This window comes from Pedobacter cryoconitis (assembly GCF_014207135.1).
Taxonomy (GTDB): Bacteria; Bacteroidota; Bacteroidia; order Sphingobacteriales; family Sphingobacteriaceae; genus Pedobacter; species Pedobacter cryoconitis_D.
Genome location: NZ_JACHCC010000017.1, coordinates 1 through 57,671, shown reverse-complemented (window position 1 = coordinate 57,671; position 57,671 = coordinate 1). Strand labels below are relative to the sequence as shown.

The window sequence follows — 57,671 nt, the reverse complement described above, 5'->3', positions numbered from 1 at the left end:
TGATCATAATTTCCATTAAGCCACACGTTAATGGTGTTTTGTATTGCTGCTTCTAATTGCATGTGCTGTCGTTAATATTTGATTATTTCTGATCTATGAACAAAATAGAAGGAAGTATGTTTTTATGGGTCTCATAATAAATCGGTTCCCCCAAATTTTATTTTGTATAAATCGTAATTATTAAGCGCGTTTTATTAATTTCACCGCCCAATGCAATTATATACCAAATTAATTGAATTAAAAATACCTAGTTCTAATAAAACTGATTGTATAGGCTATTTTTAGTTGAATTATTAAACCAATTAAAAAAAATGAAGATATTAAAGTTTGGCGGAACTTCTGTCGGAAGCCCTGAGCGAATGACGAAATTGCTGGATATCATTAATCCGGCTGAAGAGCAAATTGTAGTTTTATCAGCAGTGTCTGGTACAACCAATAGTTTAGTAGAAATTTCAGGCAAACTTTTAAAGGAGGATAAACAGGGGGCGTTAACTTTGATTAACGCCCTAAATCAAAAATATAATGAATTTGTAATTGAACTTCTTCCTGAAGGCGACTTTCGTGAACAGGGACAGGAAATAGTAGATTATCATTTTCAGTTTTTAGTTTCACTGGTGAATGATATTTTCACACCTATTGAAGAGAAAGTAGTACTGGCACAAGGTGAATTGTTATCTACAACGCTTTATCATATTTATCTGAAATCTATAGGTGTACCTTCGGTATTATTACCTGCACTTGATTTTATGAAAATCGATGAGGACAATGAACCTGATATTCCTTATGCTACAGCGAATCTTAAACCTTTACTGGAGAAGCATAAAGGGAATAAATTGTTTATCACGCAGGGATTTATCTGCAGAAACAGCTTCGGTGAAGTGGACAACCTGCGCCGTGGGGGAAGTGATTATACGGCTTCTCTGATTGGTGCCGCAATTTTAGCGGAGGAAGTACAGATCTGGACGGATATTGACGGAATGCATAATAATGATCCTAGGATTGTGAAAGGCACGAAACCAATTGCGCATCTTTCTTTTGATGAGGCTGCGGAGCTTGCTTATTTTGGTGCGAAAATCCTTCACCCGCAATCGGTATTCCCTGCACAGAAATATAAGATTCCTGTACGGTTATTAAATACGATGGAACCTTCAGCAGCAGGAACACTGATCTCTTCGGAAAGTGAAAAGGGAAAAATCAAATCTATCGCTGCCAAGGATGGTATTATCGCAATTAAGATCCAATCGAGCCGGATGTTACTGGCTTATGGTTTCCTGAGAAGAATATTCGAAATTTTTGAGCGTTATAAAACGCCTATCGATATGATCACAACTTCGGAAGTTGCGGTATCTTTAACGATAGATTTTACGGATAACCTGGATAAAATTGTAGAGGAACTGCATGCGTTTGGTTCGGTAGAACTGGACAAGGAGCAGACGATTGTTTGTGTGGTTGGTGATTTCGGAGCAAGTAAACATGGTTTTGCTTCAAGGGTACTGGACTCTATCAAACATATTCCAATCCGTATGATCTCTTATGGCGGAAGTAATTATAATATCTCTTTGTTAATTAATACGGGGGATAAAACGGAAGTGCTGAGGAGCTTACATAATCGTATTTTTGAATAGAAAATAGGGTTTATCTCCTTTTGAGGTAAGTAAGCACGGCAATAACTATAAACAGGAGTACGATAAAGAGCCTGACTCTTCTGTCGTATTCTTTTTTGCTGATTTTCTGACGTTGAAGATCAAAATAGTTGCCCATGTAAATCAACATCATTCCAATTAGACAAAATACAATAAGATATTTAAACATTATGTTTTCTAACAAAGATATAGCAGAGTTCGCAAATTTAGAAACGCCTTTCTATTATTATGACCTTAGTTTATTGCAACGAAGCTTAAGTGCCTGTGCTGATGCAGCTAAAGTTTATGATTTTCATGTGCATTATGCAATGAAGGCGAATTTTAATGATACGCTGCTGAAAAAAATTAAAGAAGCAGGTCTGGGCGCCGACTGTGTAAGTGGCAACGAAGTGAAGAAGGCTATAGAAATTGGCTTCGACAGGAAACAGGTTGTGTTTGCAGGGGTGGGAAAATCTGACCGCGAAATTAATGAAGCACTGGACCTGGATATTTTCTGCTTTAATGTGGAATCTGTACAGGAACTGGAAGTAATTAATGAACTTGCAGGGAAGAAGAATAAGATCGCAAAGGTAGCTATCAGGATCAATCCTAATGTGGATGCGCACACGCATCACAATATTACAACAGGACTGGATGAAAATAAGTTTGGAGTGAATTCTTGGGATCTGCCTGATTGTGCAGACGCATTGAAAATCTCGGCAAATCTGGAGTTTATAGGGGTGCATTTCCATATCGGATCGCAAATCACTAATCTGGATGTGTACAAGAATCTTTGTGTAAGAATCAACGAGTTCGCAAAATGGTTCGAAGAACGTGGATTCATGGTCAAGGTGCTGAATGTAGGGGGAGGCCTGGGAATCGACTACCAACAACCTGAACAACAAATCCCTGACTTTGAAGCGTATTTCGGGATTTTTAATGAATTTCTTGAAAAAAGACCTAACCAGGAAGTGCATTTTGAACTGGGAAGAGCCCTGGTAGGCCAATGTTCTTCTCTGATCAGTAAAGTGCTTTATGTGAAAAATGGTAAGAATAAGAACTTTATTGTACTTGATGCAGGAATGACGGAACTGATGAGACCAGCGCTTTATCAGGCTTATCACCAGATCGAAAACCTGACAAGACAGGAGGAAGAAACGAAAGTTAAATATGATGTGGTTGGACCAATTTGTGAAAGTACGGACTGCTTCGGAAAAGAAGTACTGCTGCAGGAAACAAAAAGAGGAGACCTGATCGCCATTAGAAGTACTGGGGCTTATGGCGAAGTCATGAGTTCTCACTACAATCTGAGAGAAAATGTGAGAGTCGCGTTTAGCGGGTAGTTTCTTCACTAAGTTTTTAATAAAAAGTGTTGTTGATTTTCGGGCCGGTTCCATGAAAAATGGAAATGCCCGAAAATCAACAACACTTTTTTGTTAAAAATACTATAGGAAAAACCTAACCCCAAAACGCAAATACATTTTACACCCAGACCTCCGCTCGTAACCGGGGATTATGGAAAGCTAACTGGCGAAGCATAATGGAAAGCTAACTGGCGTAGCATGGCGGAAAGCCAGTACTTAATGACCGTTACGGAAAACCGGAACCTTGACCTGCTAAACAATTGTACTTTGCCCAAAATTTAAAAACAAAATTATGGGAACAACAATTGGAAATGTATTGATATCATATGATATCAATAAGTCGCACACACAGGTGAAAACCGCATTGGAAGCCTTAGGTTATTCTGATAAATTTAAGAATATCAATGACCCTAAGACCTATATGTTACCTAACACTACTTTATGGCACGATAAAAAAAACTCCAACCAGGCTATGAGCGAATTAAGAACAGTTTGTGCAAAGCTGGATGTAGTGCTCGAAAAAGCAGTCACCGTGAAAGCGGATGAGTTTGTGGGAATTTAATTAATGTGTTAAAGTCCATTGGTAAGAAACTGGTCGGGTAGTGGTCGGGTTGTGTTGTAGTACTGGTCGGGACTAAACCAGTACCAAGGCAATCTCCTTCCGTAGCAAGTCCATGTATTTTAACTAGTTGAAATACATGGACCCACCATACTCAGAAGGTATGTCTAATATGTACTCATCCTGAATAGTACTGCTATTTAACCCAACCAATATCTTATTTGGATATATTAATAATGGAATAGCTATAATGGGGATGCCAAAGCAATTTTATTGTTACTTGAAGGACAGAATGTGAGATACTAGTTCTGTTTTTTTATCTTAAAAAAAATTAGCTTATGATAAAAAAACTACAACATTTACTGGTACTACCCGCACTGTTTTTTGTCTCTGTAACGCAGGGGCAAATTATCCCCTCACCAAAGGAACACTTCGGATTCAATATAGGGGACGACTATAAACTGGCAAATTACACGCAAACGGAAGGGTACTTTAAGAAACTGGCAGCCTCGCCAAGGGTGAAAATGGTGGATATCGGACTAACGGAAGAAGGAAGACACCAATGGATGCTTATCATATCTTCTCCTGAAAACCTGAAAAAATTAGCCAGGTACAAGGAAATATCTCAAAAATTAGCGCACGCGGACGGATTATCTGAAGCTGAAGCAAAAGGGCTGGCCGCTGAAGGTAAAGCTGTTATCTGGATAGACGGAGGACTACACGCAAATGAAGTAGTAGGCGCACACCAACTGATCGAAACGATGTGGCAACTGGTAAGCAGAAACGACGAAGAAACGCTTAATATCCTAAATAATGATATCATTCTACTAGTCCACGCAAATCCTGACGGACAGGAACTCATGTCGGACTGGTACATGAAGGAAACAAACCCGAAAGATCGTAAACTGGACGTCCCAAGGTTATATGAGAAGTATATAGGGCACGATAATAACAGGGACTTTTATATGATGAATGTAAAGGAAAGCCAGAATATCAGCCGACAACTGTTTGTCGAATGGATACCGCAGATTATGTATAATCATCATCAACGAGGACCAGCTGGTTCTGTCCTGGCAGGGCCTCCGTACCGGGACCCGTTCAATTATGTTTATGACCCATTGATCGTAACGAGTATTGACGCGGTAGGGGCAGCAATGAATAACAGACTAAACACGGAAAGTAAACCGGGATACACGCAAAGGGCAGGCTCTGAGTTCTCTACGTGGTGGAATGGAGGTCTAAGGACCACGCCGTACTTTCATAATATGATCGGACTACTGACTGAAATTGTTGGAGGTCCCACTCCGGAAAAGATTCCGCTGGTCCCGGAACGTTTAATCCCGAACGGGGCAACACCAAACCCTGTTGTACCTCAGGAATGGCACTTCCGCCAGTCTATTGACTATTCGGTCTCTCTGAATTATGCAGTACTGGACTATGCATCGAGATACCGCAGCACACTGCTGTTTAATATTTATAAGATGGGCAGAAACTCTATTGAACGTGGAAATACTGACCACTGGACGTTTTATCCTAAGTTCATTGACTCTATTAAAATGGCTTATAAAAGGGATAAAAAACAGACCGAAGGAAAGACTATTCCGGTTAAATATTATGACGAGGTACTGAAAAATCCAGTAAACCGGGACGCCAGGGGATATGTAATCCCTGCTGATCAAACTGATTTTCCTACGGCTGTAAGGTTTATCAATGCGCTGATTTTATCGGGCATACAGATCGAAAAAGCTAATGGGGCATTTACGCTGAATGGAAAGAATTATCCTGCTGGCTCTTATATCGTAAGAACGAATCAGGCATTCCGCCCGCATGTAATCGATATGTTTGAACCGCAGGATCATCCAAACGATTTTCAATATGAAGGTGGCCCGCCAATACGTCCTTATGATGCAGCAGGCTGGACACTGGCCTTCCAGATGGGAATTAAGTTTGACCGCATCCTGGAGAACTTTGAAGGACCATTCCAAAAGATTGCTTATGGAGCCACTGAGTCTCCGGTGAAGGAAGCTGTTGTTCATACCGCTAAAGCAGGGTATGTCATCAAGCCATCTGTTAATAATGCGTTTATTGCTGTGAATGACCTGTTGAAGGCGGGGGTTAAAGTTTATCGTGTTCCTGCCGGAATCAGCAGCCTGCCTGGATATGGCCCGGGTACCTTTTATGTACCGGCCTCAGCTAAAGCAACTGGGGTAATTACGCATGCGGCAGCTACGCTGGGACTTCAGGTGGAAGGGGTAAATAAAGCTCCTGGAGGAGCTGTTAAGGTCTCGCCCTTACGTATTGCGCTTTGGGATAAATATGGCGGCTCGATCCCCTCGGGATGGGTACGCTGGCTGATGGAACAATATCATTTCCCTTTTGAAGTGATTTATCCAAAAGCTATAGATGCAGGCAACCTGAGGAAAAAATATGATGTGCTGGTATTTGTGACTGGAGGAATCCCGCCTATTGGGAAAACTAGAAAAATGGGAACTGAAGAAGAAGCTAAACTGGATTCTGTTCCTGCCGCTTTCCGCTCATGGACAGGGAAACTGACAACGGAGAAATCTATTCCTCAGCTCAAGGCTTTCCTGGAGCAGGGTGGGACTGTTGTTGCCATCGGAAGCAGCACAAATCTGGCTTATCAGCTTGATCTTCCGGTTCGCAACGCACTGGTTGAGAAAAATGCGGAGAACAAAGAAAAGACGCTACCCGGAACCAAATACTATATCCCGGGAAGTATCCTGGAGGTCAATGTTAATCAGGAACTGCCAGCTACATGGGGGATGTCGGGCGAAGCTAATGTTGACTTTGACAACAGCCCGGTATTTAAACTGGATGCCGGTGCTGCGGAGAAAGGGATCAAACCGATTCTTTGGTTTTCAAGTGAGAAACCGCTGCGCAGCGGATGGGCCTGGGGACAAGCTTACCTGAAAGATGGTATCGCGGGATTTGTTGCGCCTGTGGGTGCAGGAAAGCTGTATGCCTTTGGCCCGGAGATCACCTTCCGCGGACAATCAGCAGGTACTTTCAGACTGTTGTTCAATCAGCTTTATCAGGTTAAATAGTATTTTATCGGATATAAAAAAGCGGGTTATCTCTATTGCTGAGATAACCCGCTTTTTTATTGCTATAACCTGAATGTAACTGGTGTAAAAGTGGTTTGCTTTTTAAAGAAATTGGAAAAATGGGCCTGGTCTTCAAATCCCAGGCTATAGGAAATCTCAGCAATATTCCAGTTCGTTTGTCTAAGCAAAATCTTAGCCTCCTGGATAACTCTTTTACTGATCAGCTGGGTCGTGGTATTACCGGTTACCTCTTTTAAGACTTTGTTCAGATGATTAACGTGGATGGCCAGACGATCTGCATAGTCTTTTGCCGCACGAAGGTTCAACCGCTGATTTAATGACTCAAGGGGAAACTGGCGTTCAAGTAACTCGATGAACAGGGACGAGATCCTCTCTGAAGCATTCTGCGTATTGCTGAGTGCCGACATCGGCTGGAGCTTCTGACCATAATGAATCAGCTCCATCACCAGGTTACGTAACAGGTCGTACTTGTATTTGTAGTCGGTACTCATCTCTTTATGCATTTTCTGAAAGATGTACTCAATCTCTTTAATTTCTTCATCTGAAAGTTGAAACACAGAGAACTGCCCGGGTTGAAAGATAGGTAACTCATCGAGTACCATGCCGGACTGACCTGATGAAAAGAAGTCGGAGGTGAAAATACAGAACATACCGGTTTGATGATGATCCTCAGGCAACCAGTGATAAGGGATCTTCGGTGTGGCAAATAACAGGGCATTCTGCCGGATGTCAATGGTTTTGTCTGCGTATTCGGCCTTGCTTTTACCTCTCAGCCAACTGATCTTGTAATAAGCCCTGCGACTATAGGGCATAATACGGTCACCGGTCTTCTTGTCAAAAAGTTTTTCACTTTCAAATACATTAAAATGTCCGATTTCGCGGGCAATGCCAGCAGGAAGGGAAGCTCCGTTCCTTTGGTAAAAGTCCTCTAAAGAGGAATGATTGATGAGTTTGTCTTTCAAGGGTCAGTTATAATTGGGATAGCTGGAATTACTTATACAAACATACCGCCAGAAATCTCAATCCGTTGCCCTGTTATCCATCTGGCATCTGCTGTACACAGGAAGGCAATTACGCCACCAATATCTTCTGCCATACCCGGACGGCCCAAAGCGGTCACACTACTCACGAAATTTTGAATCTGTTCGCTTTCCCGAAGATGTGCACCATTGAAATCAGTAGCTATTGCCCCGGGAGCAATAACATTTGCCCTGATGCCTTTTGGCCCCAGCTCTTTAGCCAGATATCTGGTAAATACTTCAACTGCACCTTTCATCGAAGCGTATGCCGAAGAGCCAGGCACACTGAAACGGGCAAGACCTGAAGATACATTCACAATACCTCCTCCATCATTCAGAATGGGTAATGTTTTCTGCGTTAAAAAATAGACACCTTTAAAGTGGACATTCATCAGCTCATCGAACATTTCCTCAGTGACTTCGCCAATAGGGGCATTACTTCCCATCCCGGCATTGTTGATCAGGAAATCCAGACGATCAGTCCCGAATTCCTGTTTTAATGTATTCTTTACTGTCGCAATAAATGAATCAAAGCTTTTGATATCACCTGTGTTCAACTGTAAGGCTGCTGCCTTTTGTCCGCTTTGCTGAATTTGATTCACTACATGCTGAGCCTCTTCTGCTTTGGTATTATAAGTTATAATGACGTGATTTCCTTTTTCTGCCAGCCTTAAGGCCATGTCTTTGCCTAATCCGCGGCTTCCTCCTGTAATGAGGGCTATGTTACTTTTCATAAGTGTAATTTGTTTAGATACAAAAATAACACGCAAAGGAGGGTGCTGGTTTGAACAAATCAATCCATTATTTGCGAATTTCAAATCATAGGATGCTTTTTAGTCATTTGAACTCTTATATTCCCTTAAACGGGAGGGTGGAAAAATATAACTGGTAATTTTTTATTCTGCCATTTGGATTGTCCTGTCTGGGTAATAGTTTCATCCCGCCGATTTTATAGCTGGCCCCCAGATCTATAACGAGCTGGTGGGGTGGTTTTGGTGAACTGTTCTCCCATTCGGTATGCCAGATACTGGTGAACTGTAAATCGAAAACATTGGATGCACTACCATCATCTCCACTAAGTTCTTCACTGTCTGCATAAACTACTTTCCAATTGGTCCTTGGGATTTCTTTTCCTTTTTCATCGAGTAAAACAATTTCTGCAACGGAGATATAGGGCTGTCCTTTTTGTTCGGAGAGTGCTTCGAGACAGAAATAACGGGCACTGACAGGACTGAATTTTACATCCTGCCATTTCGAAGAGTTCTCAAAAATGCCTTTGTAATGTGGTGTTAAACCTGATCCTGTCCATTGTTGCCCCTTCTTTTTATGGGCCTGCAATTGCTGCTCATTGACCTGATCAAGAATGGGTATCGAAGTACTGTTCATTTGTGGTTTTGCAGTACCATAAAGATCAAAAACAATCACCTCGTTTTTTCCTGTTTTAAGCCAGCTTCCCGGCAGGAACATGGTTTGCGTAGGGCCGATATTCCAGAACCGACCAAGACAATGACCATTTACCCAAACCAAACCTTTATTCCATTTGCTGAGGTTCAGATAGGTGTCTTCTGTTGTTACGGCAGTAAAGTTTCCTTTGTAAAATCCTGCTCCGGGTTTCTGACCAGCTAATGGTTTATATACGACAGGAATTGTGTGATCTCCCAGTCGGATAGGGTAGTTTTTCCAGTGTTTTAATTCGGTGGTTACGCCATTACTGATCAGGTTAACCTGACCGTGGATTCCTTTGTGGTCTAGCATGGCATAACCATAATTTACTCTTCCGGTTGCTTCTACGAGAATATCAAGAACGGTATTTTTTGTTCTCGCAGGAAGAGAGATAGAAAAGTTATTCTTACGGCGGTCTAAAGTCCCGATCAGTTTCTTGTCGAGGTAAACCAATGCGTAATCGTGGATTTCTTTAAATTGTAAGCTAGCTTTCTGGCCAGCTTTGAGCTGGGTCTGGTAAAGAACGCAGCCAAAATCCTGACCGAGATCTTCCATCAGTTTTGCAGTATCTGAAAGTACTGGTTGTGGGAGGTTCTGCTGGAGACCGGCAAAAGCGGTAAAGGTAACGGGGCCCGTGGTCTGGATTTTTTTAGCCGCCGGGATCTCTGGTAAAGTTTCTCCTTCCTGTAAGTAGTTACTGAAAAGCTTACGGAGCTCGTAGTATTTAGGGGTCGGATTTCCTGCCTCGTCTATTGGGGCATCATAATCATAACTGCTGGTCTGTGGTAGGTAAGGAGGAGCATTGGCACCGCTATAGGTGCCAAAAGAGGTACCGCCATGAACCATGTAAATACTGAACGAAGCTTTATGGTCGAGCATGTATTTTAATTCGGAAACGATTCTTTTGGTATCTCCCTTGTGGTGTGGTCTGCCCCAGCTGTCAAACCAACCAGGATAGTATTCTCCGCACATGAGCGGGCCTTCTGGCTGTATCTTAGTCAGGGCTTTGAAATTATCTTCCGGGTCACTTCCAAAATTGACTACAGCGAATAAACCATCGGGATGATCGTTTTTAAGCTGGGAAGGACCGTCGCAATGAAATAAGGGTACATTAAAACCTGCTTCTTTGATGTAGGATTTAATGATATTCATATAGGCTTTATCATTGCCATAACTGCCGTATTCGTTTTCTACCTGAACCATAAGGATATTCCCGCCATTACTGACCTGCATAGGGGCAAGGTGTTTACCAACTTCCAGCAGGTATTTTTTTGCACGTTCAAGGTAATAAGGATGTTGTGTTCTCAGCTGCATGGTTTTATCTTTCAGCAACCACCATGGAAAACCACCAAATTCCCATTCCGCACAGGAATAGGGACCGGGTCTGAGGATCACGTATAATCCCTCTTCTTTAGCAATTTTACAGAATTCAGCAGCATCGCTTTGACCGGTCCAGTTAAATTGCCCTGGCTGAGGTTCGTGCATATTCCAGAAAAGGTAAGCACAAACGGTATTTAATCCCATGGCTTTGGCCATTTTTAAGCGGTGACGCCAGTCTGCTTTTGGAATACGGGCAAAATGCATTTCTCCGCATCGGATTATAAAAGGTTTTCCGTTTAATTCGAAACTTTGTGGGCCTATTTCAAATTTTTTAGGCTCGGTTTGAGCCTTCAACTGTAAAGAGAAGATCAGGAAAACGAAAATAGCAGCGATTTGCTTCTTATTTATCATTTTTAGTTGTGGTTAGGTGGTTGGTTTTGAAAATCAATGTTGAAATTAGCTAATTTCAGGAGCAATTACAGCTGATTTTTACTTTCTGATGATTTGTCATTAAACCGTTACAGCTTTTTGGTAAACGACTGGTTTTGCTATAAAAAAAAGACCATGTGGCTTAAGGGCGACATGGTCTTTTTTTTACAGTGAGCTTGATTTTACTCTTCTTCGAAGAAATCGGCCAGGCCGCCTATATAATATTCATTAAGCCCAGCAGAGAAGTCTTCGTAGTCCTCGTCCGGAATGTTTGTCTGAACAAATTCTAGGGAAGTTCCTTTTTTGTCTGCATGGAATTTGATAGTTACAATTGAAGGTTCATTCTCTTCTCCAAAGTACCACTGCTGTACAATTTTTTTACCATAGTCAAACTCGAGGTTCTTTCCTATGATATCTCCTTCCCAGAAAGAGAATTCTGTATCTGGTTTGTCTTCAAACTCAACTTCAGCACCAGTCCATAATTGTATGCTTTGTGCTTTAGTCATTGCGAGATAAACCTCCTCAGGTGGGGCTGGAAGATAGTAGTATTTTTTAAAGGTCTTCATTGTATGGTATTGTTATATTTATTTAAAAGCATTTAATCCTGTTACATCCATTCCTGTAATCAATAAATGGATATCGTGTGTTCCTTCATAAGTTACCACCGATTCAAGGTTCATCATATGGCGCATAATCGAATACTCGCCGGTAATTCCCATACCGCCCAGCATTTGTCTGGCATTTCTGGCTACATCGAGTGCAATTTCTACACTGTTTCTCTTAGCCATGGAGATCTGTTCAGCTGTTGCCCGGTTCTCACTTTTGAGGACGCCCAGACGCCAGACTAATAGTTGTCCTTTGGTGATCTCGGTAATCATTTCAGCCAGTTTCTTTTGCTGCAACTGGAACCCTCCGATAGGTTTGCCAAACTGTACGCGCTCTTTGGCATAACGAAGGGCTGTATCGTAACAATCCATCGCTGCACCCAAAGCTCCCCAGGCAATACCGTATCTGGCCTGGTTCAAACAACCTAAAGGACCTTTCAAACCGGAAATTTCCGGAAATATGTTTTCCTTGGGAACCTTCACGTTGTCAAAGACCAGCTCTCCGGTTGCGGAAGCACGCAGACTCCATTTATTATGTGTTTCAGGCGTGGTAAATCCTTCCATTCCACGTTCCACGACAAGGCCTCTGATCTTTCCGGCTTCATCTTTTGCCCAGACCACAGCGATATCAGCGAAAGGGGCATTGGAAATCCACATTTTTGCACCGTTTAACAGGTAATGATCTCCTTGATCTTTAATATTGGTCACCATCCCTCCGGGATTTGATCCGTGATCGGGTTCTGTCAAACCAAAACAGCCCATCATTTCTCCTGTAGCCAGTTTAGGCAGGTATTTACGTTTCTGCGCTTCGGAACCGTAAGCATAAATAGGATACATCACTAAGGAGCCCTGTACGGAAGCTGTAGACCTGATACCTGAGTCTCCACGTTCCAGTTCCTGCATCAGGATACCATAAGCAATATAGTCTAGTCCTGCACCACCATATTCAACAGGGATAGTCGGACCGAAAGCGCCTATCTCACCTAAACCTTTAATCAGGTGTTTAGGAAATTCTGCTTTCTGTGCATAATCTTCTATAACCGGACTGATTTCTTTTTTTACCCAGTCGCGGGCTGTAGACCTGATGAGTTTATGTTCTTCAGACAATAATTCGTCTAATAAATAATAATCGGGCGCTTCATAGAGGTCTTTCTTTCCTGATTTGTTCATGGTATACGCTATATTTGGTTGATCCGGTTGGCTTATCTTCAAAGGTAATAATTTCGGGTAATGGCTGGCTAAAACCAATCAAAAAATTAATTTTGTGGCACAAATCAGATCTTATGTATTTACAAACTGTTGCTTTAAATGATGTCAAATGTTTCGCCCTGCACGGGTATTACCCGGAAGAGCAATTGACGGGAACCGAATTCTTAGTGAGTGTTGAAGTCACTTTTATTCCTTCGGGCGATACGGAAGATTTACAGCGGACGGTTAACTATGAGGTACTGAACAGTATCATCCAGGAGGAAATGAAAAACACGAAGAAGATGCTTGAATCGGTAGTGAAGCTCATCCTGGACAGAACAATTTCTGCATTTCCGTTTGTATTGACAGCCGTGGCAGGAATCAAGAAAATGCATCCGCCTATGCCTGGAGAGATCAACCATTCTTTTGTTCAATTATCTTATTCTTCTAAGCATTAATATATGTCAGCTATTCCTAACTATACCAAAGTTAATCCTGCATTTTTAACTCAGCTTGCTGCTGTTTTGGGTGCGGAAAATGTGTTTACGGATCATGTTTCACTGGCTGATTATAGTCACGATGAAACGGAAGATCTTCATTATGAACCGGAAGTAGTGGTGAAACCGGTTAATACGGAGGCGGTGTCCGCATTGCTGAAGTTGTGTAATGAGCATCATGTTCCGGTAACGCCAAGAGGGGGAGGAACGGGGTTAAGCGGAGGTGCTCTGCCCGTATTTGGCGGGGTGTTGTTATCTATGGAACGTTTTAAAGCAATTATTTCCATTGATACGGAGAACCTTCAGGCAACTGTAGAACCTGGTGTGATTACGGAAGAATTTATGAATGCGGTGGCTAAGGAAGGTTTATTGTATCCGGTTGATCCGTCAAGTAAAGGCTCTTGTTTTATAGGGGGAAATGTAGCACATGGTTCCGGAGGGCCACGGGTAGTTAAGTATGGTACGATCCGGGAATATATCTTAAACCTGGAAGTAGTGTTGCCTACGGGAGAAATTATCTGGACTGGTGCAAATACGCTTAAATATGCGTCGGGTTATAATTTAACGCAGTTGATGATCGGTTCTGAAGGGACGTTAGGAGTGGTGACTAAAATTGTAACGAAACTGATCCCGGCAGTGCAGCAGAGTGTACTGATGTTAGGGTCTTTCCTGGAAAATGAACAGGCTTGTGCTGCGGTATCTGCAATCTTCAGGGCTGGTATTATTCCTTCTGCTTTAGAGTTTATGGAAAGGAAAGGGGTAGAGTGGGTAGTGAAGTATGATGAGATTAAGTTTGAGGTCAAGGATGGGGTGAATGCTTATCTGTTGATTGAGTTTGACGGGGATGACCTGGACGCGATATTTAAGGATTGTGAGAAAGTGAATACGGTGCTGGAGGAATTTGGTTGTACGGAAGTGCTTTTCGCAGATACGGCTCAGCAGAAGGAAGATTTATGGAGGATGCGGAGAACAATGGCCGAATCGGTGAAATCTAATTCGGTTTATAAGGAGGAGGATACAGTGGTGCCGAGAGCTGCTTTACCTGAGTTGATTAAGGGGATTAAAGCAATCGGATCTAGATATGGTTTTGAAAGTGTGTGTTATGGACATGCTGGTGATGGTAATCTGCATATCAATATTATTAAAGCGGGGATGAGTGATGAGGACTGGAAGAATAAGCTGAAGGATGGTATTGTGGAATTGTTTGAGCTAACGGCTGCTTTAGGGGGCACAATTTCTGGTGAACATGGTATAGGACTGGTTCAGCGGGAGTTTATGTCAATTAAATATAGTGAAATCAATCTTAATTTAATGAGGGGGATCAAAGGGGTGTTCGATCCTCATGGGATCCTGAATCCTGGAAAGATATTTTAAAAGGGAACAGCTTTTGAATTAAAGCTGTTCGTATTGGATCATCTGATTTTTTTCTGCTTCTGGTATGGAAATGGCTTTTTGGGTAGCGTAATCAAAGGCTACGCAAACGGTTTTTCCTCTGGAACAGATTTGTTCTGTGTCGCCGAGGTGTTTGACAATGATATAATCGAGGTCGAAACTGCTGTTACCTATTCTTGATGTGCGGACGTAAATGCTGATTTTGTCTTTGATGAAAATGGGATTGATGTAGTCCATAGAGGCTTGCGCAACGACGACTCCTGTTTTTTCCCAATCCCACGATATAGCGTGGCTCCAATATTTTGTTCTGGCAATTTCGAGGTAGGTGAAATAGGTTACGTTATTGACGTGACCCATCATATCGAAATCGGCAAACCGGGTTTCTATCTGGAATTTATAGCGAAAACTGTCGGTATTACTTGGTTTATCTGACTTTATGTCTGGTTGTTTTTCTTTAGACTGACTAAATGTCTTGTTTTTCATGTTTTTTTGGATTGGTATAAGAGTTGAATAGGTGCTTGTATAATTGAAAAATAAAAAAATAAAGGAGAATATAATTATGACACTAGTAAATTTTAACAACCGCACAAGAAACCACGCACCTCACTTTAACAATATTTTTGATTCTTTGTTCAGTGAAGCGCTTAATAAAAATTACACTATAAATAAAGTTCCTGGAGTAAATATCCTGGAAACTGAAGAAAATTATACTATCGAACTGGCTGCACCTGGCCTGGAAAAAAGTGATTTTCAAATCAACCTGAAAAAAGATACGCTTTCTGTATGGGCAGAGAAAAAAGTAGCTGACGCTGAAGTAAAGAAAAATTATAGCAGAAAAGAATTTGATTATCTGTCTTTTGCAAGATCATTCGTTTTACCTGAAAGTGTAGACGCAGAAAAAATCTCTGCTGAATACTTAAACGGGATTTTAACAATCGCAATCGGTAAAAAAGTTGACGTTCAACCTGAAAGTAAAGAAATTAAAGTTTCATAAGTTTGGTTTTTTTTAAGCTTAAAGGGGCATTCCGAAAGGTTTGCCCCTTTTTGATTGCTGGGATTTTGGATGGGGATTATAAAATTGGTGTTATATTTTTTTTGGCCCGGATTCATGAAGAATGAATATGGCCACAAAAATATAACACCAATTTTATGATCTCTAGTAGTCAAACCTTCCAGCAAACAGAAAAACAGGAAAAACCTTTCTACATTATCCGAAAGATATTGGATTGGTATATCCGGGTAAAGGTGAAAAATAACAACCGATCTAATGAAGAAGGTATAATGACTAAAACCAATGACCGAAAACTATGACTGCGCCCCCCCCCTTTAATTGATAATTTCTCTTTCAACCCATAAAAGTTAAAGAATAATAGAGGTTGTTTTGTTACCACATTCTAATAGTATAATTATCTTAATTAGAGGCAACTATGTATCTTTTTTAATGAGTTATTCTGTATTTTATTTTGTAGAAATTAAAATAAACTATATCTATAATTTAGATAGGATTAATAATGTTTAATGGTGAAATCTTTGTTAATGTGTAGTTCTAATCTGTTGAAATTTAGGTAATTGACTCGATTTAGTTTTTAATATATATAGATTTACTCTACCTGATTCAAAACCATCTATCTATTAAATTATGAAAAAACTTAAATTGTTTGCAATTGCGTTTACCGGCGTAATTGTACTTGGCATTTTTGGATGTCAAAAAAAGAATGAAACACCTACTTCTTCAACTGACCAGACGGTCGCTCAGTCTACTAAAGCGCAAATCAAAAGCCTGGGCTTTAGTACGGCCAGTGTCGTGAAAACAAAAGGGGGATACATCGTAGAAGGGGATATCTTTTTATCGGAAGCCAGCCTGGCCAAAAAAGCTAAAAGCCAAAAGCTGACGGTAGCCAAGTCTGAACAGTACCAGACTACTAATACGGTGTCTGACCTACCTAGAACTGTAACGATCTCTGTAACTAATCTACCTTCGGTTTATAGTGACGCTGTCGATGGTGCAATAGCGCGTTATAATGCCCTGGGACTGAAAATTTACTTTCAAAGAGCAAGTTCTGGCTCAACCGGAGACATTGATGTAGCCGGCTTTGACTCAGCCCCGAACTCGAATGGATCAATCACGCTTGGGTCTTCAGGATTCCCTGACGATAGCGGAAACCCTTTCGGTACGATACAAATGAATACGAATAATGCAGCTTATGGCTCAAATCCTAATCTGGACTATCTGACTTCTGTAGTACAACATGAGATAGGACATTGCATCGGTCTACGCCATACTGATTATTTTAACCGTTCGTATAGCTGTGGTTATGTGGATGCAAATAACGATGAAGGCCAAAGTGACGTAGGAGCCATCCAAATCCCTGGAACTCCTTCTTCGGAAGACCCGGACTCGTTTATGCTGGCTTGTTCAAATGGTGGTAACAGATCATTTAATGCAAATGATGTTATTGCGCTAAACTACTTATATAAATAAAACTTTAAAAACAAAACGTGAATCAGGGAAGAAAACCGTCTCATAAGTCAATTGTGAGACGGTTTTCTTATGTCAATCGCGGTTTATAATCCGAAATTATAGGCAACTCTCAAACCGAAAAATCCTACAGATGAATTTTTAGACCATCCTTCGTATCTTACACCAAAGTCAAGTGAGTTTTTATTCGCGAGAGGAAGCTCATAACCAATATTCGGTGAATAGGCAAAAGCAGTTGCGCTATCACCATCTTCTGATAGAAACGCTGCACCAACTTCAGCACCTGCATAAAAGTTATCATTGATAAAATATCTTGCCCCAACTTTTACAGGAATGACGTTTGAATTAGAAACTTTCTGCTTAAAAGTGATCATCTGGTTACCCGTAAAATAGGAAACAGTCACGTCTTTACCTGAAAGATTTAAATAACCAGCTGAAGCCGTGAAATTCAATTTTGGTGCAATCGGAGTCTGGAATAATAAAGATCCTCCAAAACCAAATTTATAACCATCACTTAAAACGCCTACAGGCACAGCAAAATCAGCTCCGATACCTAACTTCGGGCCTTTAATTTTTTGAGCTGATACATTACCAAATGCAAAAACTCCGGCAATAGCCGTTAATAAAAATAACTTTTTCATTTCTGTGTTAATTGTTTAGATATTAAATTGATCGCAAGATTAAATAAAAAACAATTGTAAAGAAAATTTAATAAATCAAATGATTATAAATAAGCCAGTTAAAATTTGAGACGGCTGTTGTGGGATAATAATTTTCAGATTTAAGGGACTCTTTTTGTTTATAGAAGGGTTGATTTGTATATTGATGGATAATTTCAGTAAAAAGGGCTACATTTATTTTAGGGAGTAGAACGTTAATGAAATTAAAGTTATCTTATTCAGTCACAATTTATTTTACATTGATTTTTATTGTGGCTTGCTTTTTATCGAACATAGGATCTTTTCAGGTTCATGCCGCTGGATTTTTACTTTATATGATCCTGATCGTAATAGCGGCCTACTTCTTTCTATCCAGGTACAGCTGCCGCCTGCAAATCGATCAGTTTGATGTGCTGCACATCCGGTACCTGATACCCTGGAACAAAAATATAACTGTTAAATTAAAGGATTATAAATACATGGACTACGGAAGAGGGTTTTATGGCTTCTTAGGAACAAGGAAAAATGGAAATCTAAATTTACTGAGGGTCCCTCAGGATACTATTGTTTTAAGTAACAGCACAGATTTTAAGAATGAGGTGGCCATTTTGAAAGTTAATCTTAGAATAGGGCAGTTCAAAGAGCTGTTGGATTACCTTGAAAAAGTGGAAAAACTAAAGTTTGCCGACTCGGCAGGAGCAGGAGGATACTTTTGGTAAGGATATGGCTGGTTTTACTGTTTGCCGGAGTAACTGTCGTAACTGCGCAAACAAAACGGACTGATTATTTGGTTGCCTACACTGTTAAATCAAAGGATGGGGAATTGATGGGGTATAAAAACCGTAGTGGGAAGATTGTTATTCCCGCGCAGTTTTTAACGGGTTATGGTGTGGATACGCTTTATGACAGGATTTTTGTCCTGGGAAAAGGCGGAGTGCAGGGAATTGACAGAACAGGAAAAGTAATTCTGGTTCCGTTTATTTATGATAATGGACCGGATGATATAGAGGAAGGCCTTTTTCGCTTTGTGGAGAATGGTAAAATAGGGTTTGCTAATGCGAACTGGAAGAAAGTTATACCCGCAGCCTTTGATTTTGTGGAGCCGTTTAAGAATGGTATTGCTAAATACACGCTCGGTGGCCATAAGGTAATGGATGGAGAGCATTGGTTCTGGTCAGGTGGTTATGAAGGCGGATATATCAATCACTCTGGTGAACGGTTTAAAAAGGTTGGGGAACTGAAAGGGAATTTCCGGCAGGCCTGGACCTTGACGGATGAGCATGTGCTGCTTAATGCTAAAGGGAAGATTATCAAACGATACCAAACAAAAAAGTCCCGCCCTTGAGCGGAACCCTGGTGCATTATTTTTGAGGGGGATTATTCGTAAGTACCTGTTATTTCCATTTGGCATAGCATAAAGCTCGGGCTCCATAGAAATGCATTTCTGCTAACACTTCCATTATATATTTCATTTGATCCTGAGAAACTACGACTATACAAGAGATAGGTCCCTGTAGCATCTTTCGCATAGAGCAGAACACAGAGTCGCTCCGCAGAAATGGCTGCTTCATCAAGAACCAATTTCTCTGGAATATCAAAACTTATTGGTGCATGGTCAGGAGTTATATTTTGAAAAACAGGGCTTTTATATATTACCGGGGCATCATAAACACCATTGCTGAACATTGGGTACTTAACGCCTTTCTCTCTCTTTGTAAGCTCGATCCATAGATCTGCCTTACGGGATTTCGGAAAAGTAGATTCTCCGCTTCTGATCCAGTCCATAGTTTTAATGGTAATATTTTTTAAGATCGGAGATACAACCTTTACTTGTTTTTTGACAACGGTAGTCTGCCCGGTTGAGTTTTTTGCAGTCAGGGAAACGGTATAATTCCCTGCTTTATTTATCGATAGTGTAGTGTCTTTTTTTGTAGTAATAACCCCATTTCCAAAGTCCCAGGTAAAGGATGTTCCCTTGTCTGATTCAATAGACAAAGGATAATTCTTTGTGGCTATAATTGTGACAGCGGAAGACTGATCCTGGTCAATGCTAAAGCTGGCTGAAGGAGCCGGCGGAACAGGGTCTTTTTTACAGGAAGTGAAACTAATTGCTGCAATAAGCAGAGGAAGGTAAATAGATTTCATGTTTGACTGGCTGAAGGTGTAATTAAAAGTTTCTTTGAAACAATAAATATCATCTAAGTTAATACGATTCGGTGTCGGTTGTATATTAAGTTTAAACTCAGGATGAGGAAGGAATGGTAACAAAAAGTTAACACAAAAAAAATCCCGCTCGGTTAAGATGCGGGATTGTATAATTTTTATAAGGATCCGGGACTAGGTATAACCCAGGATTTTCAGTACTTGTTTACTGTTTTGCTCTTCTCCGAATACCTCAAAGTTGAAAGTCTCATCGCGGTTGCGACGGATAATCACGTGTTTAGGGCTCGGTAACAGACAGTGGTGAATTCCACCATATCCGCTCAGTACTTCCTGGTAAGCTCCGGTATTGAAGAAGCCAAGGTATTGTACTTTACGCGTTTTTGGCATAAATACGGAGTTCATATGGGCTTCCTGATTGTAATAATCCTGACCATCGCAGGTGATACCGCCCAAATTGACTCTCTCGTACTCTGCATCCCAGTTATTGATCGGAAGTAAAATGTATTTCTGGTTTAAAGCCCATACATCAGGAAGGTTCGTGATGAATGATCCATCAAGCATCAACCATTTTTCACGGTCATTCTGCTGTTTACGGCCTAATACTTTGTAAAGGATACCTGAAGCTTCTGCTACGGTGTATTTACCAAATTCAGTGATGATATCTGGTTCCACTACATCGTGCTCTGCACAAATTTCTTTGATACGTTTTACGATCTCATTCACCATGTATTCATAGTCGAAATCAAATACTAAAGAGTCTTTGAATGGCATACCACCACCAATATCTAAAGTATCCAGTTCAGGATTGATTTTCTTGAATTTACAGTATAAGGTTACGTATTTCTCCAGCTCGTTCCAATAGTATGGAGAATCGGTAATACCAGAGTTGATGAAGAAATGGAGTAATTTAACCCTGAAGTTAGGGTTAGTAGAGATTTTATTGTTGTAGAAATCAATTACATCTTCCATACGTACACCTAAACGGGAAGTATAGAACTGTGAATCGGGCTGCTCTTCTGCCGCAATACGGATCCCTAAATTACAAGGTGTTTCCAATTCTACTTCGTCATCAAAAAGGTTAAACTCCTCTTTGTTGTCTAATACGGGAATAATGTTTTTATATCCGTCATGCAACATATCAATGATATATTGTTTGTACTGATAAGTCTTAAAGCCGTTGCAAATAACAGTAATGTCTTTAGTCAGGGCGCCTTTCTTCTCAAGGGCCTCAATCATTGGCATATCAAATGCCGAAGATGTCTCTAAGTGAATGCCATTTTTTAAAGCTTCTTCAACAATATGTCTGAAGTGTGAACTTTTTGTACAATAGCAATACTTGTAATCTCCACGGTAATTGTTCTTGATGATCGCGGTCTGAAACAGCAATTTTGCCTGCTGTATCTTTTTGGTGATCATCGGAAGATAAGTAAAACGTAATGGCGTACCATAAGTCTCAATCATTTCCATTAAATTCAGATCCTGAAAGTATAGTTCGTCATCGATGACACTGTATCCTTCTTGAGGGAAACCTACACTTAGATCAAGAAATTCGGAGTAACTCTGCATTTTTTATATTTTTGAACAATTATTTAAAGGGTTGGCAAATTAAAATGAGTTAATTTTGGTGCCAAAGATAAACACTTTAGAATATACTGGTAATTTTTTTTTATGACGAAGAACTTAAAAATTATAGAAGTTAAGTCCGAGTTGGGCGCAGGTACAAGAGGTGCTAGTCTGGGCGTCGACGCGATTAAGATTGCCGCCCTCGATTTTGGAAGTAGATTTTTTAAAAAACATAAGTCGGTTGAAGTACCAAATGAGAACCATTTACTACTAGAAAACACCGGTAGCCCGTTCGCAAAGCGGATTTCCGGAATTTTAACGATGGTTGAAAGGGTAGCTGATGAGGTAACAGAAACTTTAGGTAAAAACGAATTTCCAGTGGTGCTGGCAGGCGACCACAGTACTGCTGCGGGAACTATTACAGGTATAAAAAAAGCATTTCCTAAATCGAAATTAGGGGTAATCTGGATCGATGCACACTCGGATATGCATTCTCCGTACACAACTCCTTCGGGAAATATGCACGGAATGCCGCTCGCGATGGTGCTGGATGAAGACAACCTGGACGCTAAAGTGAATGAACTGGATCAGGAAACACTAAATTACTGGTACCAGTTAAAAAATGTAGGTAATATTGCACCGAAGATCAATTATAGTGATCTTGTGCTGATTTCTGCGCGGGATATGGAGAAACCGGAAGAGTCTCTGCTGAAAAAGAACAGGGTAAAGATGTACTCGACGGCCGAAGTCCGGAAAAGGGGAGTAGAAAGAATTGTTATTGAAACGATGCAATACCTGGATCAGTGTGATCTGATTTATGTATCCTTTGATGTGGACTCGATGGATCCTACAGCTTCGAGAGGTACCGGGACACCAGTTGCACAAGGTCTTACCGAACGTGAGGCAGGCAGTCTGATGTCGAGGTTACTGGCTTATCAAAAAGTATGTTGTTTTGAGATTGTAGAAGTGAACCCCACCCTGGACAGGGAAAATCAAATGGCTGAACATGCATTTGAGATTTTAGTTAAGGCAACGAATGCCTTTAGAAACGAATAGAATTATGAATATCGAACAACATATTATTAATACGACTGTGAAAGCAGTCAAAGAATTATACAATCAGGATTTACCTGAATCACAACTTAACCTTCAGGATACACGCAGTGAATTTGAAGGGGAGATTACTATTGTTGTGTTTCCGGTAGTCCGCTTTTCAAAAAAATCACCTGAAGTTACTGCAAATGAACTGGGAGAATATCTGAAAGCGAATATTGATGAGGTAACTGCATTTAACGTGGTAAAGGGTTTCTTAAACCTGAGCATCACGAGTTCATACTGGATCAATCTGTTTCAGACGGATCTGCTGAAAGAAGAATTTGGTACTATTCCTTCGAATGGTAAAAAGGTGATGGTGGAGTATTCTTCGCCAAATACAAATAAACCGCTTCACTTAGGTCACGTCCGCAATAACTTATTGGGTTATTCGGTTTCTGAACTGCTGAAAGCAAATGGTGCTGAGGTGTTTAAAGTGAACCTGGTCAATGACAGGGGAATCCACATCTGTAAATCAATGCTGGCCTGGCAGAAATGGGGCAACGGAGAAACTCCGGAAAGCTCTGGTCTGAAAGGTGACCATTTGGTTGGAAAGTATTATGTGATCTTCGATAAGGAATATAAAAAGGAAATCGAAACACTGAAGGAAGCTGGCCAGACTGAGGATGAAGGTAAAAAGAATGCACCTTTAATGAAGGAAGCTCAGGCGATGTTATTGGCCTGGGAAGCTGGCGATGAAGAGGTAATTGCGCTTTGGAAGAGGATGAACGGCTGGGTTTATGACGGTTTTGCAGTGAGTTATAAAAACCTGGGTGTAGATTTTGATAAATACTATTATGAGAGTAATACTTATTTATTAGGAAAAGATACGGTTGAAGAAGGCCTGGCTAAAGGGGTGTTCTTTAAAAAACCGGATGGCTCTGTATGGATAGACCTGACGGAAGACGGGTTGGATCAGAAACTGGTTCTGCGTGCGGATGGAACATCTGTCTATATCACACAGGATTTGGGTACCGCACAAATGAAATATGATGATTTCAAAATGGATGATTCTATTTATGTGGTAGGTAACGAACAGGATTATCACTTTAAGGTGTTGTTCCTGATTTTAGATAAATTAGGAAAGAGCTGGGCAAAGGGTCTGTATCATTTGTCTTATGGAATGGTGGATCTGCCAAGCGGTAAAATGAAATCACGTGAAGGTACTGTAGTGGATGCGGATGACCTGATCGCGGAGATGATCGCGACAGCAAAACAGAAAACTGAAGCGCTGGGTAAAGTGGATCATTTTAGTGAAGAAGAGAAAGAAAGTCTGTATTATAATATCGGAATGGGTGCGCTGAAGTACTTCCTGCTGAAGGTTGAACCTAAGAAACGTCTGTTATTTGATCCTTCAGAATCTATCGATTTCCAGGGTAATACAGGCCCGTTTATCCAGTATACGCATGCAAGGATTAAATCGCTGTTAAGCAAAGCAGCTTACGAGCAAGGGAAACATGTTGCTCAGGATATTGCTTTATCGGCAACTGAACTGGAAATGATCATTCTGTTATCAAAATATCCTGCTGAAATTGCTGCGGCCGCAAAAGCGTTTAGTCCGGCCAGTTTAGCGAATTATATTTATGAGGTAGCGAAGATGTTCAATAAGTTTTATCATGAGATCCCACCAATTGTGAAGGAAGAGGATGAAGCTTTAAAACAACACAGGTTAAACCTGAGCTGGGTAACGGCTAACATCCTGAAATCGGGTATGCGTATTTTAGGGATCGCGGTTCCGGAAAGAATGTAAAATTTGGAATTTATTATATTATAGGAAAGAGGCGCTGTTTTTGAAATGGCGCCTCTTTTGGTAAACAGACAGTATTTGCTGTATTATTTTTTATTATGGATTGGAAAAAATTATTATCTGCTAAGCGTTGGGGGGATGAGGATCGTTTTAAAGGCAACGAAAAAGAAGCGAGATCTGAGTTTCAACGTGATTATGACCGGATTATCTTCTCTTCTCCATTCAGGAGGTTACAGAATAAGACGCAGGTATTTCCTTTGCCGGGAAGTGTATTTGTACATAACCGGTTAACGCACAGTCTGGAAGTAGCAAGTGTGGGCCGGTCATTGGGGACGATCTTTTATAATCAGGTAAAGGAGGCAGATCCTGGAATTGATGAGTCTTGTCCGCTATTAATGGAGATTGGAAATATCATTGCTTCGGCTTGTCTGGCGCATGATATGGGAAACCCTGCTTTTGGGCACTCGGGGGAATCGGCGATTTCTAATTATTTTATCAATGGTGATGGGAAGGTTTATGAGAACAGGGTAACGCCTTCGCAATGGCAGGATCTGGTTAATTTTGAAGGAAACGCGAATGCACTTCGGATACTGACGCATTCTTTTGCCGGGAAAGGAACCGGAGGTTTTGCTTTGACTTATGCCACACTGGCTTCTATTGCGAAGTATCCTTGTGCTTCTATTGCGGGGCACCGGAAGGAGAATATTTTTACGAAGAAATATGGTTTTTTCCAGGCAGAAGAGGAGGGGTTCAGAAAGATAGCGGATGAGATGGAGCTGATCAAGGTACAGGATAGTCCTTTGGTTTATAAGCGTCATCCACTAGTTTACCTGGTGGAGGCTGCAGATGATATTTGTTATAATATCATTGATCTGGAAGATGCACATCATTTGAAAATTCTGAGTTATCAGGAGGTGGAGAAATTGCTTTTACCACTTTGTAATGATCCTAAATTGCCTGCGCGTCTGGCAGAAATGGAGGATGATGACGCCAAGATCACGCTGATGCGGGCAAAATCGATCAGTACTTTGATTGGACAATGTTCTAAGTTGTTTTATCAGCATCAGGAGGCCATTTTAAATGGGGATTTTAATCAGAGCCTGATGGAGAAAATTGAGGAGCCTTTTTTGTCAGTTATGCAGGAAATCGAGCGCGTCTCCATTAAAAAGATATATAACTATCCTTCTGTCGTGCAAATTGAGATTGCGGGTTATAAAGTGATGGGTGGTTTGCTGGAGGAGTTTATTCCGGCTTACCTGAATAATAAATCAAAGTATCATAAAAAACTGGTGGAGCTGATCCCTAAACAGTTCAGGACGGAAGAAACAGATGATTATACGAAGATTCTTTGTGTAGTGGATTTTGTTGCGGGCATGACTGATATTTATGCAGTGGAGCTGTTCCGCAAAATCAAGGGAATTTCTTTTCCTTCGATGAGTTAAATATAAAACCCCGGTCGTTTTGCAATGACCGGGGTGTTTTTACAGGGCCTTTTTTCTGAACATAGGAAAGGTCATCGGGCTTTTTGAGGGTCTTTCGTCTCCGAAAAGTACGCCCCATTGTTTGAACATCTCTGTTCTGTCAAAAATGACTTTAAGTACTGCTATGATAGGCATGGCAAGGAACATCCCCGAAACTCCGGCAAGGCTTCCGCCTAAAACTACGCCCAGAATGGCTATGAGTGCATTGATCTTTACTTTTGAACCGACTATTCTTGGCATCAGGATATTGTTGTCGAGGAATTGTACAGCTGCAATAACCGCAAGAACGGTAATTACAGGGGCCATGGAAGTGGATGCAGTTAAAGTGAGTAGTACACCGATAATGTTTCCGATCAGGGCTCCTACGTAGGGAATGAGGTTGAGAATGGCAAAGATGATTCCGATTAATAAGGCGTGTTCAATACCAAAAAGCATAAGGAGCCCACCTAACAGCACAGTCATATAGGTAATCTGGATCAGTAAACCGACCAGGTAATTTTTGATAATGGATTCGGTTTCGTAGATGGCTTCTTTAACTTTAGGATGGTGGTCTGTTTTAAACCACATAAAGATAAATTTCAGCAGGATGTCTTTGTAAAAGAGCATCAGGTAGATATAAATAGGGAGTAGACCTACGAATACGAATATGGAGCTGAGGGTAAGGGCTGCTCCACTGGCCATTCCTCCGGCCATGTTTAACAGGTCGTTACTCTTTTTATTGATGAAATCGAGTTGTTGTGTGGGTGAATAATGACTGACACTGCTAATCCACTGGCTGAGTGATTTCAGGTGTATGGCGACGTTCTTTTTGATCTCTGGGAAGTCTGCAACGAGATTGGCCACCTGGGCAGAGAAAAACCAGACAATCAGGCCGACAAAGATGACGACAAGCAGGATGGGGAAAACGATGGCTATAATTTCGGGAACTTTATATTTTCTTAGAAAACGGTAGACAGGAACTAGCATGATGCTGATAAAAAATGCCATGATAACGGGCATGATAATATCACTTCCTACGACAAATAATGCACCGATAAGTAATAAACCGAATAATTCGATAGATCGCTTTACGGTGAGAGGTAATTCTTTCATATTGTAGTATAAATGTTAATTTTCAATGGTTAAACATGAAAAGATAGGAAATGTTTGGGTATTTTTGCGCAATCTTAAATCTAAGTTCTGTGCGTTATGATTACAAATGAAACAATAGTAGCCTTGTCAACCCCACCCGGAGCGGGTGCCATTGGTGTGATCCGTTTATCCGGAAAAGATGCTATTGCGATTGCAAATTCCGTGTTTAGCGGAAAGGATTTACTAAGCCAACCTACACATACCCTGCATTTTGGATTGATCAAAGATGGTGACATCGTGATTGATGAAGTAGTGGTGAGTTTGTTTGTGGGGCCCAAGTCTTATACGAAGGAAAATGTAGTGGAAATCTCTTGCCACGGATCGAACTTTATTATTCAGCAGATTATTAATTTACTGATTAAAAAAGGGGCTTCGGCAGCGAAACCTGGTGAGTTTACTTTAAGGGCGTTTTTAAATGGGGCAATGGATTTGTCACAGGCAGAAGCTGTAGCTGATTTGATTGCTTCTGATTCTCAGGCTGCGCATAGTGTAGCGATGAACCAGTTAAGGGGCGGTTTTAGCACGGAACTGAATGTGTTGCGTGAGCAGTTGATTCACTTTGCTTCAATGATAGAACTGGAACTTGACTTTTCGGAAGAGGATGTGGAGTTTGCAAATAGAGATCAATTGCAGGACCTGATCAACAAGATTACTTTGGTGCTGAATAAGCTGATCCGCTCTTTTGAATTGGGGAATGTGATTAAGGAAGGGATTAATACGGTGATCGCGGGAAGACCGAATGCGGGTAAATCTACTTTGTTAAATGCGTTGCTGAATGAGGATCGGGCGATTGTGAGTGAGATTGCAGGAACGACGAGGGATACGATTGAAGAGGTTCTGAATATTAAAGGGATAAACTTCAGGCTGATTGATACGGCAGGGATACGTGAAGCGACGGACACGATTGAAGCAATTGGGGTGGAGAAGACGATGATGAAGATTAGTCAGTCTGCTGTATTGGTTTATTTGTTTGATGTGTTGAACCTGACGGCGAAAGAGATTAGGGAAGATATTGCAAGGTTGCACAAACCGGGGATGGCTTTTGTAGCTGTTGCGAATAAGATAGACCTTTCTTTTAGTGACAGGATGAAAGAGTTGAATTTGCCGGCGGATATCAGGTTTATTGGTATTTCTGCGAAGGAAAATCAGAATGTGGAGGAGTTGAAGGAGTTGCTGTATGAGACTGTGATAGGGGATAAGTTATCGGAGAATCATACAATGGTGACGAATATCAGGCATGTGGAGGCTCTACGGAAGACTCAGGAGTCGTTGAATAGTGTTTCTGAGGGTTTGATTAATCCGGTTACATCTGATTTTTTGGCGATGGATATTAAGCAGGCGCTTTATTATTTAGGGGAGATTACCGGGAAGGTGACGACGGATGATTTGCTGGAGAATATATTTAGTAAGTTTTGTATCGGCAAGTAGGTGTTATAACTAGCTGATAATCAGTAACTTATTAAGTTATTTCCAAGAGCTTAGTAAAACTTTGCTATATATTGTAAGTAGCTGTAATCTAGTTGATTACGGCTATTTTTTTGTCTTTTTTTTAGTGAAATTCTTTCTTTTTGGCAATTTTTGTACCTCATTTGTTCCTCAGATTACTTATTTGTTATCGCCAAATTCCATAAGAAATGCATGTCTCTTATAGATGCTTATATATACTTATTGATGCTTATTTGATCAAAATATGGGTAAATAACTAAAGATGATTTGATAGGTTTACCTTGCCAAGGTTTTATCCATTGGAGTCTGCACCGTCTCTTTTAATTAAAACCTCAAGATCTACTTCCAGACCATCAGCTATTTCATAGAGATAATAATAGGTGGGGTTTATATTACCGGCCTCTAATCTCTGCACAGATTGTTGGTCTTTGCCAATTGAATGGGCAAGTTGTTTTTGAGAAATACCCTTCTTATTACGTATTTCACGTATCCTGGCACCAAGATTTTTAAGCAGAGTTTCCTTTTCCATTGGAAGCGTAAAAGAAGGGCAAACAACTTAGATGTTGTACAACGGATGCGTTGTAATTGAAATGTTTTTTTTACGTTTGTGGAAGATTAGAAGCTTTTATTATGGAATTACCGCTGTAATTTCAAGTGCTCTTATATCTGATTGTATTGATGAATAAAGCATTTTTTATTTATCACGATATGATTTAATGGCTCGTGTAGGTTATTATGCGAGTACCAAATTTGATTTAGAATATGAGTTCCAATTTTACAGTGAAAAGGATTTGTGAGCATTGCAAAGGAATATTTGATGCTAAAACAACAGTAACACGTTTTTGTAGCGCAATATGCAATAAGAGAAGTTATAAGCTGAGATTGCGTGTTAATGCAATGAAAGACATAGATCAGGAAGTACAAACTATCCTGGATAAACCGATTAAGAGTTTACAGGGAAAAGATTTTTTGAGTGTGAGTGATGCGGCTAAACTTTTAAGTACATCAACAAAAATGATCTATAGAATGATTGCAGACGAGAAATTAGCTGCTGTAAACCTCTCTGTTCGTAAAACTGTTATATCCCGTAAGGAAATCGATCGATTGTTTGAAATTAAAGAGCAGATTAAGTTCTCTGAAGAGAAAATCGTGGTTAGACCCAAGGTAAGGGATAGTTATTCTATGGCAGAAGCGCAAAAGAAATTTAAAATTTCAGAGGCAGGCTTGTATCAGCTGATTAAACGACATAAGATATCTAAATTTAAAAATGGTTGGTATACTTATGTTGCAAAAAAAGATCTTGATGTAATTTTTAATAATGTTATAAAATAATGTCCAAGGTTACTATACGGCGTAAAGCCATTTCCAAAGCGAGGCATACCATCTATCTGGATCACTATCCGCCAATTTATAATCCATATACTGGAAAACTGCAGCGAACAGAGTATCTAAAGCTGTATACCTTTGATAAGCCATCAAATAGCGCGGAAAGGTTGCATAATAAGGAAACTTCAAATCTTGTTGAATATATACGGGCTAGTCGTCAGATTGACATTCAAAATAGGAGATTTGGGTTTTTGTCTGATGGTACAAGAGATTCTAGTTTTATAGAACATTTTAGGACTTTTACGATTAAGAAGCAAAGGTCTGATTCCGATAATCATGCGATGGCGCTTCGTTATTTTATAGCTTTTGGTGGGGAGGATATTAAGTTGAGTGATTTAAATGACTTTTTGTGCGAAGATTACAAAAACTTCTTGTTAAGTGGGCCTGGAATAAGTAGGAGAGAGAAAGCTATAAGTAAGAATACGGCTGTAAATTATTTCGCTAAATTTCGTTCAGTTCTTAAGGAGGTGTTTAAAAGAGGACTGATTGATGTTGATTTATATAAAATTGTTCTACCCATTAAGCCTAAGGAAACACACAGGGATCGCTTGGAAATTGAAGAGTTTCAGCGATTAGCATCTACACCTTCATCATCTGATCTGATGAAAAGAGCTGCTCTTTTTTCAGGACTTACTGGCTTACGATTTTCTGATGTGCAGGCATTAACTTATTCCAATATTAAAGGAGTACCTAGTAGATACTATTTGCAGTATATCCAGGATAAAACAGAAAATGCTGAGGTATTGCCAATCTCAGATCAAGCTATACAACTGATTGGAAAAAGAGGAGAGCCACAGCAGTTAGTCTTTGATAATTTAAAATATTCAAACCTGAAGCCATTTTTTGTTTCTTGGTTATCTAGAGCGGGTGTGTATAAAAATATTACTTTTCATAGTTTCAGACATACGTATGCAACCTTGCAATTGGAATATGGAACGGATATTTTTACATTATCTAAATTGCTCGGACATAAAAGTCTAAAAAGTACTCAGGTTTATGCTAAAATTGTTGACAAGAAAAAGACTGAAGCAGCAGGCAGAATAGTCCTTGATTTGGAATGCCTTTAGTTATTATAGCTATCTAGTTTAGGTTTTTAGTGGTGATTAGTTTAATGTTCGTTAGATTTAAGCGATAGAAGTTTTGCTGTTAATTTATTCCATAGGTGGATATTAGGCTAATTGTGAAGTGAATAAAAGACTTCTTTTACATATGCGCCGTGTGGCATTTACTGCATTAAAAAAGCTTAAAAACACTGAGGTTTTTGTGAATTTATTTGAAAAATTGCCAGGAGAAAAAATGTCAGATGTCCAGAAGAACCAAACCATACCGTGAACAATAACACCATCAGTGTCAGGAGCGTCAACGCACCGGTGTCGCTATGCTGCAGCTGGTCAACATGAAACAAGATGGAAAAATCATTTTTAGTCGCGCCCACCCGTATCCTGCACCATAATTTATAAATTTAAGAAATTAAGCAGCCCGGATGTGGAAAGGTTTCATTTTCTTCCTGAAACTAATTCGGTAAATTTGATGATTAACCGCTTGCAAACCTACACATGGTCAAAATAGACAGTATCCAAAAAAACATTGAGGAAATAAAAGAAATCGGTCTGGAAAACATCGAATTAATGCCTCAGGTCGAAAAATGGTGTGTGCACTTGACTGTTCAGGGCTATGCACGGGGAATGGTGGCGGAAATGTATCGTATTCCTAATAACGTAAAACTGGATTGCCAACATGCAGCCTTTCCAGCAGACTGGCTTCGACTATCGGTTATTGCGGAAGAGTTCATAGCACAAAATTGCATCAATTGTAATTTTCACCAGGCGAGGAGCAAACCAAACTATGGAGAGGTCATTTTAGAAAAATTGCAAAAGCAAACAGAAGAGCAATCAGAAAGAGAAAAGTTGCGAACAGACCTCGCTGAAAAGATCAAGCAGGAAACTAATGTTTTGATCGCTGCGGGCAGGTTTAAGGCAAATCCGACGCAATTATCTATTCTCAAAATGCTTGTAGGCCTGGCAGATGAATCGCAGCGGTCGATAACAGCATCGAAGCTTTCGGCGGCAGCGTTGCTTGATCCTTCTTTTTTCAGTGATGATGCACTAAATGTGCTGTTGATGTATTTTGAAGACGAACAGGCTGGCGCGTATTGCATCGAGGCCGCTTGCGCAGTCATGGCTGGCCGAAAGTATTTCCCGGTTAATTTACTCGATGTGGCAAAAGCACAAACAGGCACTTCGCCGCACTTCGATAGACTGGCAAAAATTCTTAACTTCTATATTGAAGTCAATAATATCGACGACCACATACTAACCATCGACACCCTGATCACGCGGCTTTGGTATAAGCGACACATTGGCGAACCGGCAAATCCAGAAAGAAATTTTCAAAATGCAGAGGCGTTGCTGATCAGGTTAGCTAAGGTGGCCCCGGAACAATTGCAAACTATTTTCAGGCAGCATCTTGCTGTTAATGAAAAAAATACTCGGATCAACATTGACTTGTTGTTACAAAGATTAACAGCAACCTTACCTGAATTTGTAGCCGCTCTGGCACCGGAAATCATCCGGTCGCTAGAATTTACGGATAACCAATATGAGGAATCCGCTGACGGAGTTACGTTAGAAACTATTCAAGTATTATTCAATCAAGACCCTCCAAGTACATTCGCCTGCTTAACTAAAGAAAAAGTGAAGCTCTCTGTTGCGGCAAAGGCCCTATTCCCCAGACTAACGATCAATTTATTAAATAATAGGGCGTTTGCCGACAATCATCCTGAAATCACAACAACACTTGTAGATGAATTAGTGGCTGATATCCTAAATAGCGGCGTGCCTGAAGAAGTCCAAACAGCTGCAAGACATCAGCTGTCTTATTTCATCCAACAAAGACCGGAGTTGTTTCAAAGCCGGTTCGATGGCTTTTTAGGTTATCTGTCCAAAGTCGCCGAAGAAGAAGCGCTATTTAAATTTTACGAGGAAGAACTGGAAAATAAAGAGCCTGATGAACGCACCACTTTTAATTACCTGGTTGGTAAAAACTTCTACGAGGTCAAGAACATTGAGCAGGAAATTCATAATCGTTACCAGGAAACGAAAAAAATAATCGGTGAATTATGCAAGGTTGCTCCCCATCAAAATCTCCCCAAAGTATATTCCATCATTCCTGAAATCAGTTCAGCGAAGAATGAAAAATATAAAAAGGAACTGATCAAGATAGTAACAGATTACGGCAAAGATCCGGCAATGCTAGCTGGTTTTATTCCACAATTATATACGCATTTACTCGACCCAGATTCAAAAAATATTCGACATACAGCACTGCTTTTTCTGAACAAAATATTTGAAAAGTTCCAAATGCTGCTAACTACATCGCTTTGGGATCTCTTCAACGTTTTTCTGGAAGACAAAGAGCCTGGAATTAAAGGCCTGGCTTTAATGATTTTGGGCACTGTTGCCGATAACTATCCTGAAAGGATCACAGCTGCGTATCTTAAAATCCATAAGGATGCTTTATACACCAACTGGGCGTTTGTGATTAACAATGCCATAGAAATTTCGAATAATTTACGGCCTTTTATGAGCGAGCGTGAAAGGTACGAAATGACCGTTCTGTTGGTACGGATCGCCGACATTTATTCCAAAGAGGATGATGATACAAAATTGTCCGGTGTAGTTGATCAGATACTGTCTTTTGTAGCCGATCAGCCTGAGGCGCTTTATAAAATACCGGCAAACTTTATTAGCCCGAGGGTCAAAACCGGTGATTATTACCAGGCAAAAGAGCAACTGGAAAAATTGTGGTATTTAGCAAAAAAGGCACCGGAAGTTTATTCCCTTTGGCTTGACGGTGTATTGTCCTTTTTAATCCGTTTTCCTTATAATGGTGGCGGTGGTCAGGACGACCGTTTGGATTTTTATTTTAAAATGCATCATCTGGATAGGAAATTCATTGTGGCGCAGGAAGCGCAATTTCGTGAACTCTTTGCTTTGCCGGGAACGGCTATAGAGCGACATTTTGAAGTGGCGCACATCTTAGCGATCCTCGGCTACTTTGAGTGTTACACATTGCTGGAAGAGGTAACAGTCAGTTTAAAACTTAAGTTTACCGATGTGGAAGCCAATAAACGCGTAAGACGTAACATCGAATTTTGGCAATTAATGGCCGCGGTTGAAATAACTGCCGACCGATCAGAAAAATTAAACAAGTTAAAAATCGCAGCCAATGTATTCAAAGCGTAGTAGTTCGCCAGAGTTTGACCAATTGCAATTCGATTTAAGGGAATATAAAATGGCACTTGCGCCCGGCGTTAAAGCCGGCCTGCCAAGCATTATCGAAAAGCTGGATGCCATTATTGAAACCACTAAAAAGTTATGCGAGACTATCGTAGATACATTTGACGAGCCATACTTTCGTTTTCTGGAATGCTTTTTTTTGGTCGCCAAATTTCAGGCCGCTTATCTTCAGTCGCTGAAATCAGGTGATGGCAAATCCGATGCCTTAAAGCAAGCCAATCAATTCAATTTAGAACATCTTTCCGGGGTAGCCGCGAAGTTGGATCATTCCAGGCCGTCAATCGAAGTTGCTCTAATATTGGCAGCCGGGCTAAGTGCCAGTAATCAGTTGACAGATTTTTACAAAAAAATCGATGAACTTGCGATCATCAGCTTGCCATTCGTGCATGGAATCGAAACAAACCCATATGCGCATTTTCAGCGACATATCTCTACTCCTGACAGCGAGGAGAAAAAAGAAGCTGAACCACTCATGCTTTCAGTGCAATTTTCTACAGATAACGAGCCTTGGGCAAACCCGCAATTGCTCAAACCTAAAACGCAATATACTATCAATGGTGTAATCAAACTTAACCGCTTGCCGGAGAATTATGATAAATTGATCATTCGGCATGTTAGTACTACTGGGGACGATTTTTTTGTACTGTCACTCCCGGAAATTCAATTGACAAATGCCCTCTCTTATTCAATCAGGGGGCAGGTGGTTTTTAAATATGCGCAAAATACATTTGACCCTCCAATCGCGATCAAACTGATGGCCCAATTGCTATCTGTCAGCGAAGAACCAGCTTATCCGCATCTTATTGGGTACGATGAATTGATTACGCAGGTAATCGATGAAAAAACTTTTAAATACCCTACAGGATTTAGCAAACTGAATAAAAAAGCCTGGGACATAGGTTTGGAAATAAAAAAAGACTTGCCGGATATTGATAGCCAGGAACTCGATCACTTTATTATTTTGCTTTCCGGCATATTGAACTATGCAGGTTATTGCGCTTTACACGGTATTTATAAAACCATTGGCAAATTATCAGAGGATGATTTCCGGGATCGCCTGATTACTTACTTATCCGCCAACCCGACGATCGGCGGTGACATTATAAAAGAAGGTCATGTTGCAGGAGGGCGCGTGGAAATTCGCTACCAGAATATTATTGCAGAATTGAAGGTAGAAAAAAAAATCTCTGACCGGGCGAAAATGGTTGATAAGTATAAACGGCAACCATCAGTGTACGCCTCTGCACTTTCGGCAGACCTTGCTATCCTATGCATTCTCGATTTGACAGACAAAATCCTTCCTTCGACATCGGTAGCAAATAACGTATTTACAATTCCAGCGGTGTTTCATGGATTTGTAAACGCTCCAACTACTTCAAAAATTGCTGTAATTATCATCGACGGAAATCTTAAAAATCCGAGCGCTTATTAATGCCAAGCCGGATTTAATGATTGATGTGTCCTAAAGACTGCCTAGTTATTCGGAATTTTTAAGTTATAAGACGGATTTCTTGGTCGAATTTTTAAGATTTCCATTCCAGCAGGTTTATATTCGTTCCACTATAAAAAAGGTGGTTGACAGTATTACTAGAAATTAAGTACTAGTGAACAAATCATTTACACAGAATTTTTTATCTAAGGTTCAGTACACTAAAAAAGCGTAATACAATTTTTAATTAAATTGTATTACGCATTGTGAATAGGCAATAAGTTCCTATTTTCTCTTTGAACAAAATATTCAATTTCATAGCTTTATTTACACGGTTTTCCAAATTCAAACGCTATCGCTCCTCGAACACCTGCTGATACTTCCGGTACAACTCAATGTAAATTTTATCCATTAAATTAAGCAGAGCAAACCAAAAATAGTAGTTGTTGTAATGGTAATTAGGATCTGCCAGTGTCTTAAGCGATGGCAAGTTTTCCTGGTAGGAAAGTAGATTATGAGCGCATCTGTTCCTATGCCTATACAAGTGGTTTTCATAGACTTTCTTCAAAGAGTACAAATTATTGGTCTCAGCAAACAGTGTGTTATCGTCGGTGGCAAAGTGATTAAATTGATATATACTTACTAAGCTTTGGTACTTTTCGAAAGCTTCCTGCGTCCACGATAATACCGCTGTTCCTTCAAATATCGTCTTAATTTCCCGACGGGCTGTCCGCAGGAGAGAGGCTCTACCTATATCATTGGCAACATCATAGTTCGCGTGCTTTTTTATCTGCGAGAGCAAGTCTTTATAAACTTTAACCTTATCATCGTAATTTGAAAATTCACCCATTGCCTTGCGTGTAAACTCGTAACGGTATTCATAGTCGTCAGTCGCCAGTTCCCAGCAGATACATTTCATCTTTTGCTCGTGAAAACCTGTCATTTTTAAAAATGTAGACTGCATTACATACTCTGTTAAAGGGAACGTTTCAATGCCAACACCCACACTAGCACTTGCTGACACTACATCAATAAGAATGTCTGTAACAGGAGAAAGAATAAAATCTGTGTGTCTACCCATGTAAATAGTTATTATAGATTTCTATAGATGAAGTGATTCGAGCGCGCAAATATTTAAGAGCACTGGGCGCTTTTTTATGGGCATCTACGCTTTTAAACTCAGCAATTTTTGCGTCAATATCAACAATTAGCTCTTCTCTCCTAGTTGTATCGATGTCTTTACCTTCGAATATTATGGCATAAATAAGTCCGAACAGATAGGTATCCATTTCTATTATGGAGGTGAACTGTGCGGGTATATTCAACTCCCTAATTGTCTGATCTAACTTTTCGAATCGTGGTTGGAAGTTTCCATCAAGAAATATCTCCAAAAACGGTCTATACTTTGGCGAGGGTTCTTCACCTGCCACCGAATAAATATATTCTTCGTAATAATCCTCCATTTTGGATTTGAACCCTGCAGCCACATTATTAGCATTACCCTCCTTAGCATATTGAGATAACAGGGCCAAAAATCTCAGAAAATCTAATGTACTCTCAGTACTATAATTCTTGATCGTAATGCGCTTCATATAAGGAGGGTCAAAGAAATCTCTCAGACCATCTTTCAAAAAGTATAGAGATGCCCTGCTTTCCTGCGAAAATAATCTTTGACCTGCAACATTTATACTCCTGAATACTGAAGAATAGTATTTTTGTTGAACCTGCTGATCGCTATTTTGCGGCACCAGGTAGGAAAAACCCAAGAATGTTTTTTTCAGAAAATCCTCATCGATTTCGAAGTCAATTACTTTGTAATTACCCGGTGTTATCTGATCGAGGATAGCGGCTTTGTTATTACCTTTTTCGGTTAACTTTTTAAAATTCCATTGCAGAATATTATCTAGTTGGTCATCGCCATCAACGTCATCATCATTTTCATTTGCTAACCTATCGACTGTCCCTTTAAAGAGATCTTTGTCGGGGAATAGCCCTAAATATGCCAACAAAACGGTAGTCAATCGTTGCTGGCCATCAAGTATCAAATTTTGGGTTGCTCCATCTATGCTAAAGGCTCCAATTGTTATCGGTGGTACGAATTGACTATTTTTGAGTGCTTTGATTAGCATCCTGACCTTATCCTCATCCCAAACAAAAAATCGTTGATATTCTGGAAGAATAACATTTTTCTTTAAGATCAGGTCAAGCCAGTGTTTAAGGGAATACTGTCCATAGTATACTCTATTATCCATCGTACGATTTAGGTTTATAGTAATTTGCAGCGAACAATATACATTTTTTATCGCCCGTCTATTCTCTTAATTGCATATTATGTCATTTGTATCGAACTACCCTTCAATATGATCAATAAACCGCTTGAGTTTTTCTGGTTCAGCACTCTTTCTGAGTCGAACATTTTTCCAAAGAAATCTAGACCAGCTATGCTGATGTATTCTCCTTGGATTAATGAAACTGCATAATCTTCTTCTGTCAAAATCTCGCTTTCGATCAGCCCCACTAATGGGAACGGAAATTCAATCTTGTGAACTTTAAAACTTTTTGCATTTAAAAATAGCTAAGATTTCTGTGTAGTTGGTTCGTTCCTTTTTTTTTTCCATTTGCTCCTTTTTAATGATTCATCTGACACATAATAGTGTTTTAAAGTCAGGATATTTGGAGCAAATTAATTTGAGCCATTTTGAAGTCTGTGTTTTTGTAGCATCAATGGCTTGCCACTTAGTTAAGGATATTTATCTTTAACAGTTAAAGTTGATTATTATGTCCGACGCTACGAAAAGTGAATGTCCATCCCTATTTTACGAACTCGATCTACCAAAATTTCTTAAAAATAAGGAAAGCCCATTTCTCAGTATTATAAATGGTGTACTAGAGTTCGTCACGCCAATCCTTGATACTCGTATTTCCGCAATTTTTCCTCTTTACACGTTACACAATACGGGGCATTCTTTCCGCATCATGCAATATATGTCTAAGTTGGTTGAAGACTACGCGAAATTGTCTGATTTGGAAATTGCATTATTGATTTGTGCTGCTTTGTTACATGATGTAGGAATGGGCGTAAGTGAAACGGATTTAAAGGATATCAAGTCGGACAATTTTGCGTTTTGCAATACTAAGTATTCTGCCATGCTACGGCTGTTGAACGGAAATGATACTGAAGCTACCCAAGAGTATATAAGGCGTATTCATGGCCAGCTATCGGGTCGCTACATAAAGTTAAATTTAAAAGACAAGCTTACAGTTCCCGGCCTACCTCACCTTAGTCTTGCCGAAGATCTGGCGCTAATTTGCGAAAGCCACACCCGCGACTATGATTGGATCAAGACTAAACTCAGACACCATGAGGTTCGTGGTGATTATCAATTCAATTCCCAATATGTTGCATGCATTCTCCGCCTTGCGGATATTTTAGATATTGACGCTAATCGGACTCCCTATCGCCTTTATGAACTCATATCGCCTCAAGGTTCCAGCGAAAAAGAATGGAAACAGCATTTTGATGTTTTAAATAATGACAAGATTGTTTTAAACGCCCGAACTCAGTTGCGAGAAATTTATTTTTATGGAAAGTCAAAAAATGCAGATATCCACCGAAAACTACTGACCTATATTGGGTGGGTTGAAACGGAACTTAGTGGAGCGCTTGCTTTAGTGGCAGGTATGAAAAGCGAATACAACCTACCCTTAGATCCCAAACCAAAAAATGAGATCGAAACGGAGGGGTTTAGTTTTTCAGGTTATAAAATGACTTTAAAGTTTGAGGCAATCAGTTCGCTGTTGATGGGTGAAAAAATCTATGGAAGCAAGCAATTAGGGCTAAGAGAGCTAATTCAAAATTCTCTAGATGCCTGTAGGATCAGGCAGGAAAACGAGAAACGTTCACTAGGCGAAGATCCTTACGTTCCGACTGTTCGCGTCGTCCTCGATCAAGAAAGTAATGTGGTTACAATTAAAGACAATGGTGTAGGTATGTCTATGGAGATTATCAAAAATCACTTTTTGAATATAGGAGTATCTTACTATCAATCCTTCGAATTTCTATTACAGGACTTAAGTTATAAACCCATAGGGAATTACGGAATTGGATTCTTATCATGCTTTATGCTATCCGACGAGGTAACAGTAAAAACCCGTCACTATCAGGCAAAAGATTTGCATGTGATACAACTTGAAAAGGGTAACGAGTGGACGTCTCTATCTGAAAAAAATGAGGTTGGTTTCTTCGGTACCGAAGTTACGCTGAATTATAAGCAATTCCTTCAGGTGTTTGATTCCAACGTTGAAAAAATCAGAGAATTTCTCTGCAAGTTTTTCTTAACAGATGGGATTAACTTTCAATTGCTTGACAACTCTAAACCAGTCATACCCATAAAAAACGAACTTTACCCAACAACGGAACCCGATAAGACTTTTCACAGAATTGATTTGGGGGATTATCTAAATGACATTGAAGGATATGTTCTAGTTCGTAAGAAAACCGATTTCGTTAGAAGTCTGGCTGATCTTGGGCTTGATGAATCAGTTTATTTGTATCGGCCATTAGCCGAAGAAAATGAGAATGAAACTTATAGCGAGTATGCTGCTAGGAGGGATAGTTGGCAATGTCTGGTGCCAGCTAATGACCTTGCCGCTATCCCAGTTGATGATTATTTTAGCAGTTCTGAAATTAAATACCTATCGGTTCCGGTGGTTACCAAAGAAATCAGAAAAGAGTTTGAAAGTGGTATGACTTATACTGAAGGTGACACGGAGAATGTCGTCGAAAAGTTGAGGTCAAAATTAGCCTGGATCACAATTTTACTACCTAAAAATGTAAAGAACTACGGTTATAGCGAGGAGGTAACTTCAACAGATTCGATACTGGAGGGTGTTGATCACGCAGCCCTTGTTGCATTGGGACAGGAGCCTGACTTACCTACATACAAATTTGAAAATAAAATAACGCTTTTTGAAGGTAACAAGAACAACCTCTACCTACCATTTGAAATTCCAGAGAAACGTTATTTCTATACCTACAGTAGCAATTTACCACGCCAAGAACTTTTCATCCGAAACGTGCTTATCAAAGATTTTTATTTTACGTTGCCTTATGCTGCATCTGTATTTGATATATCAACTATAGTCGTAAACGTAAATTCAAGAAAATTCATTCCGGATATCTCAAGAAATACAATTGCTGCACCAAGTGAACAGGAATTAAATTATGTAGTTGGAAAAGCTATTCATTATGGCGTGATCAAGTTCCTTGGGCTTGGGGCGGAAGAAGTGAATACCTTTCAAAACTTTGTCGCCCGTTTCTACAGTCGGGTTAGCGAATTCGAAAAGGTGCCAGATTCATCGATTTAGGGAAAAATTGAACGGTTAAATGTATTGCATTTTACAGCTGCAATACATTTAACCATTACGTTAATACCCTAAAAACAATCCTTATGATATTAATCTAATACTCCATGTTGTCAACAAACTGGCTTTTGATTATCCGTTAAGATTGTGGATTTTCGTTGCCAATTTCCATTAACGTCAGTTTATAGACTACAAATTAATTCTTTTCTTGAAGGTACCCTTGATTTTTAATTAGTTCACTTGTTTCTAACAAAAGTGAAAAATTCAACTTATTTATTTTAGATAATATACGTAGTCCGATTTCCCATGAATTAACAGTTTTAGGGTCAACATTCATCATAGGCAATAACATCTGATAGCCGATCTTACTGTTTTGAAAATTTGGTAAATAGTTTGATAACCCTTCTCTACTTAAACCCATATTTCTTTTCCCGATACTGAAAAGCAATTTCCCCACCTTCCAAAATATCGCAAACGTGCTCTCTAATGCCCACTTGTTTTAGAATCCCAGGGTTTGACGGTACTTTAAAGGTGTTTTCTAAAGCGCCAGAAATATATTCAAATTGATATTTTTCATTTGATTTCCCCTTATCTTGTCCATTTTGATTTGCAACGATCACTTGTTCTGCATCTGTTGAAACTACTAAATTTGCGTTGTGGGTAACTAATAAGATTTGGCGTTGAATCTTTTTACTCTTCACAAATTCATTTAGGTCATTAAAAATGGTTCTGTTATCCAAATTATCTTCTGGTTGATCAATTAGAATTGGATGTTCAGCATTACTTAAATGTAATATGATTTGCATGAGAACAAGCCCTCGTTTTCCTGGAGACATTTGAAGGATGTCATCACCGTTATAAATAATATTGTACCCAAATTTAAAATTGTCCTTAAGTAGCTGCAATATAGCTTCTTTTGAGCCAAACCCTGATTTGAATTTTATATTGTGTTTTTCTGACGACCAAACTTTGTCATAAATAATCTCGATATTATTAACATGGGTGACCTCATCATAAACATAGTCATTGGCTGTATTAAAGCACGATCCGAATATTGTATTGAAATTTGACCTTCCGTCTAATAAACTGCAAAATCCATTTTGAAAAGAAGGTAAATCTAACTCTAATGTAGTTTTCAGAATTAGGCCATTTCCAATTTCAGAAAGGGAAGGTTTTGATATTTCTGCAAGTATCCTATTATAAGCATTTAACAATTTGCCAGTGCCAGCTAGAATGATACCTTTTAACAATTTGCCAGAATCAGCGATTTTTTGTAATTGTTTTTGTTTTTCATCTATCTGCTTCAACTTACCTTGATCTTGCTCCAACTTTTGATTTAGTGTTTTTAACAAGACTTGATTGCTGATTTTCGCATTGAATGGCGCAAACTTGTTGTCAAAATCTAAAAGTACTTTCGACTTATTACTAATTTGATCATCAAAACTTGTTTCAACTAATTTGTATTTGTTAAGTAACTTATCAAATGCAGTATTTAAAATTAATTTATCAGTATCCAGGTTTTTATTGAGGTAGGTCTGGGCGTAGTGATCACTATCTAAATCTGTCCAATAGGAAATATTGTCCTCTAAAGTACTAGCTGTTTCAGCTTTAAGTGAATCCAATATGCCTATATATTCAGAAACTTTCGTTTTATAGTTTTCAATCCTTTCTTTGTTTTTAATAGCTATGTCTTTTTTCCTCACCAGTTTAGCAAATAATTTATCTTCCTCAGGTGTAAACCCTGATTTTGATTTTAAATCGTTAATCTCTTTCTGTATTGCTAAAATATTGGCTTTGATGGCGGCTTTATCACCGATTTCTTTTACTTCCTTTTGTGCAAATTGGTAATTATCTCGTATGATAAAGATTTCATTTATACTATTTGATATTTCCAGATTAATCTCCTGAATTTCTTCGACCACTTCCTCTTTAAATCGCTTAAAATTAGTGTTCTGGAGTAAAATGCTATCTAAAAGTTCTGCTAATTTTTTCTCACCTTTTTGTTCTGCTAGATGGTTGATATACATTTGTGGAACATAGGTTATTTGCCGGGTTCGAGAATCAGGATCATCACTAAGCTTGTTTACATGGCCGTCTTTCCATAAGACCTCGAAATCGAAATCATTTATTTTACTTTGAAGATTATACTCTTTTTCACCAACGACACCAAGTTTTTCTAATACTTGAATGGGGTCAATTGTTTTGGCTATATGATATAATAATAAAGATTTTCCTGATGACTTACCACCGATAATTACATTTAAATTGGGATTTAGTTCAACAGGATCATTAGAAAAATAATTGCTCTGACTGCCGAGAAATCTTATTTTATCTATTACATTGTAGTCAGTTTTAGCATCTGGCCTTTCATCCCTAATTAAAACTCTGGTCAGTGGTTCATGAATTACTTGTTTTAGACCATTAAAGGTTGGATCAGCTTTTATCCATGTGAAACATTTTCCCAATCTATCTTTTTGGTTAAGATTTGTAGAATTATAATGAGCATCACTACAATCTAAAAGTAAATTGTTAACAGCTTGTTCGGTCAGTTTAGATTTAGCATTATGACATGCTGCTGCTGTTTCAGATGAAATAAATACAAAATCTACTTTATTAATTACGTCCTTTTTCTCAGCTATACTCTGATCATTCCACGATAAGCTTTCCCATTCCGTCTTACCAATCGCTGTTAAACTATGACCTTTTAGGTATGTACTCTCTCTTAGGAGTTTTAAAATATCTTCTTCATCCAGATTTAGATTGTTAAATCCTTCCTCTAGGTCACTACCGTAATTTGGCAGTTGTTCGGCTGTAACACTGCTCTTAATAGCTGCACCAAGGTCAACTAAGCTATCTCTAGTGATAAGGCCATTCCAACTGATTCCTGTATGTCCAGGTGTAAGATGATATTTAGAACTAAGGCCGTTCAAGAATTGGCTTTCAATTATATCAGGTTTAAGCTCATCAGAAAAAATTACGTGGAAGTTAATTCTTTTGAAATCCTTATGGCCAGCGAATTTTTTCACTCTAAACTCAACAACGGGTAAAATCGTTTTTATATTTTTAAGACGACCTGCTGCTTTATATTCTAGTACTTTTTTGTATCCTTCAATAAATAAATAGTCGTTTATTCCTATCACTTGAAATTCTTCTGGCAAAGATTCTAAATCGGAAATGAAAATTTCCCACTTATCATTTATATCGCTTCCATTGAAATGTTGTATTAACGAATATGGTGTATGCACATGTAGATCCCACTTTCGCCATTCAGAACCTTTTGGATAAGAAATCTCTTTACTCATAAAGCATTTAATTTGTACCAAATTAGTTAAAATAATGATATTACTAATAAATAGGCTTAACCTGGATAGACTTTGATGTCGCATTCTAAAATTTGAAGGAGTAGAATTGTACAATCACAATTATACTGTTGAATATGTAAAGTTACTGACCTGCTTGTTCTTTAAAATGTTAGTTAATGCTGGAGGTTTTAGGTATCCGGTTCGTTGGAGTTAATTTTATGGCTATCTGGTTTAGGTTTTTAGTGGTGATTAGTTTAATGTTCATTAGATTTAAGCGATCGAAGTTTTGCTGTTAATTTATGCCCTAGGTGGATATTACATATTAGGCTAATTGTGCAGTGACTAAAAGACTTATAAGCTTTTGGTCGATAGAATATTAATCTGTCGCTTGTAAGTAGTTTTAATAGATTTTAAGTTCGTGACTATGAGAAAAGAAATCACACATTTAAGTTTTATTATACTAGATGTTGTATGTTTAAGTTTATGATATACATGTATTTATGTTGTTTGTTTGAAGTTTTTGTTTGTAATTTTGACATTGTCGTTCTGATGTAAAATAATTGTACTCATTTTGTACCTGTATGTATGTAACTATTTGATAATCAATGATTATTATGTTCTGTATTGGTAAATAGGCGTTGTAACTGATTGATAATCAGTACTTTAATAAGTTATTTCCAAGAACTTACCAAAGTACTGTTGGATATTATAAGTAGCTGTAATCTAGTTGATTACGGCTATTTTTTTGTCTTTTTTTTTAGTGAAATTCTTTCTTTTTGGCAATTTTTGTTCCTCAGATTGCTTATTTGTTATCGCCAAATTCCATAAGAAATGTATGTCTCTTATAGATGCTTGTTTTGAATTACCTATCGGGGCACTGAATATCTGATATCTAGCAAAATGTTGTATGCTGGCGAGATGAATATTTCTACCAGTACAGTGGAAAACCATATAAATAAGGCATTAATAAGACTTCGCACTAAGATAAAGTACCTGCATTTATATTATTTTAACTTTTTTTAATATAGAATAGGTGCCGCCCCCTGTCTCCATATACTTACTATAAAAGAGACAGTAGAAAATGGAATTATCAGATCAATTTTTACAGGCAGTAAATAACTACCTCGCAGGAAATGCTAGTGAAGATATAAAAAATATCATGCCTATGATAGTCAGACAGTATAACGTCGATATTGTTTATGCAGGAGAGGTGCCAACTGATAAATTTGGTTCTTGTGTTGAGGTGGAAATTTAATCAATAAGAGTATTTTGTTGGTAATTAAGAAATATGAAAATCAAATTAATTAATATTTTATTAATGCTGTTGGCTCTTAGCGGTTTCGCACAAACACCTGAATCAGAACTTTCTGACTCCCTGGTGGAAAATAAACAAGTGGTATTGAATAAATATATCCCTATAGTCAATGGTGATTTAAAATACAGTGCCTACCAGATTCCAGTGGATATTTTTGTGAGGAAGATTAACGATTTTAAAGCTGTAATGAATGCACAAATTGATAGCGAAAAAAGACAAAGCTTAAAAAACCTGAAAAGAGAAGACGTAGAGTTTTACACTTACAATATATTGAGGAATTATCGTGTAAATTATGGTAGAGACTCTCTAAGGAATGAAAAATATTTAAATTATTACAAGGATAGTTTAAATACACCTGGTGGCAATGAGCGATTCAAGTCGTTATGTAGACTAATTTTTAGTAAAGTTATGACCTTTGATGAAGGGAAGCGCTTGGACAGTTTGCTAAGTAAATCTACAGACCACAATCAGGGTGCCTTATTCAAAATGTCTGCTTCATACCGTAAGTGGTTAAGCGATTATCTTCATGGCGTACAATTGAAAAAATGTCTCACTGGCAAAAATGTTGGGGACTATTCTAATTTAGGTATGCTTAAAGTGATTAGTGCAGAAATTAGCGACCCTTTTATTAGAGAATACCAGCTTTACATTTATACAAGGCATGTTATTATGGATGCAAAAAATAGCAAAGCCATAGATAGTGCATATAATGACTTTATGGGTGTAGCCACTAAACTTATGTACAAAGCCGACATACAAAACATATATAGCAATTATATAGACATGATATCTCATACACTAGCGCCAGAATTTTCGTATACAGATGGTAGACAGGTAAGTTTAAAATTGAGGCAAGAGCTGGATCAGTTACTTAAGTAACTTTTAATCCAGATGATACAGTTTTACTATTAGATAATCTGGATTGAAATCGTGTTTTACCTCTATCACAACTATCATTGTTGGGGCAGTTTCTTCCCGGACAATAATGCTATTATTCTTGATGAGAAAAGTGAGGGATTGCCCTTCGAGGAATTTCATTATGACTTGTTTAAGATCTGCATTTTTAATGTTCACATTTTGCCATGTACACCAGAAATAATTAATGAATATGTACTATAGAGTTAATACACAAGTAGCAGCAATATTTTAAACTTATTATGAAAAATTACAATGAGTCAATCCTTGAAGTAACCCGTTATTTTAATCGTGACATTAGCTGGTTGAGTTTTAATCAATGTGTTTTGGAAGAGAGTTTGGACCCGCTTTTGCCTATCGTTGAAAAGATAAAATTCATTGCCATTCATGCATCTAATTTGGATGAGTTTTATCGTGTCCGCGTATCACATTTGGAAACACTGGATAAGATTGGGGATTTTAATGAGGAAGAAAATAGTTCCTATAGCGATATTCTGGCTGCCGTACGTGAAGAAGCAAGCCATCAGACTAACTATCTTCGCTCTATTCTTGCTACGACTATTATTCCAGAGTTGGAAAAAAACAATGTTATTCTTTATCAAAACCATGAGCAGGTGCTAAAAGAGCACCTGGAATTTATATACGAATATTTCAACGCACAAGTTGCCTCTTTTTTACAACCCATTTGGCTCAGTAAGGAAAATACACCTTTTCTTGAGGACCGGCAAGTATACCTTGTGTGGCAAGTCTCCCTGCATGATAATCAGGAAAAACTCATATTGCTCAATGTTCCCACTCAACACCTGCCACGATTTGTTTCCCTGCCGCAGGTTAATGATCAGCATTATGTAATTTATCTAGATGATATCGTGCGGATCGGGGGTGAGAAATTTTTGGAAAACTATATAGTAAAAGGCATATATTCCATCAAGTTGAATAGAGATGCGGGGCTCAGTCTCGACGAGTACACTGGTGAGATTGCTGACCAAATGAAACTTAGCCTTGAGCAACGTGCATTTGGTGCGCCATCACGGTTTCAATATGATGTTTCTATGCCTAAAGAGTTAGTGTCATCATTTACGGAATTATTTAAGATTGAACATGAAGAGCTGACCCCCACCGGTAGATACCAGCAAATGAGTGATTTTTTCGGTTTCCCAATTCCAGTCAATTCATCCTTATCAGGATTACCAAAATGGAAGCCGTTAAAACATGAAGAGCTGACTTCATACAAGAATTATTTCAAAGCACTGGATGACAAAGATTTTTTATTGCATTTTCCTTATCAATCTTATGATCATGTATTGATATTTTTTAACCAGGCGGTTCTCGACCCTTATGTAACCGAAATCATGGCTACTTTTTATCGTGTAGCATTCGACTCTCATATTGTCAATGCGCTGATCAGTGCTTCAAAAAATGGTAAAAAAGTAAAGGCTTTTGTAGAGGTCAAAGCAAGATTTGATGAGGCTAACAATCTTCTTTGGGCAGAGAAAATGGAGAAAGCGGGTATCGAAATTTTCTACAGCCTTCCAGATATAAAAGTGCATGCTAAAACAGCATTAATCACCCGTATAAAAGACGGTATAACCAAAACTTATGGTTTTTATGGTACTGGAAATTTCAACGAAAGAACAGCTGGCGTGTATTCTGATATTGGGCTCTTTACTGCTAGCCCCGTAATGAATGAGGAACTAAAAGATGTGTTCCTTTATCTGTACACCGGCAGACAGCCTGCCCCCTTCCGTCACCTTCTGGTATCGCAATTTAATATCATTGATGAGTTTAAAAAATTGATCAGCGATGAAATAACTATTGCACGCAGCGGAAGAGAAGGGAGAATTATGATCAAACTCAATAACCTTGAAGACAGTGAAATGATTGATGCGCTTTATGAAGCCTCCAATGCTGGTGTGAAAATTGAGTTGATCGTACGCAGTATTTGCCGCCTGAAACCTGGCGTACCAGGACTCAGCGAAAACATTAGTTTTACCCGGGTTGTAGGAAGATATCTGGAACATTCAAGAATATTTATCTTCAATAATGATGGCGTACCAAAAGTCTTCTTAGGCTCTTCAGACTGGATGGAGCGTAACTTGCGATCAAGAGTAGAAGTGGTGTTCCCTGTATATAATGAAGCGTGCAGACAGGAGATATTTAGTTTTATACAAATACAGTTAGCACACTACAGAAAATCAACACGGATTGGCCATCATCTGAACCCGACATCTATCGAGCCAGTTTTAGAATATGGTTATGATGCACAAGAAGATTTTTATCAACTAATTAAGAACAATTTTCAAAAGTAGGCAAATCAATGAATTCCCAGGTGTAATAACTTTGAACTTTTATAGAAAGCTCGGGTAGTACATTGAATACTGAAATAATAATGAATTATTGATATTAAATAACACGCTTGCTTTTTGTATAAATGAAAACACACATCCTTTCGTTATCAATACTTATTTTACCTATTATCTCTTTCGGGCAAAATAACAATGCGCCATCTAGTTACGACCCACATGATATTAAGATTACGGGTTACCTGCAAACTCAATTTCAAAAAGCACAATCTCCTGGGATAACTTCTTTTTCCGGAGGCGATTTTTCAACTAATTCCGATAGTCGGTTTATGATTAGAAGGGGGCGTTTAAAGATCGATAGGGTGGATAAATATTCAAGCATCGTTTTTCAACTCGATGCCACGCAAGATGGCATCCAGCTGATGGATGCTTTTGTTCAATTGCGCCATCCGGATTATAATTTTTTTAATTTCACTGCAGGTTTATTTAATAGGCCGTTTGGGTATTCTATCGTTTATTCATCAGGTTACCGTGATTTTCCGGAACGGGCCCGTGTTTTTCAAACGATAATGCCTCGTGAGCGTGATCTTGGTGCTTTAATCGGTTTCCATTCACAAAGTATAGCAAAATTTTTAACAGTAGAATTTGCTGTGGTAAATGGAAGTGGAAAAAATGCGAAGGATTATGATAGTAAAAAAGATATTATTGGCAACCTGACATTTAAATTTGATAGCCTTGCTAACAAAAAAATTCATATCGGTTTTGGCGGTTCCTTTTATAAAGGATCTGTTCGGAGTAACACCAAAACGTTTTATACTCCAAATAATAATGGTTATACAGAAAACACAAGTGATGATTTTGTTGGCAAAAACCTAAACAGAACTTATTATGGTGCCAATCTACAATTACAATATGACAATAGCTTTGGTGTTACAACTTTTAAAACTGAATATGTTGCAGGTAAACAACCTGGTGTAGCAGCCGGTGGGCCTGATAAATTGCTAGGACCTTATGCAAGTCAAAGTTTTGGCACCCAACCATTAGGTAATTTATTTGAACGGAATTTTAATGGTTATTATTTATGGTTTACGCAGCAAATTGCCAAAACTAAATTTACTGCATTGTGCGCATATGATGTATATGACCCAAATACAAAAGCCAGAGGCAAAACAATAGGAACAGCGGGAAATTTCACTGACGATGGTGATGTTAAATTTAACACATTAGGTTATGGACTGACCTATCAATTAAGTCCGAGATTGAAATTAACAGTTTATAATGAACACGTTAAGAACGAATCCACAAGTCTTAAAAATTATGCTCATGACATTAAAGATGATGTTTTTACTACACGGATGCAATATCGTTGGTAATACATTCAGTCATCTTCATACTAAAATTTAAATCATCCAATTTTAAACTGAAAAATAAATTATGCTTTTACTCGTACCTTTTTTAGGTGAATCCGATTTATCCACAGGTCTTGCAATAGTTTTTGCACTATGCTTGTTTGCCGTAGTAGCCTTTGAGTTCGTTAATGGCTTTCATGATACGGCCAATGCCGTCGCAACTGTAATTTATACCAAGGCACTTAAACCCGTTATTGCCATACCCTGGTCTGGATTCTGGAATTTCTTAGGTGTTTTTACTGGCGGAATCGCTGTAGCCATGGGAATTTTAAAACTTGTACCAATGGATACGTTAATGACACTTCCGACAGCAGTTGGAGCAAGTCTTGTACTTGCCGTTTTATTGGCCTCTATTATCTGGAATTTAGGAACATGGTATTTAGGTATCCCTTGTTCTAGTTCTCACACCCTTATTGGTGCTTTAATTGGGGCCGGTTTAGGATTTACCTGGTATTATGGCGGCAGTGGTGTAAATTGGCATAAGGCCGAAGAAATTGGCTTGTCACTGATTCTTTCGCCGCTTATTGGTTTCGGTTTGGCCATGTTGCTGATGTATTTTTTAAGACACGTAATCAAATATAAAGCACTTTTCCATATTCCAACGGGTGAAAATGACAGACCCCCTTTACTAATCAGGGCCATTTTAATTACCACCTGTACCCTGGTAAGCTTTTTTCATGGTAGTAATGATGGACAAAAAGGAGTGGGCCTTTTTATGTTAATACTCATTGCATTTCTACCGGCTAAATTTGCTGTCGACCATAACATTCCCAATGATAAAATTGTTTCAATATTAAATCAAACGGAAAGTGTTTTACGAACAGTTGCTGTAGCTAATCCTAAAAACAGTGTAGAATTTGCGAAGCTAAATAGCGAGATTGAGGCTGTGAAAACACATCTTGCGCACAAGAATGAAAAGGATAAAGAAGGTACCTATAAATTTAGAAAGCAGGTAGAAGGTCTTGGGATATCAATTAAAGCATTCCTGGGGAATAAAGCTTTAGTTATTGACGAAAAAAGTAGTAATGCACTTAATCATGAGGCATCACAAATTAAGAAGGTAATAGAGTTTGCACCAATTTGGGTAATTATCGTTATCTCTGCTTCATTAGGTTTAGGTACGATGATAGGCTGGAAAAGAATTGTAGTTACCATTGGCGAAAAAATTGGTAACGAACATTTAAACTATGCCCAGGGAGCCACGAGTGAAATTGTTGCAGCATCAACTATTGGTATAAGTACAGTTTTAGGGTTGCCCGTGAGTACAACCCATGTTTTATCGAGCGGTATTGCAGGTTCAATGGTTGCATCCGGCGGTAAAAGTAATCTAAATGCAGGGACCTTAAAAAGCATTGGGTTAGCCTGGGTACTTACCTTACCAGTTTCCATATTGTTGTCATTATTGTTATTTATGCTCTTCCATCTCTTTATTTAATATTGCAGACTTTTGATTAATTTACATTTAACCGAAAAAAAATGAAACGAATACTAGTTGCCTCAGATTTTTCAAACAGTGCGAGCAATGCGATGGTATATGCTTTGTCCCTTGCTAAAGTTTTACAGATGGAAATTACTGTAATTCACGCTATACATCCAACTGAAGGTATTAATAATAGCACATACAATGCAATTTTTATTGAAGATTATTACGCTAAAAAAAGATCCGCTTTAAAAGAGTGGGTTGAGACATTCAGTCAGATTGAAGATTATCAAGACATAAAAATTAAAACCATTTGTGATGTGGGCTTTCTAAGGAGTGTGATTACTAAATATACAGAGTATAATGCAGTATCATTTTTAGTGATGGGTATTACAGGAGCTACAGGTATTAAAGGTATTGTAGGCAGCAATGCCAGTATGGTGGTTACAAAAATGCGAATCCCGACATTAATTGTGCCTATAGATAGCCAGTTACCTGCAACATGGGTAATCACTTTGGCTACGGATTATAAGACAACCAGGTTATCGGTAAAGGATGTTAAGGCATTAACACAGATACTAAAGGTTTCTGAACCGAAAAAGCTTGAGGTACTTCATATTTCCGAAAAAGATATGGATGTAAAAGCCATAAAAAATGGGGAAAAAAAATTGCAGGATTTGATTCCTTCAGTAGAAATTAATTTTAACTATGTTGATGATGAAGGTAAGACGTCAAATGGGATTATAGATTTTATAGAAAATAATAAAACCGACATTCTGTGCTTAGTGAAAAGAAATCACAATATTATTTACCGTTTATTTGCCAGCAGCACTGTAAATGAGGTATTAAATAAATCTGTTAAAGCCATCTTGGTGCTTCACGAATAGTGCTATTTGGGGTGTTAATTTAACCACGAAAGAAACCGGGTATGCTGTATTCTGTTTCTTTCATGGTTTTGTTTTTCTAAATCGAGTCTGCTAAAATCATAGTTATTTTCACTTATTTTTAATATTGAATAGGTGCTACCTCTTTCTCCATACACTTAGTATAAAAGAGAGAGTAGAAAATGTGCACAAACCTAACCTGAATTACCCCATCAAAACGCTGAATATCTGATGTCTCGCGAAATGTTGTATTTTGGCGAGAAGGGGTCAATGTAATTGGTTTTATCCAGGTAGCCAGCTTGTATGGCATTCATCTATTCCGAGCAACTTTTTAATTGATCCGCAAGGCAAAATAGTAGCAGTGAACCTTCGCGGTGCTGATCTGGACAAAAAAACGGATAAAACCGAATCCAGGTTAATGGATACTATTATTTAATAATTATAAAAAAAACAAATGAAAAAATTAGTAATGTTATTTCTATTGATCCCGTTTATAGGATCAGCACAAGACAAAGGGACACATTTTGAGCACGGATTAACTTGGGTGCAGGTTAAGGAAAAGGCTAAAAAGGAGAATAAGTATCTTCTTGTAGATTGCTTTACTACCTGGTGTGGTCCTTGTAAATATATGAGCAACACTATTTTTCCTCAAGATAAAATGGGCGATTTTTTTAATAAAAACTTCGTAAATGTAAAGGTGCAATTTGATAAAACTACTGGTGATAGTGAAGAGGTGAAAGGCTGGTATAAAGATGCAGATTCCATTGGTAAAGCGTATGGAATTAAAGCCTATCCCACATTTTTGATCTTTTCACCAAATGGCGATTTAGTACACCGGATAGTGGGGGGCGGGGACGTGGATGGATTTATTGCCAAGGCGGAAAAAGCTTTACATCCCGAAACACAATATTATACGCTGCTTAAAAAATTTGAAGCCGGTAGTATGTCCCCCCAGGCCATAAAGGAATTAGTTGCCGTTGCTGAAGCGGCTTATGATCCAGATAATTCGGCAAAACTTTCAGCAGCTTACCTGAAAACACAGACCAACCTTTATACTAAGGAAAATCTGGACTTTTTAAGTCGGAGTATAAAAGACAGTAAAAGTGAAGGGTTTGAACTGATGCTTAAAAACCGTAAAAAAATTGATGCCATACTGGGTAAAGATAAAGTGGATAAAATTCTAAGTGATGTAGTTCTTAAAGAAAATATCTATCCTCTTTTAAGGAGCGCTACTGTAAATCTGGATTCTCTTATTGCCGTTGTAAAGGCTAAATATCCTTCCATTGAGCTGAACAGATCAACTAGTCTCTTACAGGTCCAATTTTATGAAAAAACCCAAAAATGGATTAAATATCAGCCCGCCGTGTTGTCTTATATGGAAAAATATGGTAAGGATGCTGACGGACCAACATTGAATTCCTTTGCCTGGACAGTTTTTGAGAATTGTGAAGATGCGGATTGTATTGCTGCTGCTTTAAGCTGGAGTAAGCGTAGTGTCGAAAAAACACAGCATAAAGATGCTGCTATTTTAGATACCTATGCCAATTTACTTTATAAAATGGGAAAGAAAGAAGAGGCAATTGTAATAGAGCAGCAGGGACTGGATCTGGTTTCAGCCGAAGAAAAAGGCAACTACCAAAAGACCCTTGATAAAATGAAAAAAGGGGAAAAAACCTGGGTTAATAAATAAAAAGCATTGGAATTGGGTGAGCCACCACAAGTAGGCTCAGCCGTTCGTGCCATTACACATCCAGAAGGAATGCCTTACTATTATAGTGAGGGTGTGGTCCGCCGGAAATTTTCAGGCGGAGGGCCTGCCTTTAATGCAAGCGTTTAGGTAATCGGAATGGTATCTACCACCAGCTCTATTTATTACGATATAGCGAAACAACAAAACCTACAAATGGTTGTGAAATCTACCATGCCGGTAATTACCATCAAAAAATTAATTAATAATTCCCGAAGTGCATAGTTGAGCAAAAAGAGGGACATCCAGCTTTAGTCCTTTGGCATGTTTATCACTTTGGTGTTTCAAGACTAACTTGTCAAATTTTTCTCTCGAAATATGAGCTAATATTTGGCTGAATAAATCTACTTTTCTCATCGCGGAGACTGTGGTTTTTATGGTAATTAAAGCTAATGCTCATGATGGTGACATAATGCCAATGAAGGAGCATTTTACCGATACCGGAGATATGGAAGACAGGATACACTACATACTCTTATTGGAATTGATGGATGGATTGGTTGAAAAGCTGTCTGAAAAATGTCGGATGGTATTTAAATATAGCAGGGAGGGAAGTTTGTCTGGATAATTTTTTTTGTATCGAATAGGTGATGCCCCTGTCTCAATATACTATAATTATTATGAAAGACAATTGGAAAGAGACTAATCTGAATATGACAGGACCAATACCGCAAAGTGCTATAAACCAGAATAAAATATTTACCCTCAAAATTAAATATGCGTATTGCACATATTATCATGGCTCATAAAAATCCTGATCAGTTGATAAGATTGATTAAGCGGCTTCATCACCCTGAAGCAGATTTTTATATACATATTGATACAAAATCGGCTATTGAAGATTTTAATTTAGCATTAAGTATCGTTCGGGTCTTATTTATAAAAAACAGAGTAAATTGTAACTGGGGAGGAAACAGTTTGTTTCTAGGCATAATAAGCTCAATGAACGAGGTTATATCCTTAAAAAAGAATTATAGCTTCCTCAATTTATTAAGCGTCCAGGATTACCCATCGTATTCATAATTTGGTTTGTTAGTCGGTTTATTTTAGGCTTCGGGGTGGTTTCCGAAGCCTTCTTTTTTGATCGGCCTGGTCATGATTTTCTTATGATGCAGGCTTTTTATGTCCTTAATATTATTTGGATCGCATTACATTCGCTGTACCAGTAGCCGTTGGCAAAACATAATAATGAACATCTTTTATGCTTCCATCGGAATTTTTATCAATACTCACTACCGGCGAGTTACCATTATCCGGGCCATCAGTTGCTAAAGCTGTTGAGGATACCTTAGCTTTAGAACCATAAACATTTGTCGCGAAACTATTGAAATCAGATCTGCTGCCGCCATTGGCATTGAAAAGCATCACACCTCCGCCTTTATTCTTGATGGCAGAGGCAGTATTGTCAGCTATATCTAAAGAGGAACTTTCAACAAATATTTTATTAGCTGGGATATCGTTTCCAGTAAAGGTACCTCCAAAATTAGTGATAGCATAAGTTATTGATGACGCACTATTTTTGATTTCAGTATCACTCACGTTGAATAAATAAAGTCCAATTATTTTTGTTGGCAGTAACTTGCGAATGGCAGCTATGACCATAGGCATTGATTTATCATTTGGAATTCCGTTAGAGTATTCATTATCAACCTCCACTCCATCTAAACTGTATTTATCGACAGTGGCTTTTACACTTTTTGCAAAATAATCCGCATCAGCCTGACTTGTGAACTGGCTCCATCCGCTGGCATCATGATTGTTCAATAAGCTTAAGGTTACCTTGATGCCTTTTTCATGCAATTTTTTTACATAGTCAGTTTTCTCGAGCAAATAGTATGTTTGTGCATTTAACGAAACTACAGCTTTTGGCGTTGCCTCCTGACTAAGGTTAATATTGCCGGCAAAGATACAAGCAACATTGACGATAGGTAAGCCGTTTTTAGCACTGTTTACTCCACTTAAGGTGAACAACCCCATGTTGTTGAGGTTATTATTGTTAGTTTCCACATAAGCTATCAAAGCAGTGGATGGAAGGGCATTAGCAGTCATAGGAGTATTAGCAGGATTAATGCAACTTAAAGAAAGGTTGTTTTGATCTTCCAATGGACTCGGGGTAGTCGATTTTTTACATGCCGAAAGGCAGAGCAGGCCAGCTACGGACAGGGTAACTAAGCGACAAATGTTTTTTTTTAAAATGTTCATACTTAATGGTTTTATAGTTTATTTGATTCTTATTGGGCTTTTGGAGATGTCTCTTTATTAATGTACCTCATAGGTTACTTAGTTCCTGCTTTTACTACTGAAACAATAGCGGCAGCAGCCACAACTTTTCAGCTCTTGATGGATTAATACATACCCGTAAATAAGACAATCCTTTAAACCGAAGTTTAACGAACTGTTCATTTGATATAAGATTACTTATGTATGAGAGTGTATAGAGAAAGAGGTAGCACCTATTCAATATTGAAAAAGAATAAAATAATATCACTGTCAATAGATTGCAGGTTTGATAATTTGTGTTGGAGCTATCCAGATTCTACCGTCTATATCATGGCGAACTGAAAAGGTGGGTTTAACTGGTAGATTGGATTATTTAAAGTTGTAAATTCATATAAAATTTTTTAAATTGTTTAAAATTATTTATTTTACAACTTTTAAATAGTAAAAAATTAGAATTTAGATAAGAATTTCGTTGTTTTTCAATTTTTTTGTGTAATTATTTTAATTATAATTGATTTTGTGTAATTAATTCTTGTAGAAATGTCATGATTTCCATGAAGGAACATCTTATTGGTATGATGAAATGAAAATTTGAAAGAGATTTAAGGTGCCAGGATCTGGAAGACAAGATACACCACACACTCTTATTGGAATTGATGATTGAAGAGGTTGAAAGGCTACCTGAAAAATGCCGGATAGTATTTAAATACAGCAGGGAGGGAGATTTAGCTGTAAAGGGGATTTCAGAAAAGGTGAATATTTCTACCGGTACAGTAGAAAACCATATGAATAAAGCATTAATTAGACTTGGCAGTAAGATGGAGATTTTGCATCAATATTATTTTATTTTTTTTTGTAGCAAATAGGTGCTGCCTGCGTCTCAATATACAATAAGAATGGTGAAAGATAATTGGAAAGAGATTTAAAGTGCCAGAATGTGGCTGGGAAAGTATAGCATAAATTTTTAGATCATGGAAGGGTACAATTTGTTTTCTGAAGGTGAATTAACTAACCTTTTGAAAGCGGGGGATAGTGTGGCATTTACTGAAATTTATAATCGATATTGGAAAATATTGTATGGTATTGCATATAACCGTTTAAAGGATTTACAATCTTCTGAAGATGTTGTTCACGATGTATTGGTGAGTCTTTGGAAAAACAGGGAAAACGCAGTTATAGAAAATATTACCGCCTATCTGGCAACGGCAATAAAATATAGAATATTTCATTTATTAAAGCGGGCGATGAAATTTTCTGTTGAGGAACGTGATCGGGAGAAATCGGAGCATCTTACCGATACCGGAGATCTGGAAGACAGGATACACTACATACTGTTATTGGAATTGATGAATGAAGAGGTTGAAAAGCTGCCTGAAAAATGCCGTATGGTATTT

The 57,671-nt window shown here is 38.6% G+C and carries 48 protein-coding genes (1 of these 48 running past the window's edge); 30 read left to right on the top strand and 18 right to left on the bottom strand.

Annotated features, from left to right (window positions below):
* On the bottom strand, positions 1-62 hold the 5' portion of the coding sequence (locus HDF25_RS25145) for a phospho-sugar mutase (RefSeq protein WP_184629176.1). The gene continues 1,672 nt to the left of window position 1, outside the view; 62 of the gene's 1,734 nt are visible here — the first part of the coding sequence; the start codon lies at positions 60-62; its stop codon lies beyond the left edge, outside the window.
* 249 nt (positions 63-311) lie between these two features.
* Between HDF25_RS25145 and HDF25_RS25140 the strand changes: the two genes are divergently transcribed.
* Complete coding sequence (locus HDF25_RS25140; protein WP_184629175.1) at positions 312-1,625, top strand: aspartate kinase; 1,314 nt, start codon at positions 312-314, stop codon at positions 1,623-1,625.
* Between the two features lie 10 nt (positions 1,626-1,635).
* Here the strand turns inward: HDF25_RS25140 and HDF25_RS25135 are convergent, their stop codons facing one another.
* Positions 1,636-1,776 (bottom strand): hypothetical protein, encoded by a 141-nt coding sequence (locus tag HDF25_RS25135; protein WP_184629174.1) that lies wholly within the window; start codon positions 1,774-1,776, stop codon positions 1,636-1,638.
* Positions 1,777-1,813: 37 nt separating this feature from the next.
* On the opposite strand from HDF25_RS25135, the gene lysA reads away from it, so the two are divergent.
* From lysA to HDF25_RS25120, 3 genes are all read left to right on the top strand, one after another.
* The gene (gene lysA, locus HDF25_RS25130; RefSeq protein WP_184629173.1) at positions 1,814-2,965 is read left to right on the top strand and encodes a diaminopimelate decarboxylase; all 1,152 of its coding nucleotides are present in this window, start codon (positions 1,814-1,816) and stop codon (positions 2,963-2,965) included.
* Between the two features lie 313 nt (positions 2,966-3,278).
* Positions 3,279-3,548, top strand: coding sequence for a hypothetical protein (locus HDF25_RS25125; protein ID WP_184629172.1), 270 nt, complete (start codon positions 3,279-3,281; stop codon positions 3,546-3,548).
* Positions 3,549-3,883: 335 nt separating this feature from the next.
* A complete protein-coding gene (locus HDF25_RS25120; protein WP_184629171.1) occupies positions 3,884-6,610 on the top strand; it encodes a M14 metallopeptidase family protein in 2,727 nt (908 codons plus the stop codon).
* 62 nt (positions 6,611-6,672) lie between these two features.
* Here HDF25_RS25120 and HDF25_RS25115 read toward each other — a convergent pair whose 3' ends face one another.
* From HDF25_RS25115 to HDF25_RS25095, 5 genes are all read right to left on the bottom strand, one after another.
* The gene (locus HDF25_RS25115) at positions 6,673-7,593 is read right to left on the bottom strand and encodes a helix-turn-helix domain-containing protein (RefSeq protein ID WP_221451021.1); all 921 of its coding nucleotides are present in this window, start codon (positions 7,591-7,593) and stop codon (positions 6,673-6,675) included.
* Between the two features lie 32 nt (positions 7,594-7,625).
* Positions 7,626-8,384, bottom strand: a complete 759-nt coding sequence (locus HDF25_RS25110; protein WP_184629170.1) for an SDR family NAD(P)-dependent oxidoreductase — start codon at positions 8,382-8,384, stop codon at positions 7,626-7,628.
* A gap of 115 nt (positions 8,385-8,499) precedes the next feature.
* Positions 8,500-10,824, bottom strand: a complete 2,325-nt coding sequence (locus HDF25_RS25105; protein WP_184629169.1) for a beta-galactosidase — start codon at positions 10,822-10,824, stop codon at positions 8,500-8,502.
* A 200-nt stretch (positions 10,825-11,024) separates the two neighbouring features.
* Positions 11,025-11,408 carry an SRPBCC domain-containing protein gene (locus HDF25_RS25100; protein WP_184629168.1) on the bottom strand — a complete coding sequence of 128 codons (384 nt, stop codon included), beginning with the start codon at positions 11,406-11,408 and terminating at the stop codon, positions 11,025-11,027.
* An 18-nt stretch (positions 11,409-11,426) separates the two neighbouring features.
* The gene (locus HDF25_RS25095; RefSeq protein WP_184629167.1) at positions 11,427-12,617 is read right to left on the bottom strand and encodes an acyl-CoA dehydrogenase family protein; all 1,191 of its coding nucleotides are present in this window, start codon (positions 12,615-12,617) and stop codon (positions 11,427-11,429) included.
* A gap of 113 nt (positions 12,618-12,730) precedes the next feature.
* Here HDF25_RS25095 and HDF25_RS25090 point away from each other — a divergent pair, with 113 nt between their 5' ends.
* Together HDF25_RS25090 and HDF25_RS25085 are read left to right on the top strand one after the other, a co-directional pair.
* Entirely contained in the window at positions 12,731-13,093 is a 363-nt protein-coding gene (locus HDF25_RS25090) for a dihydroneopterin aldolase (RefSeq protein WP_184629166.1), read from the top strand.
* A gap of 3 nt (positions 13,094-13,096) precedes the next feature.
* Complete coding sequence (locus tag HDF25_RS25085; RefSeq protein ID WP_184629165.1) at positions 13,097-14,506, top strand: FAD-binding oxidoreductase; 1,410 nt, start codon at positions 13,097-13,099, stop codon at positions 14,504-14,506.
* Between the two features lie 18 nt (positions 14,507-14,524).
* On the opposite strand, the gene HDF25_RS25080 is transcribed toward HDF25_RS25085, so the two are convergent.
* Positions 14,525-15,007, bottom strand: a complete 483-nt coding sequence (locus tag HDF25_RS25080) for an acyl-CoA thioesterase (RefSeq protein WP_184629164.1) — start codon at positions 15,005-15,007, stop codon at positions 14,525-14,527.
* Between the two features lie 43 nt (positions 15,008-15,050).
* Between HDF25_RS25080 and HDF25_RS25075 the strand changes: the two genes are divergently transcribed.
* Positions 15,051-15,518 (top strand): Hsp20/alpha crystallin family protein, encoded by a 468-nt coding sequence (locus HDF25_RS25075; RefSeq protein WP_260409466.1) that lies wholly within the window; start codon positions 15,051-15,053, stop codon positions 15,516-15,518.
* Between the two features lie 645 nt (positions 15,519-16,163).
* A complete protein-coding gene (locus tag HDF25_RS25070; protein WP_184629163.1) occupies positions 16,164-17,006 on the top strand; it encodes a M57 family metalloprotease in 843 nt (280 codons plus the stop codon).
* Between the two features lie 83 nt (positions 17,007-17,089).
* Here HDF25_RS25070 and HDF25_RS25065 read toward each other — a convergent pair whose 3' ends face one another.
* A complete protein-coding gene (locus HDF25_RS25065) occupies positions 17,090-17,644 on the bottom strand; it encodes an outer membrane beta-barrel protein (protein WP_184629162.1) in 555 nt (184 codons plus the stop codon).
* A 353-nt stretch (positions 17,645-17,997) separates the two neighbouring features.
* Between HDF25_RS25065 and HDF25_RS25060 the strand changes: the two genes are divergently transcribed.
* Both HDF25_RS25060 and HDF25_RS25055 read left to right on the top strand, forming a co-directional pair.
* Positions 17,998-18,381: a hypothetical protein gene (locus HDF25_RS25060; RefSeq protein ID WP_184629161.1), complete on the top strand. Its 384-nt coding sequence runs from the start codon at positions 17,998-18,000 to the stop codon at positions 18,379-18,381.
* A complete protein-coding gene (locus tag HDF25_RS25055; RefSeq protein WP_184629160.1) occupies positions 18,375-19,007 on the top strand; it encodes a WG repeat-containing protein in 633 nt (210 codons plus the stop codon). Before HDF25_RS25060 ends, HDF25_RS25055 begins: the two co-directional genes overlap by 7 nt.
* Positions 19,008-19,039: 32 nt before the next feature.
* Here HDF25_RS25055 and HDF25_RS25050 read toward each other — a convergent pair whose 3' ends face one another.
* On the bottom strand, positions 19,040-19,807 hold the full coding sequence (locus HDF25_RS25050) for a PKD domain-containing protein (protein WP_184629159.1): 768 nt from the start codon (positions 19,805-19,807) through the stop codon (positions 19,040-19,042).
* Positions 19,808-19,999: 192 nt separating this feature from the next.
* Positions 20,000-21,391: an arginine decarboxylase gene (locus HDF25_RS25045; protein ID WP_183865460.1), complete on the bottom strand. Its 1,392-nt coding sequence runs from the start codon at positions 21,389-21,391 to the stop codon at positions 20,000-20,002.
* 102 nt (positions 21,392-21,493) lie between these two features.
* Between HDF25_RS25045 and rocF the strand changes: the two genes are divergently transcribed.
* The 3 genes from rocF to HDF25_RS25030 all read left to right on the top strand — a co-directional run bounded on the left by rocF (position 21,494) and on the right by HDF25_RS25030 (position 25,669).
* Positions 21,494-22,444, top strand: a complete 951-nt coding sequence (rocF, locus tag HDF25_RS25040; RefSeq protein ID WP_184629158.1) for an arginase — start codon at positions 21,494-21,496, stop codon at positions 22,442-22,444.
* Between the two features lie 4 nt (positions 22,445-22,448).
* Positions 22,449-24,230 carry an arginine--tRNA ligase gene (gene argS / locus HDF25_RS25035; RefSeq protein ID WP_184629157.1) on the top strand — a complete coding sequence of 594 codons (1,782 nt, stop codon included), beginning with the start codon at positions 22,449-22,451 and terminating at the stop codon, positions 24,228-24,230.
* 95 nt (positions 24,231-24,325) lie between these two features.
* The gene (locus HDF25_RS25030) at positions 24,326-25,669 is read left to right on the top strand and encodes a deoxyguanosinetriphosphate triphosphohydrolase (protein WP_184629156.1); all 1,344 of its coding nucleotides are present in this window, start codon (positions 24,326-24,328) and stop codon (positions 25,667-25,669) included.
* Between the two features lie 39 nt (positions 25,670-25,708).
* On the opposite strand, the gene HDF25_RS25025 is transcribed toward HDF25_RS25030, so the two are convergent.
* On the bottom strand, positions 25,709-26,800 hold the full coding sequence (locus tag HDF25_RS25025; protein ID WP_184629155.1) for an AI-2E family transporter: 1,092 nt from the start codon (positions 26,798-26,800) through the stop codon (positions 25,709-25,711).
* Between the two features lie 96 nt (positions 26,801-26,896).
* On the opposite strand from HDF25_RS25025, the gene mnmE reads away from it, so the two are divergent.
* Positions 26,897-28,267: a tRNA uridine-5-carboxymethylaminomethyl(34) synthesis GTPase MnmE gene (mnmE, locus tag HDF25_RS25020; RefSeq protein ID WP_184629154.1), complete on the top strand. Its 1,371-nt coding sequence runs from the start codon at positions 26,897-26,899 to the stop codon at positions 28,265-28,267.
* A 310-nt stretch (positions 28,268-28,577) separates the two neighbouring features.
* Here mnmE and HDF25_RS25015 read toward each other — a convergent pair whose 3' ends face one another.
* Positions 28,578-28,814: a helix-turn-helix domain-containing protein gene (locus HDF25_RS25015; RefSeq protein WP_184629153.1), complete on the bottom strand. Its 237-nt coding sequence runs from the start codon at positions 28,812-28,814 to the stop codon at positions 28,578-28,580.
* Between the two features lie 368 nt (positions 28,815-29,182).
* Between HDF25_RS25015 and HDF25_RS25010 the strand changes: the two genes are divergently transcribed.
* The 4 genes from HDF25_RS25010 to HDF25_RS24995 all read left to right on the top strand — a co-directional run bounded on the left by HDF25_RS25010 (position 29,183) and on the right by HDF25_RS24995 (position 35,401).
* Positions 29,183-29,617: a helix-turn-helix domain-containing protein gene (locus tag HDF25_RS25010; protein WP_184629152.1), complete on the top strand. Its 435-nt coding sequence runs from the start codon at positions 29,183-29,185 to the stop codon at positions 29,615-29,617.
* The gene (locus HDF25_RS25005) at positions 29,617-30,738 is read left to right on the top strand and encodes a site-specific integrase (protein ID WP_184629151.1); all 1,122 of its coding nucleotides are present in this window, start codon (positions 29,617-29,619) and stop codon (positions 30,736-30,738) included. The genes HDF25_RS25010 and HDF25_RS25005 overlap by 1 nt, the downstream gene beginning before the upstream one ends.
* A gap of 489 nt (positions 30,739-31,227) precedes the next feature.
* Positions 31,228-33,915 (top strand): hypothetical protein, encoded by a 2,688-nt coding sequence (locus HDF25_RS25000; RefSeq protein WP_184629150.1) that lies wholly within the window; start codon positions 31,228-31,230, stop codon positions 33,913-33,915.
* The gene (locus HDF25_RS24995) at positions 33,899-35,401 is read left to right on the top strand and encodes a hypothetical protein (protein ID WP_184629149.1); all 1,503 of its coding nucleotides are present in this window, start codon (positions 33,899-33,901) and stop codon (positions 35,399-35,401) included. The genes HDF25_RS25000 and HDF25_RS24995 overlap by 17 nt, the downstream gene beginning before the upstream one ends.
* 349 nt (positions 35,402-35,750) lie before the next feature.
* Here HDF25_RS24995 and HDF25_RS24990 read toward each other — a convergent pair whose 3' ends face one another.
* Together HDF25_RS24990 and HDF25_RS24985 are read right to left on the bottom strand one after the other, a co-directional pair.
* Positions 35,751-36,479, bottom strand: a complete 729-nt coding sequence (locus HDF25_RS24990) for a hypothetical protein (RefSeq protein WP_184629148.1) — start codon at positions 36,477-36,479, stop codon at positions 35,751-35,753.
* A complete protein-coding gene (locus tag HDF25_RS24985) occupies positions 36,472-37,650 on the bottom strand; it encodes a DUF262 domain-containing protein (RefSeq protein ID WP_184629147.1) in 1,179 nt (392 codons plus the stop codon). Before HDF25_RS24985 ends, HDF25_RS24990 begins: the two co-directional genes overlap by 8 nt.
* A gap of 526 nt (positions 37,651-38,176) precedes the next feature.
* On the opposite strand from HDF25_RS24985, the gene HDF25_RS24980 reads away from it, so the two are divergent.
* On the top strand, positions 38,177-40,765 hold the full coding sequence (locus HDF25_RS24980) for an ATP-binding protein (protein WP_184629146.1): 2,589 nt from the start codon (positions 38,177-38,179) through the stop codon (positions 40,763-40,765).
* Between the two features lie 404 nt (positions 40,766-41,169).
* On the opposite strand, the gene HDF25_RS24975 is transcribed toward HDF25_RS24980, so the two are convergent.
* Complete coding sequence (locus tag HDF25_RS24975; protein ID WP_184629145.1) at positions 41,170-44,064, bottom strand: TrlF family AAA-like ATPase; 2,895 nt, start codon at positions 44,062-44,064, stop codon at positions 41,170-41,172.
* Between the two features lie 1,081 nt (positions 44,065-45,145).
* Between HDF25_RS24975 and HDF25_RS24970 the strand changes: the two genes are divergently transcribed.
* The 7 genes from HDF25_RS24970 to HDF25_RS24940 all read left to right on the top strand — a co-directional run bounded on the left by HDF25_RS24970 (position 45,146) and on the right by HDF25_RS24940 (position 54,000).
* Positions 45,146-45,319: a hypothetical protein gene (locus HDF25_RS24970; RefSeq protein WP_184629144.1), complete on the top strand. Its 174-nt coding sequence runs from the start codon at positions 45,146-45,148 to the stop codon at positions 45,317-45,319.
* Positions 45,320-45,352: 33 nt separating this feature from the next.
* Positions 45,353-46,258 carry a hypothetical protein gene (locus HDF25_RS24965; RefSeq protein WP_184629143.1) on the top strand — a complete coding sequence of 302 codons (906 nt, stop codon included), beginning with the start codon at positions 45,353-45,355 and terminating at the stop codon, positions 46,256-46,258.
* A 278-nt stretch (positions 46,259-46,536) separates the two neighbouring features.
* Complete coding sequence (gene ppk1 / locus HDF25_RS24960; protein WP_184629142.1) at positions 46,537-48,603, top strand: polyphosphate kinase 1; 2,067 nt, start codon at positions 46,537-46,539, stop codon at positions 48,601-48,603.
* 122 nt (positions 48,604-48,725) lie between these two features.
* Positions 48,726-49,970: a porin gene (locus tag HDF25_RS24955; RefSeq protein WP_184629141.1), complete on the top strand. Its 1,245-nt coding sequence runs from the start codon at positions 48,726-48,728 to the stop codon at positions 49,968-49,970.
* A 61-nt stretch (positions 49,971-50,031) separates the two neighbouring features.
* Entirely contained in the window at positions 50,032-51,441 is a 1,410-nt protein-coding gene (locus HDF25_RS24950; RefSeq protein ID WP_184629140.1) for an inorganic phosphate transporter, read from the top strand.
* Positions 51,442-51,482: 41 nt separating this feature from the next.
* A complete protein-coding gene (locus HDF25_RS24945; protein ID WP_184629139.1) occupies positions 51,483-52,313 on the top strand; it encodes a universal stress protein in 831 nt (276 codons plus the stop codon).
* 451 nt (positions 52,314-52,764) lie between these two features.
* Positions 52,765-54,000 carry a thioredoxin family protein gene (locus tag HDF25_RS24940; RefSeq protein WP_184629138.1) on the top strand — a complete coding sequence of 412 codons (1,236 nt, stop codon included), beginning with the start codon at positions 52,765-52,767 and terminating at the stop codon, positions 53,998-54,000.
* A 255-nt stretch (positions 54,001-54,255) separates the two neighbouring features.
* Here HDF25_RS24940 and HDF25_RS24935 read toward each other — a convergent pair whose 3' ends face one another.
* On the bottom strand, positions 54,256-54,414 hold the full coding sequence (locus tag HDF25_RS24935) for a DUF4372 domain-containing protein (protein ID WP_184629137.1): 159 nt from the start codon (positions 54,412-54,414) through the stop codon (positions 54,256-54,258).
* A 61-nt stretch (positions 54,415-54,475) separates the two neighbouring features.
* Here HDF25_RS24935 and HDF25_RS24930 point away from each other — a divergent pair, with 61 nt between their 5' ends.
* Together HDF25_RS24930 and HDF25_RS26010 are read left to right on the top strand one after the other, a co-directional pair.
* A complete protein-coding gene (locus HDF25_RS24930; protein WP_184629136.1) occupies positions 54,476-54,625 on the top strand; it encodes a hypothetical protein in 150 nt (49 codons plus the stop codon).
* A gap of 149 nt (positions 54,626-54,774) precedes the next feature.
* Positions 54,775-55,080 (top strand): beta-1,6-N-acetylglucosaminyltransferase, encoded by a 306-nt coding sequence (locus HDF25_RS26010; protein WP_411267950.1) that lies wholly within the window; start codon positions 54,775-54,777, stop codon positions 55,078-55,080.
* A 111-nt stretch (positions 55,081-55,191) separates the two neighbouring features.
* Here the strand turns inward: HDF25_RS26010 and HDF25_RS24920 are convergent, their stop codons facing one another.
* A complete protein-coding gene (locus HDF25_RS24920) occupies positions 55,192-56,259 on the bottom strand; it encodes a glycosyl hydrolase family 18 protein (RefSeq protein ID WP_184629134.1) in 1,068 nt (355 codons plus the stop codon).
* A 674-nt stretch (positions 56,260-56,933) separates the two neighbouring features.
* Between HDF25_RS24920 and HDF25_RS26005 the strand changes: the two genes are divergently transcribed.
* Together HDF25_RS26005 and HDF25_RS24910 are read left to right on the top strand one after the other, a co-directional pair.
* Positions 56,934-57,143: a sigma factor-like helix-turn-helix DNA-binding protein gene (locus HDF25_RS26005; RefSeq protein WP_184629133.1), complete on the top strand. Its 210-nt coding sequence runs from the start codon at positions 56,934-56,936 to the stop codon at positions 57,141-57,143.
* A gap of 105 nt (positions 57,144-57,248) precedes the next feature.
* Positions 57,249-57,671: RNA polymerase sigma factor (locus tag HDF25_RS24910; RefSeq protein WP_184629132.1), on the top strand; the 423-nt coding region annotated here is incomplete at its 3' end.

Excerpts from the sequence above, each read along its gene's own strand:
- HDF25_RS25140 (WP_184629175.1), top strand. The coding sequence starts at position 312 with ATGAAGATATTAAAGTTTGGCGGAACTTCTGTCGGAAGCCCTGAGCGA.
- HDF25_RS25135 (WP_184629174.1), bottom strand. The coding sequence starts at position 1,776 with ATGATGTTGATTTACATGGGCAACTATTTTGATCTTCAACGTCAGAAA.
- lysA (WP_184629173.1), top strand. The coding sequence starts at position 1,814 with ATGTTTTCTAACAAAGATATAGCAGAGTTCGCAAATTTAGAAACGCCT.
- HDF25_RS25125 (WP_184629172.1), top strand. The coding sequence starts at position 3,279 with ATGGGAACAACAATTGGAAATGTATTGATATCATATGATATCAATAAG.
- HDF25_RS25120 (WP_184629171.1), top strand. The coding sequence starts at position 3,884 with ATGATAAAAAAACTACAACATTTACTGGTACTACCCGCACTGTTTTTT.
- HDF25_RS25110 (WP_184629170.1), bottom strand. The coding sequence starts at position 8,384 with ATGAAAAGTAACATAGCCCTCATTACAGGAGGAAGCCGCGGATTAGGC.
- HDF25_RS25105 (WP_184629169.1), bottom strand. The coding sequence starts at position 10,824 with ATGATAAATAAGAAGCAAATCGCTGCTATTTTCGTTTTCCTGATCTTC.
- HDF25_RS25100 (WP_184629168.1), bottom strand. The coding sequence starts at position 11,408 with ATGAAGACCTTTAAAAAATACTACTATCTTCCAGCCCCACCTGAGGAG.
- HDF25_RS25095 (WP_184629167.1), bottom strand. The coding sequence starts at position 12,617 with ATGAACAAATCAGGAAAGAAAGACCTCTATGAAGCGCCCGATTATTAT.
- HDF25_RS25090 (WP_184629166.1), top strand. The coding sequence starts at position 12,731 with ATGTATTTACAAACTGTTGCTTTAAATGATGTCAAATGTTTCGCCCTG.
- HDF25_RS25085 (WP_184629165.1), top strand. The coding sequence starts at position 13,097 with ATGTCAGCTATTCCTAACTATACCAAAGTTAATCCTGCATTTTTAACT.
- HDF25_RS25080 (WP_184629164.1), bottom strand. The coding sequence starts at position 15,007 with ATGAAAAACAAGACATTTAGTCAGTCTAAAGAAAAACAACCAGACATA.
- HDF25_RS25070 (WP_184629163.1), top strand. The coding sequence starts at position 16,164 with ATGAAAAAACTTAAATTGTTTGCAATTGCGTTTACCGGCGTAATTGTA.
- HDF25_RS25065 (WP_184629162.1), bottom strand. The coding sequence starts at position 17,644 with ATGAAAAAGTTATTTTTATTAACGGCTATTGCCGGAGTTTTTGCATTT.
- HDF25_RS25060 (WP_184629161.1), top strand. The coding sequence starts at position 17,998 with ATGATCCTGATCGTAATAGCGGCCTACTTCTTTCTATCCAGGTACAGC.
- HDF25_RS25050 (WP_184629159.1), bottom strand. The coding sequence starts at position 19,807 with ATGAAATCTATTTACCTTCCTCTGCTTATTGCAGCAATTAGTTTCACT.
- HDF25_RS25045 (WP_183865460.1), bottom strand. The coding sequence starts at position 21,391 with ATGCAGAGTTACTCCGAATTTCTTGATCTAAGTGTAGGTTTCCCTCAA.
- rocF (WP_184629158.1), top strand. The coding sequence starts at position 21,494 with ATGACGAAGAACTTAAAAATTATAGAAGTTAAGTCCGAGTTGGGCGCA.
- argS (WP_184629157.1), top strand. The coding sequence starts at position 22,449 with ATGAATATCGAACAACATATTATTAATACGACTGTGAAAGCAGTCAAA.
- HDF25_RS25030 (WP_184629156.1), top strand. The coding sequence starts at position 24,326 with ATGGATTGGAAAAAATTATTATCTGCTAAGCGTTGGGGGGATGAGGAT.
- HDF25_RS25025 (WP_184629155.1), bottom strand. The coding sequence starts at position 26,800 with ATGAAAGAATTACCTCTCACCGTAAAGCGATCTATCGAATTATTCGGT.
- mnmE (WP_184629154.1), top strand. The coding sequence starts at position 26,897 with ATGATTACAAATGAAACAATAGTAGCCTTGTCAACCCCACCCGGAGCG.
- HDF25_RS25015 (WP_184629153.1), bottom strand. The coding sequence starts at position 28,814 with ATGGAAAAGGAAACTCTGCTTAAAAATCTTGGTGCCAGGATACGTGAA.
- HDF25_RS25010 (WP_184629152.1), top strand. The coding sequence starts at position 29,183 with ATGAAAGACATAGATCAGGAAGTACAAACTATCCTGGATAAACCGATT.
- HDF25_RS25005 (WP_184629151.1), top strand. The coding sequence starts at position 29,617 with ATGTCCAAGGTTACTATACGGCGTAAAGCCATTTCCAAAGCGAGGCAT.
- HDF25_RS25000 (WP_184629150.1), top strand. The coding sequence starts at position 31,228 with ATGGTCAAAATAGACAGTATCCAAAAAAACATTGAGGAAATAAAAGAA.
- HDF25_RS24995 (WP_184629149.1), top strand. The coding sequence starts at position 33,899 with ATGTATTCAAAGCGTAGTAGTTCGCCAGAGTTTGACCAATTGCAATTC.
- HDF25_RS24990 (WP_184629148.1), bottom strand. The coding sequence starts at position 36,479 with ATGGGTAGACACACAGATTTTATTCTTTCTCCTGTTACAGACATTCTT.
- HDF25_RS24985 (WP_184629147.1), bottom strand. The coding sequence starts at position 37,650 with ATGGATAATAGAGTATACTATGGACAGTATTCCCTTAAACACTGGCTT.
- HDF25_RS24980 (WP_184629146.1), top strand. The coding sequence starts at position 38,177 with ATGTCCGACGCTACGAAAAGTGAATGTCCATCCCTATTTTACGAACTC.
- HDF25_RS24975 (WP_184629145.1), bottom strand. The coding sequence starts at position 44,064 with ATGAGTAAAGAGATTTCTTATCCAAAAGGTTCTGAATGGCGAAAGTGG.
- HDF25_RS24970 (WP_184629144.1), top strand. The coding sequence starts at position 45,146 with ATGGAATTATCAGATCAATTTTTACAGGCAGTAAATAACTACCTCGCA.
- HDF25_RS24965 (WP_184629143.1), top strand. The coding sequence starts at position 45,353 with ATGAAAATCAAATTAATTAATATTTTATTAATGCTGTTGGCTCTTAGC.
- ppk1 (WP_184629142.1), top strand. The coding sequence starts at position 46,537 with ATGAAAAATTACAATGAGTCAATCCTTGAAGTAACCCGTTATTTTAAT.
- HDF25_RS24955 (WP_184629141.1), top strand. The coding sequence starts at position 48,726 with ATGAAAACACACATCCTTTCGTTATCAATACTTATTTTACCTATTATC.
- HDF25_RS24950 (WP_184629140.1), top strand. The coding sequence starts at position 50,032 with ATGCTTTTACTCGTACCTTTTTTAGGTGAATCCGATTTATCCACAGGT.
- HDF25_RS24945 (WP_184629139.1), top strand. The coding sequence starts at position 51,483 with ATGAAACGAATACTAGTTGCCTCAGATTTTTCAAACAGTGCGAGCAAT.
- HDF25_RS24940 (WP_184629138.1), top strand. The coding sequence starts at position 52,765 with ATGAAAAAATTAGTAATGTTATTTCTATTGATCCCGTTTATAGGATCA.
- HDF25_RS24935 (WP_184629137.1), bottom strand. The coding sequence starts at position 54,414 with ATGAGAAAAGTAGATTTATTCAGCCAAATATTAGCTCATATTTCGAGA.
- HDF25_RS24930 (WP_184629136.1), top strand. The coding sequence starts at position 54,476 with ATGAAGGAGCATTTTACCGATACCGGAGATATGGAAGACAGGATACAC.
- HDF25_RS26010 (WP_411267950.1), top strand. The coding sequence starts at position 54,775 with ATGCGTATTGCACATATTATCATGGCTCATAAAAATCCTGATCAGTTG.
- HDF25_RS24920 (WP_184629134.1), bottom strand. The coding sequence starts at position 56,259 with ATGAACATTTTAAAAAAAAACATTTGTCGCTTAGTTACCCTGTCCGTA.
- HDF25_RS26005 (WP_184629133.1), top strand. The coding sequence starts at position 56,934 with ATGATTGAAGAGGTTGAAAGGCTACCTGAAAAATGCCGGATAGTATTT.